This is a genomic window from Stutzerimonas marianensis (assembly GCF_022810315.1).
GTDB lineage: Bacteria > Pseudomonadota > Gammaproteobacteria > Pseudomonadales > Pseudomonadaceae > Stutzerimonas > Stutzerimonas marianensis.
Genome location: NZ_JALGRD010000008.1, coordinates 56527 through 114197, shown reverse-complemented (window position 1 = coordinate 114197; position 57671 = coordinate 56527). Strand labels below are relative to the sequence as shown.

Here is a 57671-nt window from a genome sequence, read left to right as displayed (position 1 = left end):
TGCTGGAGATTCTCCAGGATGGCTTCGGCTTCCTGCGCTCCGCGGATTCGTCCTACCTCGCTGGCCCCGATGACATCTACGTCTCGCCAAGCCAGATCCGTCGGTTCAATCTGCGTACCGGTGACACCATCGTCGGCAAGATTCGTCCGCCGAAAGAAGGCGAGCGTTACTTCGCCCTGCTCAAGGTCGATACGATCAACTTCGACCGTCCGGAAAACGCCAAGAACAAGATTCTCTTCGAGAACCTGACGCCGCTTTTCCCCAACGAGCGGCTGACCATGGAGGCCGGCAACGGCTCCACCGAAGACCTCACTGGTCGAGTGATCGACCTCTGTGCGCCGATCGGCAAGGGCCAGCGTGGCCTGATCGTCGCTCCGCCGAAAGCGGGCAAGACGATCATGCTGCAGAACATCGCCAGCAACATCACCCGCAACAATCCCGAATGCCACCTGATCGTCCTGCTGATCGACGAGCGCCCGGAAGAAGTGACCGAGATGCAGCGCACCGTGCGCGGCGAAGTGGTTGCCTCCACCTTCGACGAGCCGCCGACCCGCCACGTGCAGGTCGCCGAAATGGTGATCGAGAAGGCCAAACGCCTGGTCGAGCACAAGAAGGACGTGGTCATCCTGCTCGACTCCATCACCCGTCTGGCACGCGCCTACAACACCGTGATTCCGAGTTCCGGCAAGGTGCTGACCGGTGGTGTCGATGCGCATGCCCTGGAGAAGCCCAAGCGTTTCTTCGGCGCGGCGCGCAACATCGAGGAGGGCGGCAGTCTGACCATTCTCGCCACTGCACTGGTGGAAACCGGCTCGAAGATGGACGAGGTTATCTACGAGGAATTCAAGGGCACCGGTAACCTGGAGCTGCAACTGGATCGCCGCATCGCCGAAAAGCGGGTGTTCCCAGCCATCAACATCAACCGCTCCGGCACCCGCCGCGAGGAGTTGCTGACCAGCGAAGAAGAGCTTCAGCGGATCTGGATTCTGCGCAAGCTGCTGCACCCCATGGATGAAAGTGCGGCCATCGAGTTCCTGCTCGACAAGCTCAAGGACACCAAGACCAACGACGAATTCTTCATGTCCATGAAGCGCAAGTAAGCGACTCTTCGTTGCCAACAGGGCCGGGGAAACCCGGCCTTCGTCTGTCTGCAGGTTTTGGAAAACCCGACGCTGAGGCTACACTTTGCGCCCCGACCTGCCGGCCCATGCGAGGCTCAAGCATGCAGTATCGCGATCTGCGCGACTTTATCAGCGGCCTGGAAAAACGCGGTGAGCTCAAGCGCGTCACGGCTGCCGTCTCCCCCGTCCTGGAAATGACCGAGATCTGCGACCGGACGCTACGCAAGCAGGGCCCTGCGTTATTGTTCGAGAATCCGACAGGCTTTGACATGCCGGTGCTCGGCAACCTGTTCGGCACGCCGGGGCGGGTCGCGCTGGGCATGGGCGCCGAGGACGTGTCTGAGCTGCGCGAGATCGGCAAGCTGCTGGCTTTTCTCAAGGAGCCTGAGCCGCCGAAGGGGTTGAAGGACGCCTGGAGCAAGCTGCCGATCTACAAGAAGGTCATCAGCATGGCACCCAAGGTGCTCAAGGATGCGGCTTGCCAGGAGCTGGTGGTCGAGGGCGACGACGTCGATCTGTCGACCCTGCCCGTGCAGACCTGCTGGCCCGGTGATGCCGGGCCGCTGATTACCTGGGGCCTGACGATCACCCGCGGGCCGAACAAGGAGCGCCAGAACCTCGGCATCTACCGCCAGCAGGTGATCGGCCGCAACAAGGTGATCATGCGTTGGCTCAGCCATCGTGGCGGTGCGCTCGATTTCCGCGACTGGTGCGAGAAGTACCCAGGGCGCCCTTATCCAGTGGCGGTCGCCCTCGGCGCCGACCCGGCCACCATTCTTGGTGCGGTGACGCCTGTTCCCGATTCGCTCTCCGAGTATGCCTTTGCCGGCCTGTTGCGTGGCAGCCGGACCGAGCTGGTGAAGTGCCGTGGCAGCGATCTGCAGGTGCCGGCCGGTGCCGAAATCGTGCTCGAAGGGCATATCCAGCCCGGCGAGATGGCCGATGAGGGGCCCTACGGCGACCACACCGGCTATTACAACGAGGTCGATCGCTTCCCGGTGTTTACCGTCGAGCGCATCACGCGGCGCCGCGACGCCATCTATCACAGCACCTATACGGGCCGCCCACCGGATGAGCCGGCGATCCTCGGGGTCGCGCTCAATGAAGTCTTCGTGCCGATCCTGCAGAAGCAGTTTCCAGAGATCACCGATTTTTACCTGCCGCCGGAAGGGTGCTCCTACCGCATGGCGGTGGTGACCATGAAGAAGCAGTACCCCGGGCATGCCAAGCGGGTGATGCTCGGTGTCTGGAGTTTCCTGCGTCAGTTCATGTACACCAAGTTCGTTATCGTCACGGACGACGACATCAACGCCCGCGACTGGAACGACGTCATCTGGGCGGTCACCACCCGCATGGACCCCAAGCGCGATACGGTGATGATCGAGAACACCCCTATTGACTACCTCGATTTCGCTTCGCCGGTCTCCGGGCTGGGCTCGAAGATGGGCCTCGACGCGACGCATAAGTGGCCCGGTGAGACCAGTCGCGAATGGGGGCGCGCCATCGTGCAGGATGAATCGGTCAAGCAGCGGGTCGACGAACTCTGGGCCGAGCTGGGCATCGACTGATGGTGGGCTGCGCATTCCTTCAGGGCTTCGATCGATGAAAGTGACCCTACAACCGTCCGGTGCCGTGCTCGAGGTGGAGCGCGGCGAGGTGATCCTCGACGCGGCGCGTCGGCTAGGCTATGACTGCCCGCAGGCCTGCCGGAACGGCAACTGCCAGATCTGCGCTGCGCTACTGGTCAACGGGCGAATCCGCCAGCGTGGCGAAAGCCATGACAAGGGCGAGGTGTTTGCCTGTCTCGCCGAGCCTGAAGAGGATTGCGTGCTGCTGTGGGACGGCGTCCTTGCGCCTGGTGAGCTGCCGGTGCGTACCTTCAGCTGCCAGATGATCGCCTGCGAAGACGTAGGGGGCGATGTATTTCGCGTGCAACTGCGCGCGCCGGCGGGCAAGCTGCCGCGCTACCACGCCGGCCAATACCTTTTGCTGCAGCGCGAGGATGGCGAGTACAGCGCTTTCTCGTTGGCCTCGGCACCGGCCAGCGGCCGGATACTCGAGCTGCACATCCTGGCGCGCGAGGCCTCAACGATCCAATTGTTGGCCCATCTGCGCCAGAGCGGGATGGCCCGGGTGCAATTGCCCTTCGGCGACACTCATCTGGCCGAACTTCCCGATGGCCCGCTGGTGCTCATCGCCGCGGGAACCGGCATGGCTCAGATGCACAGTCTGATCGAGCATTGCCGTGCTGAAGGCTTCGCTCACCCCGTTCATCTCTATTGGGGGGTGCGACGCCCGGAAGACTTCTATCGCTTGCCGCATTGGGAAGATTGGCAGCACATGCCCAATCTGTTCCTGCATCAGGTGGTTAGTGACGTCTGTGGTTGGCAAGGACGCTGCGGAATGCTGCACGATGCGGTGCGGGAAGATTTCGCCGATCTCGGCCCGTTGCACGTGTATGCCAGCGGTTCTCCTGCGATGGTCTACGGCACGCTGGATGCGCTGGTCGAAGCCGGTATGGATGCGTCGCAGATGCGCGCCGACGTGTTTGCCTACGCGCCGCGCGAGGGCTGAAGCGATGATCGCCGGGCTCGGAACGCGTTCCGAGCCCGGCAGTTCATTAGCGGACCTGCCGCTGCTGCAGCAGCAGATTGCTGTATCCGCTCGCCGATAGGGTCTTCTGCGCCGCGCCAAGCTGATCGCGATCACGGTAAGGACCTACCAGCACGCGATACCAGACCTCATCCCGCACTGTCACGTTCTCGATCCGCACATCCTGGCCGAGCAGAATCACCTGCGCGCGTACCCGCTCGGCTTCGGCCTTCTGGCGGAACGAGCCAGCCTGCAGGAAGAACTGGGTCGAGGGTGCCTTGGCCACGGTAGGCGGCGGGGGTGGGGTTTGACCGTTGAGCGCCGCCTCGGCGCGTGCTGCGTCGATCTTGGCTGCTTCTTCAGGCGTCACGGCCGCGGGCGGAGTCGGCGGGGTCTGCGCCGGCTCTTCCGGCGGCAGGATCACTTCCGATTCCGGCAGCAGGGTATAGAAGTCGTACTTGGGCTTGACTGATTCTCCGGCAGCCTGTGCCGGGCGCTTCGGCTGTTCCTTTGGCTTGGCGGTTTCCTTGTTGCGTTTGACTTCGTCACGGCCTGGTTCGAGGTTCATCAGGAACATGATGAATCCGCCGATGACCAGGCCACAAACGAGCCAGACCCAGCCCGGTACCGGTTTTTTCGAAGGCGCCTGGTAGCGACTTGCCCCGCGTTTCGGTGCGGGCTTCTTCTTGGCTGCCACTTACATCCGCTCCAGGGTTTCCAGACCCAGCAGTTCGAGGCCCTGCTTGAGCGTCTTGCCGGTCAGAGCGGCCAGCCGCAGACGGCTCTGCTTCACCTCGTCGCGCTCGGCGGAGAGGATCGGGCAGTGCTCGTAGAAGCTCGAGAACAGGCCGGCCAGATCGTACAGATAGCCGCACAGCACATGGGGAACGCCTTTCTCGCCAACACTGTTGAGCACTTCGGAGAACTGAGCGAGCTTGGCGCCCAGGGCCTGTTCCGGTTCGGCATCCAGATGAATGGTGCCAGGCAGCCCGTCCATGCCGGTACCCAGCTTGCGAAACACGCTGACGACACGGGTGTAGGCATAGAGCAGATAGGGTGCAGTGTTGCCTTCGAAACTGAGCATCTGCTCGAAGTTGAAACTGTAATCGCTGGTGCGGTGCTTGGAGAGATCGGCGTACTTGACCGCGCCGATGCCCACCGCGCGGGCGATCCGCCGCAGTTCGGCTTCGTCCAGCTCCGGATTCTTGCCCTTGACCAGCTCGTAGGCACGTTGTTCGGCTTCATCCAGCAGATCGACCAGTTTGACGGTGCCGCCATCGCGCGTTTTGAAGGGGCGGCCGTCGGCGCCGTTCATCGTGCCGAAACCCATGTGCTCGAGCTGTATCTCGGGGTGCACGAAGCCAGCCCGGCGAGCCACCTCGAAGGCCATCTGGAAGTGCAGAGCCTGGCGCTGATCGACGAAGTAAAGCACCCGGTCGGCCTTGAGCTGCTGGCTGCGGTAGCGCATGGAGGCGAGGTCCGTGGTGGCGTAAAGGTAGCCGCCTCCGGCCTTCTGCACGATCACCGGGAGCGGATTACCCTCTGCATTCTTGAACTCGTCGAGGAATACGCACTGGGCCCCGTTATCCTCGGTGAGCAGGCCCTTCTCGCGCAGGGCTTCGACTATATCCGCCAGGTCAGCGTTGTAGGCGCTCTCGCCCTTGACGTCTTCAGGGGTCAGGCGGACGTTGAGGCGGTCGTAGACTTTCTGGCAGTGCGACAAGGATATTTCGTTGAAGCGTGTCCACAGGCGCAGACAATCGGGATCACCGGCCTGCAGCTTGACGACCAGCTCGCGGGCCCGGTCGGCGAACTCGGCGGACTCGTCGAAACGCTGCTTGGCGGCGCGGTAGAACTGTTCGAGGTCGGACAGTTCGCTCTCGGCGGCGGCAGGCTTTTCCTCGAGATAGGCCAGCAACATGCCGAACTGTGTGCCCCAGTCGCCGACGTGGTTCTGTCGGATCACCTCGTCGCCGAGGAATTCGAGCACGCGCGCGACGGCATCGCCGATGATGGTCGAGCGCAGGTGGCCGACGTGCATCTCCTTGGCCAGGTTGGGTGAGGACAGATCGACAACGACCCGCTGCGTGGGGCCCGTCTTGTTCACGCAGAGGCTGGGGCTGTCCAGCGCCGCATCGAGCCGCTCGGCGAGCGCAGCGCTGTTCTGGAAGAAATTGAGAAAGCCCGGGCCGGCGATTTCCACCTTGCTGATCGAAGGGTCCTCGGGCAGGGCGTCGATGAGCTTCTGCGCCAGGTCACGTGGCTTCATGCCGGCAGGCTTGGCCAGCATCATGGCGATGTTGCTGGCGAAATCCCCGTGGGTCTTGTCGCGGGTGTTCTCCACCTGGATCGTCGGACTGAGCCCGTCGGGCAGCGAGCCGTCTTGGGTCAGGCGTGTCAGGGCTTGCTGAATCAGGTGGCGAATGCTGTCTTTCATCGTCTGCTCGGTCGGCGCGAAGGCTCTGGTCGAAAACTGCGCATTATCGGTGTGCCGGGGCGCAACCTTCAAGGTTTAACGCGGCTGCCTGGCGTGCGGGAGTGGTCAGAACAGGTCGATGGGATCGACATCCAGCGACCAGCGTACCGCGCGGCTGCCAGGTAGTTGTTCGAGCAGCGGCACCCAGGCGGCCATCAGACGGTGCAGCGGCGCGCGCGCATTGCCCTGCAACAATAGTTGCGCGCGAAAACGTCCGGCGCGGCGTTCCATCGGCGCTGGCACCGGGCCGAGCAGTTCGATGCCCTCGAGTCCCAGCGTTTCGAGCAGGCTTTCGGCGTGCCCACAGGCTTGGTCGAGAAAGTCCTCCGCCTGGCCCGGGCGGTGGGCTTCGGCGCGCAACAGCGCCAGGTGGCTGAAAGGTGGCAGGCCTGCGGCCCGGCGCTCACTCAGCGCCTGGGCTGCAAAGGCAAAGTAGCCATCCTCGGTGAGCTGGACCAGTAGTGGGTGATCGGCCAGGTGGGTCTGGATGATCACCTTGCCCGGCTCCTCGGCGCGCCCGGCGCGGCCGGCCACCTGGACGATCAACTGAGCCATCCGCTCGCTGGCGCGGAAGTCGGCGGAGAAAAGGCCGCCATCAGCGTCAAGGATGGCCACCAGCGTGACGCGGGGAAAGTGGTGTCCCTTGGCAAGCATCTGTGTGCCGACCAGCACGCACGGTTCGCCGCGATTGATACGGTGCAGCAGGGCTTCCATCGATCCCTTGCGAGAGGTGCTGTCGCGATCGATGCGCAGCACCGGAAAGTCCGGGAACAGGGTTGTCAATCGCTCCTCGGCGCGCTCGGTCCCGGCGCCAATGGGGCGCAGGTCCACACGGTTGCATTTCGGACAGTTGCGGGGCGGGCGTTCGGCGTGTCCGCAATGATGGCAACGCAGCTCGTTATGGCGTTGGTGGAGCGTCATTCGCGCATCGCAGCGTGGGCATTGGCTCAGCCAGCCGCAATCGTGGCAGATCAGCGAGGGGGCGAAGCCGCGGCGGTTGAGGAAGACCAGGACCTGCTGGTCAGCGGCTAGTGTCTGCGCCATCGCTTGTTGCAGCGGGCCGGATATCCCGGCATCGAGCGGCCGGCTCTTCACGTCCAGACGCATGAAGCGCGGGGGCTGGGCATCGCCTGCCCGGCGCGTGAGTTTGAGCAAGGCGTATCGGCCCGCATGGGCGTTGTGCAAACTTTCCAGCGAAGGTGTCGCCGAGCCCAGCACGATGGGTACGTGCTCCTGGCGGGCGCGCACCACCGCAAGATCACGGGCGTGATAACGCAAGCCTTCCTGCTGTTTATAGGAGGCATCATGCTCTTCGTCGAGAATGATCAGCCCCGGATGTCTCATCGGCGTGAACAGCGCCGAGCGGGTGCCGATGATGATGTCGGCCTCGCCATCGCGGGCGGCCAGCCAGGCATCGAGCCGCTCGCGATCGTTCACATTGGAGTGGAGCAGTGCGATCCGGGCATTGAAACGCTTTGCGAAGCGGGCCAGGGTCTGGGGGCCCAGGTTGATCTCGGGTATCAAGACCAGCGCTTGTTTGCCGCTGGCAATGACCTGGTGGATCAGCTGCAGATAGACCTCGGTCTTCCCGCTGCCGGTGACGCCAGCGAGCAAGAAGGCATGGAAGGCACCCAGGCCGGCACGGATGGCATTGAACGCTGCCTGTTGTTCTGAGTTCAACGGCAGTTCGGCCTGCAGGAGCCAGCTGCCATGGTGATCCCGCTGCTGTTGGCGGCGGCGGGTTTCGACCCGCACGAGCCCTTTCTGCATGAGCGGCTCGAGGGCGTCCCTGCTCAGTTGCAGCTGACCAAGCAGCGCATGTGCCACACCATGCGGATGCTGCAGAATCGTCTTGAGCGCCTCGCGCTGGCGAGGGGCGCGGCTCAGGCGCGGGTCTTCCGGCCTGGCATCCCGGATCGCGTGCCAGAAGCGCTCCTGCCGCGCTTCGGCCGGCTCGCCCTGGCGCAGCAGGACCGGGAGTGCCCAGCTGAGTGTGTCACCCAGACTGTGCTGGTAGTACTGGGCCGTCCACAAGCAGAGCCTGAACAGCGCAGGTGGCAATGGCGGTTGGGCGTCGAGCAGGTCCAGCGCCGGCCTGAGCTTGTCCGGCGGCACCTCGCTGTGCGCAACCACCTCCACCAGCACCCCTACGACATCGCGCCGGCCAAAGGGGACCCGCAGACGTACGCCGGGCTTGAGCGCGGCATGCGCTGCCCCGGCGGGTGGCAGATAATCGAAGAGACGACGCAGCGGCGAGGGCAGCGCCAAGCGGAGGATCGGTTGCGACACGGTGTGGTCCTTGGTGGCTGCGCCGATGGTAAACGATCCCGGATGCCGCGGTTGCGTTACGGCATGAATGTCACGCTGGTCGCCGTGCGGGCGGGGCAACTTGCAACCTGGGTGCGCTCTGGTATCATTCGCGCCCTTCCGTGCGGTACTCGACATAGGGTCGGGTGGCGGCACATTGTTCAGAGGATTCATCCATGAAAGCCGATATCCATCCCAACTACGTTGAAATCGAAGCTACCTGCAGCTGCGGCAATGTGATCAAGACACGCTCCACGCTGGCCAAGGACCTGAGCATCGACGTCTGCTCCGAGTGCCACCCGTTCTACACCGGCAAGCAGAAAGTGCTGGATACCGGTGGCCGTATCGATCGCTTCAAGCAGCGTTTCGGTGTGTTTGGCGCCAAATAAGGCGTTGCGTGCGCAGCCCATGAGGCTTGCGATCGCTCTGAAGAAGGCGTCCCTGGTGGGCGCCTTTTTCATTTCCGCGCTGGTCAGCGGTCCGCTGCTGGCGTTGTGTGAGGGTTCGGGGGCGCTGGAGTCGGTCTCGGTGGCGCAGGTGGTCGATGGCGATACCCTGCGGCTGACCGATGGCCGTAACGTTCGCCTGATCGGCTTGAACACCCCGGAGCGGGGTCGCAACGGGATGCCCGACGAGCCTTGGGCGAACGCGGCGAAAGATCGCCTGCAGCAACTCGTCGAGGCGAACGGCCGGCGCGTTGGCTTGCGCCTTGGCCAGCAGCCCAGAGATCACTATGGACGCTATCTGGCCCATGCGTTCGGTCGGGATGGAAACAACCTCGAAGCGCAATTGCTTGCCGAGGGAATGGGCTATTTCGTTGCGATCGCGCCAAACGTCTCGCTGGCGAGCTGTCATCTCGACGCGGAGCGCGTTGCCCGTCGCAAGGGCCTTGGCGTCTGGCGCGACGCGCCAATCGTGGCGGCAACAGCATTGCGCAAAGGTGGCTTCGCCATCGTCCAGGCGAGAGTGGAGCGGGTCGAGCGCAATCGTGGCGGCGTCTGGCTGGAGTTAGAGGGCCCGCTGGTCGTGCATGTCGAACATCGCGATGCGCGTGCCTTCGGCGAGATTGCGACGCTGGCCGGCCGACGGATCGAAGCGCGTGGCTGGGTAGTGGATCGCCAGGGACGCCAACGCGACGCCAAATCGGCGCGTTGGAAACTTAAGGTAAGCCACCCCTCGATGCTGCAGGCGCTGCACTGAGCGTTCGCTCTGGGTGCTTGTCAGCGGAAAGTCGTATTTCCCAAGCCTTGACAGTCACATTTTTCCGTCGCTTGTGAGGGCGCGCGTTCTTGGCGTATCCTCGACCGCCTGTCTGTCCCAGTAAAAATAAGCGGAAATGCCCCATGACTGACCTTAAAACTGCCGCTCTCGACTACCATGCTCAGCCCCGTCCGGGAAAGTTGAGCGTCGAGCTGACCAAGCCCACGTCCACGGCACGTGATCTTTCGCTTGCCTACAGCCCAGGCGTGGCGGCACCGGTTCGCGAAATCGCTCGGGACCCAGAGCTGGCCTATCGGTACACCGGCAAGGGAAATCTGGTTGCGGTCATCTCCGACGGCACCGCGATTCTGGGTCTTGGTGATCTGGGACCCCTGGCATCGAAGCCGGTCATGGAAGGAAAGGGCGTTTTGTTCAAGCGCTTTGCCGGTGTCGACGTGTTCGACATCGAAGTCGATGCCGAGAGCCCGCAGGCGTTCATCGACACCGTGAAGCGGATCTCGATCACCTTCGGTGGCATCAATCTGGAAGACATCAAGGCGCCCGAGTGCTTCGAGATCGAGCGCGCGCTGATCGAGCAGTGCAACATCCCTGTCTTCCATGACGACCAGCACGGTACCGCCATCGTCACCGCCGCGGGCATGCTCAATGCGCTCGAGATTGCAGGCAAGACGCTCGAGCAGGCCAAGATCGTCTGCCTTGGGGCTGGCGCTGCTGCCACTTCGTGCATGAAGCTGCTGGTCAGCATGGGTGCCAAGGTCGAACACATCTTCATGATCGACCGCAAGGGCGTGATTCACTCCGGTCGTGACGATCTGAACCAGTACAAGGCCGTGTTCGCTCACGAAACCGAAAAACGCACGCTGGACGACGCGCTCGACGGCGCCGATGTCTTCGTCGGTCTATCCGGCGCCAATCTGCTCAGCGCCGAAGGGCTCAACCGCATGGCGGCCAATCCTGTAGTGTTCGCCTGCTCCAACCCGGATCCGGAGATCAGTCCAGAGCTGGCGCATGCCACGCGTTCCGACGTGATCATGGCCACCGGCCGCTCGGATTATCCGAACCAGGTCAATAACGTGCTCGGGTTTCCCTTCATCTTCCGGGGGGCGCTGGACGTCCGTGCTTCCCGTATCAATGAAGAAATGAAGATCGCCGCGGCGCTGGCGCTCCGTGATCTGGCCAAGCTGCCGGTTCCGAAGGAGGTTTCCAACGCCTATGGTGTCGATCATCTGGAGTTCGGGCGTGAGTACATCATTCCGAAGCCGATGGATCCCCGATTGATCACCCTTGTGTCGGACGCCGTGGCGAAGGCTGCGATCGAAAGCGGCGTGGCAACTCTGCCGTACCCGTCCAATTATCCACTCAAGTCCGTGGACGACGTGTTCAACGGCTAGTGCATCATGGCGACCGGCGACACCGCCGGTTCGCCAGGCGCTCGAGGCAAAAAGAAACCCCGCTCATGGCGGGGTTTCTTTTTTTTTTGGGTCATCGACGCTGACCTTCTCGGCAGCGTTCGAACCCAGCAGGGTCAAGGCTGTTTGGTTCAGAACAGATCCATGGGGGCTGATTCCGACTGCGGCAATGGGCTGCCCGGCGCCGTGGTGCCGGGTTCAAGTTCGCCCATGGCAGGTGGCGTGTCTTCGGTGCGGAACACCTCGAAATAGGCATTCGGCGTGCCGGGCGGGGCGGCGCGACCGCTTTCCGGATCGATCCGGAGCGTGAGTATTCCGCTGGGCTCGGGTGGGGCGTGTTCGGGCGTGCCTTCCAGTACGTCGCTCATGTAATGCATCCAGATCGGCAGGGCAACGGTGCCGCCATACTCGTGGCGGCCCAGGCTTTGCGGTTGGTCGAATCCGGCCCAGACCGTGGTGACCACGTCGGCGTTGTATCCGGAAAACCAGCTGTCCTTGGATTCATTGGTGGTGCCGGTCTTGCCGGCAATGTCGGCGCGTCCCATTTCAAGGGCGCGGCGGCCCGTACCGCGCTTTATCACGTCCTGAAGCATGCTCGTCATGATGTAAGCGGTACGCTCGTCGATGATCTGTTCGGCGTAGCGTGGCGCTTCCTCTGGGACTCCCGATGTCTCCAGAGGTGCGTCCTGTTGGGCAAAGGTCGAAACTTCAGCCTCGGTTGGTCCCTGGTCGGCGTCATCTGGCGCGGGTACGCGAGCGGGATTGGCGCGATAGATCGTCTCGCCGTTTCGATCATCGATGCGTTCGATGAGGTAGGGTTCTATCTTGTAGCCGCCATTGGCGAATGCGGTCCAGCCAGTAGCAATCTCCATCGGCGTCAAGGTGGCCGTGCCGAGTGCCAGCGACAGGTTGGGCGGAAGGTCTTCAGGCCGAAAACCGAATCGCTCGATGTAATCGATGGTGTAAGGGATGCCCAAGGTCTGGAGCAGGCGAATCGAAACCAGATTCCGCGACTTGTAGAGCGCCTCGCGCAGCCGTATGGGCCCGAGAAACGTGTTGTTGTCGTTCTTGGGGCGCCAGACCCGGTCCAGGCTGTCCTCGAATACGATAGGCGAATCGTTTACAAGCGTGGCCGGGGTATAGCCTGCGTCAAGCGCGGCAGCATAAATAAAAGGTTTGAAACTCGAGCCGGGTTGCCGCTTGGCCTGTATTGCGCGGTTGTAATTGCTCTGTGCGAACGAGAAACCGCCCGTCAGGGCTTCGATGGAGCCGTCAAGGGGGTCGAGCGAGACCAGCGCAGCCTGCGCCAGGGGGATTTGACTAAAGGACGCGGTATCGCCCTCGATGCGGACGCGCACCACGTCGCCGACCTTGACCACATCGTCCGGGCGGCGCGGCACTGGGCCGAGGCTGTTGGTACCAAGATGCGCGCGTGCCCATTTCATGCTGTCCCATGACACCGGCCATTCGGCGCCGTCGCGCAGCATTACGGTAATCTGCTCGGCACCGGTCTGTGTCACGACCGCAGGCAGCAGGCCTGACTGGTTACGGAACTTGTCTAGCTCCTCTCGCCAGGTGTCCTGGTCTTTCAGGTGAGCTTCGGGGCCGCGATAGCCATGGCGGCGGTCATACTCCACGAGGCCTGCTGCCAGTGCTTCGTTGGCTGCCACCTGCCGAGTGCTCGATGCCGTGGTGTATACGCGAAAGCCATCGGTGTAGGCTGCGCTTCCGTAGCGGCCGACCATTTCGGCACGCGCCATTTCGGCAATATAAGGCGCGTCCAGCTCGGGGGACGCACCGTGATAGGTCGCATCCACCGGCTCGGCCAGTGCCTGCTCGTAACGGGGCTGGTCGATGGAGCCCAGCCGGTGCATACGACCGAGAATCCAGTCGCGTCGCTCCTTGCTGCGCGCGGGATTGGCCAGTGGGTTGAACGCCGAAGGCGCCTTGGGCAGCCCCGCAATCATCGCCATCTGCGCGAGGGTTAATTCACCAATGGGTTTGCCGTAATAAACCTGGGCTGCCGCCTCGATGCCGTAGGCGCGATTGCCAAGATAGATCTTGTTCACATAGAGCTCGAGGATCTCGTTCTTGCTGAGTTCTCGCTCGATCTGCAGGGCTAGCAGGATTTCGTTGATCTTCCGGGAAAAGCTGCGTTCGCTGGTGAGGAAATAGTTCTTCGCCACCTGCATCGTGATCGTGCTGCCGCCCGTCTGAATCTGTCCGGTCTTCAATAATTGCGTGGCAGCGCGCATCAGGCTGGATACTTCGACGCCATAATGATTCGCAAAGTTGTCGTCCTCGGCGGCCAGCAAGGCAGCGATGAAATCCTTCGGGATCTCATCGAAGGCAATCGGGGACCGGCGCATTTCGCCGTACTCGGCGATCAGCTTGTCATCGCTGCTGTAGACGCGAAGTGGAATCTGCAGCTGGATGCTGCGAAGCGAGTCAACCGATGGCAGGTTGGGGCTTAGGTAGAGAAAAGCGCCACTGAGACTGAGCAAAAGTCCGCAGAAAACAGCCACGCACGACCATAGGAAAAACTTCAGAAAACGCATCGGGGTTCGTTGGATCCAGGTGGGGGATGAGGTGAAAACCGCAGACAATGCTGAAAGGAAAAACCGTTCACATTATAAGCGGATTTTCTACGGTTGAGCCATTTGCGCTTCTGTCAAGGCTGTTATCTAATGTGGTCATACATAATTAATCCGTAAGTAGCGGATAAGATAGGAAATCGGCCGTGCTAGGGCTCTTCACGAAGAAAGCGAACACGCTGCTTGGGATCGACATCAGTTCGACGTCCGTCAAGCTCATCGAATTAAGCCGCTCGGGCTCCCGTTACCGGGTCGAGTCCTATGCTGTCGAGCCGCTTCCGCCGAATGCGGTTGTCGAGAAGAACATCGCCGAACTCGACGGGGTCGGTAACGCCTTGACGCGGCTGCTGGCCAAGGCCAGGACGGGGGTCAAGTCTGCCGCCGTTGCCGTTTCAGGTTCTGCCGTGATTACGAAGAGCATCGAAATGGACGGGGGGCTCAACGACGAGGAAATGGAAAATCAGCTCAAGATAGAGGCTGATCAATACATTCCTTACCCCTTGGAAGAGGTCGCCATCGACTTCGAGGTGCAGGGGCCTGCGGTGCGTTCGCCCGGAAGGGTAGAGGTCCTGCTCGCAGCCTGCCGGAAGGAAAATGTCGAGATTCGCGAAGCGGCGCTGGCGCTGGCGGGGCTTACCGCCAAGGTCGTCGACGTCGAAGCCTATGCGCTGGAACGTTCCTACGGATTGCTGGCTTCTCAGCTGGGTGCTGATCACGACGAGCTGACCGTCGCGCTGGTCGATATCGGTGCCACGATGACCACCCTGAGTGTGCTGCACAACGGGCGCACCATCTATACGCGTGAACAGCTCTTTGGCGGACGCCAGCTGACTGAAGAGATCCAGCGGCGTTATGGCCTGTCCATGGAAGAAGCTGGTCTGGCGAAAAAGCAGGGAGGCCTCCCAGACGACTACGACAGCGAAGTGTTGCAACCGTTCAAGGAAGCTGTCGTGCAGCAAGTGTCGCGCTCACTGCAATTCTTCTTTGCCGCGGGGCAGTTCCACGACGTGGATTACATTCTGCTCGCCGGGGGGACTGCTTCGCTCCCGGATCTGGATCGGCTCATCCAGCAGAAAATCGGAACCCAGACTTTAGTAGCCAACCCGTTTGCCGATATGGCTTTGAGCAACAAGGTGAACGCCGGAGCGCTGGCCAGTGACGCGCCGTCGCTGATGATCGCCTGCGGATTGGCGTTGAGGAGTTTCGACTGATGGCCCAGATAAACCTGCTGCCCTGGCGGGAACAGCTTCGTGAAGAGCGCAAGCAGCGATTCCTGGTCTCGCTTGGTGGTGTCGCGCTCGTGGCTGTCGGCATGCTGTTCCTCGCGGACCAGTACTTCACTGGCGCCATTGAGCACCAGAACGCTCGTAATGCCTTTATTCAAAAAGAAATCGCCGTGCTCGATTCGCGGATTGCCGAGATCAAGGAGCTCAAGCAACGGCGTCAGCAACTGCTCGAGCGGATGAAGATCATCCAGGACCTTCAAGGAAATCGCCCGATCATCGGTCGTGTCTTTGATCAATTGGTACGTACGTTGCCGGATGGCGTCTATTTCACCGGTCTGAAGATGACTGGCAAGAACATCGCTATTGTCGGTGCTGCTGAGTCCAACAACCGCGTTTCGAACCTGATGCGTAACCTGGACGGTTCCGATTGGTTGGAGGCGCCCAACCTTAACGAAGTGAAAGCCGTAACAGCCGGTGCAGTGGAGCAGGAAAACGTGTTCCAGCTGACCGTGCAACAGACACAGCCCGTTGTGGCGGCAGAGGGAAGCAAGCCATGAGCCTGTCGAGTTCACTGGAGAGTCTACGCAGCGTAGATCTCTCCGATTTGGATATGAACAACCTGGGTTCCTGGCCGGTTCCGGTAAAGGTCATCACTGCGGTACTGTTGATGGTCCTGGTTCTAGGGGGCGGGTACTACCTCCATCTCAGCGATCTTCAGGTCAATCTCGATCAGCGGAAAGCCGAAGAGGCGCGGCTGAAGCAATCATTCGCGACCAAGGCTTTCGAAGCGGCCAACCTGGACGCCTACAAGACCCAGATGGTCGAGATGGAGGCTTCGTTCGGAGCGCTGTTGCGGCAGCTGCCGAGCGACACAGAGGTTCCTGGCCTGCTGGAAGACATCACCCGCACGGGACTTGGCAGCGGTCTGGAATTCGAAGAAATCAAGCTGCAGCCTGAAGTTGTGCAGCAGTTTTATATCGAACTTCCGATACAGATTAAAGTTGTCGGCAGCTACCACGACTTGGCCACCTTCGTAAGTGGCGTTTCAAGCCTGCCTCGGATCGTGACTCTGCACGACTTTGAGATCAAGCCGGATAGCAAAGAGTCGTCATCAAAGTTGCGCATGGACATCCTTGCCAAGACCTATCGTTATAACGACAAGGGGCTTCAGAAATGAATGGAGTTCGTTCCATTGCGCTGGGCGTGGCGCTGGCTCTGCTTGGTGGGTGCATGGGCAACGATTTTTCGGATTTGCAAGCCTATATGGATGAGGTGCGTGCAAAACCAAAAGGTGTGATTGAGCCGCTCCCGGCTTTTCTACCCTACGAGGCGTTCACGTACAGCGCGGCATCGTTGCGTCATCCATTCCAGCCGCCGATGAAGATTGACCTGGCCCAGCAACAGAAGGGGTCCCAGGATATTCGGCCGGACGAGACGCGGATCAAGCAGTTCTTGGAAGAGTTCAACATCGAGACTTTCACCATGGTCGGTACGCTGGTCAATGGTGGGGGTACATACGCCTTGATAAAAGGCGGCGACGGGGTTCACCGAGTCAAGGTCGGTGACTATCTGGGGCGCAACCACGGACGGATCATCGAGATCGGCGAGGCCGAGGTGGATGTGGTCGAAATCGTTCCTGACGGAGATGGTGGGTGGCTCGAGCGCCCGCGTAGCCTGACCTTGAAAGAGCGGTCCTGAGTTCGGGGCAAAACATGGAAAACCTACAGCGATCTGTACAACGGAAGCCTTTTATGAATACCACTCTGTCCCGACTCGGCTTGTCACTGCTGGCAGCGTTCATATCGCCTGCCTTGCTGGCCGCCAATCTGAATGCGCTGGACGTCGCGTCGCTGCCGGGCGACCGGGTTGAGCTGAAGCTCGCATTTGACGAACCGGTAGCCACTCCGCGCGGCTATACCCTGGATCAACCGGCACGCATCGCATTGGATCTGCCTGGCGTGTCGAGCAAGCTCGGTAGCAAGAACCGCGAGCTGGGCGTTGGCAATGCGAGAAGCGTGACCGTAGTCGAGGCGCAGGGTCGTACGCGACTGATCGTCAACCTGACCTCTTTGGTGCCCTATTCCACCCGCGTAGATGGCAACAATCTGTTTGTCGTGCTCGGTGAAGCAGGGGCGTCTACCTCCGCCGTTTCGCCGGCACCTGTCGCAGCCAGCCAGCCGGCGGCTCCGGTTGCCTATGCGCCGGTTGAGAAGTCGATCAACAATGTGGATTTCCGTCGTGGCGACGACGGCGCGGGTAACGTGGTCATCACGCTGTCGGACCCGTCCGTGAGCCCCAGCATCGAAGAGCGGGGCGGCAAGATTCGTGTCTCGTTTCCGAAGACGCAATTGCCTGAAGCGCTGCGGGTTCGCCTCGATGTTCAGGACTTCGCCACGCCAGTCAAGTTCGTGGATTCGAGCAGCAGCGGTGATGGCGCCAGCATTGCGATCGAGCCAACGGGCCGCTACGACTACCTTGCGTACCAAACGGACGACAAGCTCACTATCAGCGTCAAACCGCTCAGCGAAGCCGATGCCGAGAAGCGCAAGGCCGAGCGCTTCGCCTATTCCGGTGAGAAGCTTTCTCTGAACTTCCAGGATATTGATGTTCGTTCCGTGCTTCAGCTGATCGCGGACTTTACCGACTTGAACCTGGTCGCCAGTGACACGGTCCAGGGCAACATTACGCTGCGTCTGCAAAACGTACCCTGGGATCAAGCCTTGGATCTGGTGCTCAAGACCAAGGGGCTGGACAAGCGCCAAGTCGGCAATGTGCTGCTGGTCGCGCCGGCTGATGAGATTGCGGCGCGTGAGCGTCAGGAGCTCGAGTCTCAGCGCCAGATCGCCGAACTGGCCCCGTTGCGCCGGGAAGTGGTTCAGGTCAACTATGCCAAGGCGGCCGACATCGCTCAGCTGTTCCAGTCTGTGACTGACAAGGAAGGCGTGACGGAGGATCGGGGGTCTATTGCGGTCGACGATCGTACCAACAACATCATCGCGTACCAGACCCAGGAGCGTCTCGATGAGCTGCGCCGAATCGTGGCTCAGCTAGATATTCCGGTGCGTCAGGTCATGATCGAGGCGCGTATCGTCGAGGCAAATGTCGATTACGACAAGGCGCTGGGTGTTCGTTGGGGGGGGACTCAGCTGTTCGCCAATGGTCGAGGTGCCGTTTACGGCAGTGACGATCTAGGCGACGAAGGCGGAGAGTCTGGCGAAGACAGCAACGGCAACTATCCGTTTGTCGATCTCGGCGTTGCCAACCGCACTGCCGGTATTGGCATCGGCTACATCACCGACAATCTCATTCTGGATCTGGAATTGTCTGCGATGGAGAAGTCGGGTAACGGCGAGGTTGTATCTCAGCCCAAAGTGATGACGGCGGACAAGGAAACCGCCAAGATCTTGAAAGGTTCCGAGATTCCTTACCAGGAAGCGAGCTCTAGTGGCGCGACTTCGACTACGTTCGTGGAGGCTGCGCTGTCGCTAGAAGTGACTCCGCAAATTACTCCTGACAACCGGATCATCATGGAAGTGAAGGTCAACAAGGATGAGCCAGACTTCGCCAATGCGGTGAATGGCACGCCTTCGATCAACAAGAATGAGGTCAACGCCAAGATCCTTGTGAATGATGGCGAGACGGTGGTTATCGGTGGTGTCTTCTCGAATACGCAGAGCAAGTCCGTCGACAAGGTTCCTTTCCTCGGTGACGTACCGTACGTTGGTAGGCTTTTCCGTCGAGATGTCGTATCCGACTCGAAATCGGAGCTGCTGATTTTCCTGACTCCGCGTATCCTAAACGCCCAGACAATCGCAGTGAATCGCTAGTATTGCATTCAAATATCATCCTCGTAGGTCCGATGGGCGCTGGAAAGAGCACCATCGGACGCCTGCTTGCCAAGGAACTCCGCCTGCCGTTTCGTGATTCTGACAAGGAGATCGAGCAGCGCACGGGTGCCAGTATCCCTTTGATCTTCGACGTAGAGGGCGAGCAAGGCTTTCGCGAGCGTGAGCATGCGGCGATTGCTGATATCTGTCGCATGCAAGGGGTGGTGCTGGCAACGGGTGGTGGCGCAGTACTTCGTCCTGATAATCGTGCTGTGTTGCGTGGCGGTGGTCGTGTCATTTATCTGTGCACGTCAGTGGAGCAACAATTGGCGCGCACGGCACGTGATCGTAACCGGCCGCTGCTTCAAACCGCCAATCCCCGTGAGGTCTTGCTGGGCCTCATGGCTGTCAGGGATCCGCTTTACAGAGAGATAGCTGACCTGGTCGTCGAGACCGATGAGCGGCCCCCGAGGCTCGTCGTCGGCGAAATTCTCGAGCAGCTCGAGCACATCGTGCCTCGTGAAAGCCAGGGGCGTTCTGCGCTATCCTAGAGCCTTTCACCTCTGGGGCCTCCATGCATACTCTTCATGTCGATCTCGGCGAGCGTAGCTACCCGATCTATATTGGCGAGCAGCTCATTGATCGAGGTGAGTTGCTGTCTCGCCACATCCGCGGCAAGCAGGTCGCCATCATCACCAACGACACGGTCGCTCCGCTTTACCTGGAGCGACTCAAACGGAGCCTGAATGGATTCGCCATCGCCTCCGTGGTGTTGCCGGACGGCGAAGCGCACAAGAACTGGCAGACGCTGCAGCTGATCTTCGACGGGCTTCTTCAGGCGCGACATGACCGCAAGACCACGCTTATAGCCCTGGGCGGCGGCGTGATCGGCGACATGGCCGGCTTCGCTGCTGCCTGCTATCAGCGTGGCGTCGAGTTCATCCAGATTCCCACGACCCTCTTGTCACAAGTGGATTCTTCCGTGGGAGGGAAGACCGGTATCAATCACCCGCTTGGCAAGAACATGGTCGGTGCGTTCTACCAGCCGCAGGCCGTGCTGATCGATACCGCCACGCTCAAGACGTTGCCGCCCCGCGAGCTTTCCGCGGGCCTCGCCGAAGTCATCAAGTACGGGTTGATTTGCGACGAGCCATTCCTGGGCTGGCTCGAAGATCACGTCGAAGAGCTGCGTGAGCTCGATTCGGCCGCGCTCAAGGAAGCGATCGGGCGCTCTTGCGCGGCAAAAGCCAGGGTCGTAGGTGCTGATGAGCGTGAGACGGGCGTGCGGGCCACGCTGAACCTTGGGCATACCTTCGGTCATGCCATCGAGACCCATCAGGGTTACGGCGCCTGGTTGCATGGTGAGGCGGTTTCGGCGGGAACCGTGATGGCGCTGGAAATGTCGCAGCGGCTGGGGTGGATCACCGCTGCTGATCGCGACCGGGCCATTCGGCTGTTACAACGCGCCGGGCTTCCGGTGGTCCCGCCGTCTGACATGAGTGCGGATGACTTCATGCACCACATGGCGGTGGACAAGAAGGTGCTTGATGGCCAATTGCGCCTGGTGCTGCTGAGGAGGCTGGGAGAGGCGGTGGTAACCAGTGATTTTTCCAGTGACGCGTTGGAATCCACGCTGCGCGCCGATTACGGCGCGATGGCGCAACAGCTTGCCTAAGAGATATTGATGACCACTTTGTCCGCTGACGATTCATACCTGAACCATTATGGCTTCAGCCATGACCCCTTCGCCGCTCGCGTGCCGGGCTTCAAGTTCTTTCCGGCGCAGCGCAAACCTGTGCTCGGGCAGTTGCATCACCTGGCGCGCTACAGTCAGTTGCTGCTGGTGGTGACCGGGCCCGAGGGGAGCGGCAAAACGCTGGTGCGTCAGGCGCTGGTCGCTAGCAGCAACAAGCAGTCCGTTCAGAGCGTAGTAATCACGCCTCAGGACACTTTCGACTCCAATCATGTCCTTCAGCAGGTGGCGCAGGCGCTTGGAAGCCCTCGAGCGGACTTCGAGGCAATCATGGCGCAGGTCATTCAGATGGGGTTGACCGGACAGGAAGTCTATCTGCTGGTGGACGATGCCGAGCGTCTCACGGGAGCAGCGGTGGAGACACTGCTGCGGCTTGCCGTTGGCAGTCCGGAAGGCAGGCCTCACGTCTTTCTGTTCGGCCAGCAGTCGCTGGTTGGTCGGCTGGAGGCACTGGTCGAGGGTGAAGAGCGCTTCCATGTCATCGCGCTTCAGCCGTATGAGCTGGAGGAGACGCGTGAGTATCTGGCGATGCGTCTGGAGGGGGCGGGCAGCGGGCTGGACTGCCTGAGCGAGGAACAGATCGCGCGGATCCATGACGTTTCCGGCGGCTGGCCTGGCAGTATCAATGAAGCGGCGCGGGACGAGTTGCTTGATGCCATGGAGCATTCCAAGGCCAAACGCTCGTCAGGATTGCGCCTGCCTCTGCCGATGAAACATGTGTTGGCCGTGCTTGCTGTGCTGGCAGTTGTGGCGGTCGCCTTTCTCATGCGTGGCGGCGATCCCGTCGAGCCGGCGCCGTCCGTGACTTCGCTGCCGCTTGGTGCGAACCCAGCGGTCGAATCGGATGTGCAATCGGCTCAAGCCGAAGCGCCTGTGCCTGCAAGCGAGGAGCCCATCGTACGCGAGCCGCTTGCGGCGTCCGGAGCGCCGGAGCTCGAAGGCGACGGCGAGGAAGCAGGCGATGAGCCCGCGGCGGCACCGTCGATTCCCGAACCTGCCCCTCAAGTCAATGAGCCCGCGCCTGCGGTCGTCGAAGAAACTCCAGCGCCGCGCGCCTCGACACCCGAACCTGTTTCACCCGCTGAGCCAAAGGCCCCGCAGCGCTCGGAACCGGTGCGTCAGGATGTCGCGGAGCCTGCTCCGGCCGATAGCGGCTGGTACGCCAGCCAACCGGCAGGGCATTATCTCGTTCAGGTGCTTGGGACCCGCGACGAGAACAACGCCAAAGGGCTGGTTCGGCAGCATGGCGACGGCTATCGGTATTTTGTCAAGCAGCATGAAGGCAAACCGCTCTACGTCGTGACTTACGGCAGCTTCAGCAGTCGCAACGCGGCGGTCCAGGCGATCCAGTCACTGCCGGCTTCGTTGAAAGCGGGTAAGCCTTGGGCCAGAACCGTCGGAAGCGTCCAGAAAGAAATCAGCAGCAACCGCTGATCGGGACGGGATCAGGTGCGCGCGCGCCGTGATGGCGCGCGCAAAAATGATTTGTGCCGCTCTCATTCGCTTTGTAAACTGCTCCCCCTTTTGCCCGCGTGAAAGACAGGGCTTTGCTCCGTCTATCCGGTAAGAGGTTGATTTATATCGTAATTAGCTGTTGGAGCGCCTATGAGAGCAGGTCTGTTTCGTCCTGAAGAGTTCAAGGATAACTGCGGCTTCGGTCTGATCGCCCACATGCAGGGCGAGGCAAGCCATCACCTGCTTCAGACTGCCATCCAGTCCCTGACCTGCATGACCCATCGCGGCGGCATCAACGCCGACGGCAAAACGGGCGATGGCTGCGGGCTTCTCATGCAAAAGCCGGACGCCTTTCTGCGGGCCATGGCCAGGCAGCATTTCAACACCGAGCTGCCCGACCTCTATGCCGTGGGCATGGTGTTCCTCAGCCAGGACCCGGTCAAAGCCGCCGCGGCGCGAGACCGCATCAACGAGCAGGTCGCCGCGCAAGGTCTGACCCTGGTGGGCTGGCGTGAAGTTCCGGTCGATACCAGCGTGCTGGGTCGCCTGGCCCTGGAACGTCTGCCGCGTATCGAGCAGGTATTCGTCTGCGCCGAAGGCATCTCCGAGCGCGACTTCGGTATCAAGCTCTTCTTCGCCCGTCGTCGTGCCGAAGTGGCCCTCGCTGGCGACAAGGAATTCTACGTCTGCAGCTTCTCCGACAAGGACATCATCTATAAGGGCCTGATGATGCCGGCGGACCTGGCGCAGTTCTATCCGGACCTCGGCGACGAGCGGCTGGCCACCGCCATCTGCGTATTTCACCAGCGCTTCTCCACCAACACCATGCCGCAATGGCCGCTGGCCCAGCCGTTCCGCTTTCTGGCGCACAACGGTGAAATCAACACCATTACCGGCAACCGCAACTGGGCACAGGCACGTCGCCTGAAGTTCGCCAACGAACTGCTCCCCGACCTGGAAAGCCTCGATCCACTGGTCAACCGTACCGGTTCGGACTCCTCGAGCATGGACAACATGCTCGAGCTGTTGGTCACGGGCGGCATGGATTTGTTCCGTGGCCTGCGCATGATCATTCCGCCGGCCTGGCAGAACGTCGAGACCATGGATCCGGATCTCCGCGCCTTTTACGAATTCAACTCCATGCACATGGAGCCGTGGGACGGTCCCGCCGGTGTCGTACTGACCGACGGCCGTCACGCCATCTGTCTGCTCGACCGCAACGGCCTGCGTCCGGCGCGCTGGGTGACGACCACCAACGGCTACATCACCCTGGCATCCGAAGTGGGCGTGTGGGACTACAAGGCCGAGGACGTCGTCGCAAAGGGTCGTGTCGGTCCGGGCCAGATTCTTGCCGTGGACACCCAGACCGGCCAGGTTCTGCATACAGAGGACATCGATAACCGCCTCAAGTCCCAGCACCCCTACAAGAAGTGGCTGCGGCAGCATGCGTTGCGTATCCAGGCGACGCTGGAAGACAATGACCACGGCTCGGCGTTCTATGAACCCGACCAGCTCAAGCAATACATGAAGATGTTCCAGGTCACGTTCGAGGAACGCGACCAGGTGTTGCGACCACTGGGCGAGCAGGGTCAGGAAGCGGTGGGCTCCATGGGCGACGACACGCCCATGGCGGTGCTGTCGCGTCGTGTGCGTTCGCCCTACGACTATTTCCGCCAGCAATTCGCTCAGGTCACCAACCCGCCGATCGACCCGCTACGCGAATCGATCGTCATGTCGTTGGAAACCTGCCTGGGTGCCGAGCGCAACGTCTTCGAGGAAACCGCCGACCACGCCAACCGCGCGATTCTGACCAGCCCGGTCATCTCGCCGGCCAAGTGGCGCACCATTCAGACGCTTGATCGTCCGGGCTTCGAGCGGCAATTCATCGACCTGAACTACGACGAGTCCATCGGCCTCGAGGCGGCGGTGCGCAATATCGCCGACCAGGCCGAAGAGGCGGTGCGTGGCGGCAAGGTCATGCTGATTCTCAGCGACCGCAACATCATGCCAGGCAAGCTGCCCGTCCATGCCTCGCTGGCCGTCGGCGCGGTTCACCACCGCTTGATCGAGACCGGCCTGCGTTGCGACTGCAACATCCTGGTCGAAACCGCCACCGCGCGCGACCCGCACCATTTCGCCGTGCTGATCGGCTTCGGCGCCACTGCGGTCTATCCGTTCCTGGCATTCGAGGTACTGGGCGACCTGATCCGCACCGGTGAAGTGCTGGGCGATCTTTACGAGGTGTTCAAGCACTACCGCAAGGGCATCTCCAAAGGGTTGCTGAAGATCATCTCGAAGATGGGCATCTCCACCATCACCTCCTACCGCGGCGCGCAGCTGTTCGAAGCTGTGGGCCTGGCGGACGAGGTGGTCGATATGAGCTTCCGGGGCGTGGCCAGCCGCATCAAGGGGGCTCGCTTCGTCGACCTGGAAGCCGAGCAAAAGGCGCTGGCGGCCGAAGCCTGGAACAACCGCAAGGCGATCCAGCAGGGTGGCCTCCTGAAGTTTGTCTATGGCGGCGAATACCATGCCTACAACCCAGACGTCGTGGCGGCACTGCAGCTGGCGGTGCAGCAGGGCGACTATAGCCGCTTCAAGGAATACACCGCGCTGGTCGACCAGCGCCCCGCGTCGATGCTGCGTGACCTGCTCAAGCTGAAGGTGTCGGAGAAGCCGCTGGCTCTCGAAGAGGTCGAGCCGCTCGAGCAGATCCTCAAGCGATTCGACTCGGCCGGTATCTCCCTGGGCGCGCTGTCGCCCGAAGCGCACGAGGCCATTGCGGCAGCGATGAATCGTATCGGTGCGCGGTCGAACTCCGGGGAAGGTGGCGAGGATCCATCGCGCTATCGCACCGAGCGCAGCTCGAAGATCAAGCAGGTCGCGACCGGCCGTTTCGGTGTCACGCCGGAATACCTGGTCAATGCCGAGGTCCTTCAGATCAAGGTTGCGCAAGGCGCCAAGCCCGGCGAAGGTGGCCAGCTGCCAGGCGGCAAGGTCAATGGCCTGATCGCCAAGCTGCGTTACGCGGTGCCTGGCGTCACCCTGATCTCGCCGCCGCCGCACCATGACATCTACTCGATCGAAGACCTTGCGCAGCTGATCTTCGACCTCAAGCAGGTGAACCCAAGTGCACTGGTTTCGGTCAAGCTCGTGGCCGAACCCGGGGTAGGCACCATCGCGGCTGGCGTGGCCAAGGCATACGCCGACCTCATCACCATCTCCGGCTACGACGGCGGCACCGGCGCATCGCCGCTGACCTCGATCCGCTACGCCGGCTCGCCCTGGGAACTGGGACTGGCCGAGACGCACCAGACCCTGCGCGGCAACGATCTGCGCGGCAAGGTGCGGGTGCAAACCGACGGCGGCCTGAAAACCGGCCTCGATGTGATCAAGGCGGCAATTCTCGGAGCCGAGAGTTTTGGTTTCGGGACCGCGCCAATGATTGCGCTGGGCTGCAAGTACCTGCGTATCTGCCATCTGAACAACTGCGCCACGGGCGTCGCGACGCAGAACGATCAGCTGCGTAAGGACCATTTCATCGGGACGGTCGACATGGTGGTGAATTTCTTCACCTTCGTGGCCGAGGAAACCCGCGAGTGGCTGGCCAAGCTCGGCGTGCGCAGCCTGCAGGAGCTGATCGGCCGTACCGACCTGCTCGAAGTGCTGCCCGGCGAGACCGACAAGCAGAACCATCTGGACCTGACGCCGCTGCTCGGCAGCGACCACGTGCCGGCTGACAAGCCGCAGTTCTGCGAAGTCGACAAGAACCCACCGTTCGACCAGGGTCTGCTGGCTGAAGAAATGGTCAAGCTGGCGCGTGAAGCTATCGAGGCCAAGCGTGGCGGCGAGTTCGAGCTGGACATCTGCAACTGCGATCGCTCGATCGGCGCCCGCGTGTCCGGTGAGATCGCGCGCGTGCATGGCAACCAGGGCATGAAGGACGCGCCGATCACTTTCCGCTTCAAGGGTACGGCAGGCCAGAGCTTCGGCGTCTGGAATGCCGGCGGCCTGAATCTTTATCTGGAAGGCGACGCCAACGACTATGTCGGCAAGGGCATGACCGGTGGCAAGCTGGTCATCACGCAGCCCAAGGTCAGCGGTTTCAAGTCCAACGAGTCGGCGATCATCGGCAACACCTGTCTGTACGGCGCCACAGGCGGCAAGCTGCTCGCCGCCGGTACCGCCGGTGAGCGTTTCGCGGTGCGCAACTCCGGCGCGCATGCGGTGGTGGAAGGCACGGGCGACCATTGCTGCGAGTACATGACCGGCGGTTTCGTCTGCGTACTGGGTCGGACCGGTGTTAACTTCGGTTCCGGCATGACCGGCGGTTTCGCCTATGTGCTGGACATCGACAACAGTTTCGTCGACCGGGTGAACAACGAGCTGGTGAACCTGCAGCGCATCACCGGCGAGGCGATGGAAGCTCATCGCAGCCACCTGCAGGACGTCCTGCGCGAATACGTTGCCGAGACCGGTAGCGAATGGGGTGCCGAATTGCTGGAGAACCTGGACGACTATCTGCGCCGCTTCTGGCTGGTCAAGCCGAAGGCCGCGAACCTGGCGTCGCTGTTGTCCAGCACCCGTGCGAACCCCCAATAAGAAGCAGATTCAAGCGGCTAACCCCGGATGCCTGTCCGGGGCCCGCCCCGCTCCCGTGATTGTCACGCAGCCCGCAGCGAGCGCTAGTGGCTGCTGCTAAGAGGTTTTGAAATGACTGAACGTCTGAACAACGACTTCCAGTTCATCGAGGTCGGGCGCAAGGATCCGAAGAAGAAACTGCTGCGTCAGCGCAAGAAGGAGTTCGTCGAAATATACGAGCCCTTCAAGCCACAGCAGGCCTGCGAGCAGGCCCATCGTTGCCTTGGATGCGGCAACCCCTACTGCGAATGGAAGTGCCCGGTTCACAACTACATCCCCAACTGGCTGAAGCTGGTCTCGGAGGGCAACATCCTCGCCGCGGCGGAGCTGGCGCACCAGACCAATACGCTGCCTGAAGTCTGCGGTCGCGTCTGCCCGCAGGACCGCCTGTGCGAGGGCGCCTGCACGCTGAACGATGGCTTCGGTGCCGTCACCATCGGCTCGGTGGAGAAGTACATCGCTGACACCGCCTTCGCCATGGGGTGGCGGCCAGACATGTCCAAGGTCAAACCGACCGGCAAGAAGGTTGCCATCATCGGCGCAGGCCCGGCCGGGCTTGGCTGCGCCGACATTCTGGTGCGCAGCGGCGTGACCCCGGTGGTCTTCGACAAGAATCCCGAGATCGGTGGCCTGCTGACCTTCGGTATCCCCGAGTTCAAACTCGAGAAGAGTGTGCTCAGCCGGCGCCGCGAGATCTTCACCGGCATGGGCATCGAGTTCCGCCTGAACACCGAGGTGGGCAAGGATGTGACCATCGACCAACTGCTCGCCGACTATGACGCGATCTTCATGGGCATGGGCACCTACACCTATATGAAGGGCGGCTTCCCGGGCGAGGACCTGCCGGGCGTTTACGATGCGCTGGATTTCCTCATCGCCAACGTCAACCGCAACCTCGGTTTCGAGAAGTCGGCCGAAGATTTCGTCGACATGAAAGGCAAGAAGGTCGTGGTGCTCGGTGGTGGCGACACCGCGATGGACTGCAACCGTACCTCCATCCGCCAGGGCGCCAAGAGCGTCACCTGTGCCTACCGTCGCGACGCGGCGAACATGCCGGGTTCACGCCGTGAGGTGAAGAATGCCAAGGAAGAGGGCGTCAAGTTCCTCTTCAACCGCCAGCCCATCGCCATCGTCGGCGAAGGCAAGGTCGAGGGCGTCAAGGTGGTCGAAACCCGCCTGGGCGAACCCGATGCCCGCGGTCGCCGCAGCCCCGAGCCGATCCCGGGCTCCGAGGAAGTGTTGCCGGCTGACGCCGTGGTGATCGCCTTCGGGTTCCGCCCGAGCCCGGCTGGCTGGTTCGAGGGCCAAGGCATCAAGATCGACAACCAGGGGCGAGTCGTGGCGCCTGAGATGGGCGAGTTCAAGCACCAGACCAGCAATCCGAAGATCTTTGCCGGTGGCGACATGGTGCGTGGCTCGGACCTGGTAGTCACGGCGATCTTCGAGGGTCGTCAGGCCGCCGAGGGCATCCTCGACTACCTGGGCGTCTGATGACCAGGCCGTCGGTGTGGCCCTAGAGGCTGCAGCGATCAGGCCTGATCTGAATCAAGCCCATAGACAAAAGGCACGGCGCCCGCCGTGCCTTTTGTTATCCGCTTTGCGACAATGCCGCCACTTTTCAGCTGGAACCCCGACATGACCGCCCTGAAGAACGATCGCTTCCTCCGCGCCCTGCTCAAGCAACCTGTCGATGTGACACCGGTGTGGATGATGCGCCAGGCCGGCCGCTACCTGCCCGAATACCGCGCCAGCCGGGCCAAGGCTGGCGACTTCATGAGCCTGTGCATGAACCCCGAACTGGCCTGTGAAGTCACGCTGCAACCCCTGGACCGCTACCCGCTCGACGCCGCCATCCTGTTTTCCGACATCCTCACCGTGCCGGACGCCATGGGGCTCGGCCTTTACTTCGAGACCGGCGAAGGCCCGCGCTTCAAGAAGGTCGTCAGCAACATGGCCGACATCGAGGCCTTGCCGATTCCCGATCCGGAGCAGGACCTGGGTTATGTGATGGACGCCGTGCGCACCATCCGCCGTGAACTCAACGGGCGCGTGCCGCTGATCGGCTTTTCCGGCAGCCCCTGGACCTTGGCGACCTACATGGTCGAGGGGGGCTCGTCCAAGGACTTCCGCAAGTCGAAAGCGATGCTCTATGAAAATCCTGAGGCGATGCATGCCCTGCTGGACAAGCTCGCTCAGTCGGTGACGCGCTACCTCAACGGGCAGATCCAGGCCGGCGCCCAGGCGGTGCAGATTTTCGACTCATGGGGCGGCAGCCTTTCGGCCGCGGCCTACCAGGAATTCTCGCTGGCCTACATGCAGAAAATCGTCGACGGGCTGGTCCGGGAGCATGACGGCCGCCGCGTGCCGGTGATTCTCTTCACCAAGGGCGGGGGGCTGTGGCTCGAGTCGATGGCCGAGACCGGGGCCGAAGCGCTGGGACTGGACTGGACCTGTGATATTGGCAACGCGCGGGCGCGCGTCGGCAACAAGGTTGCGCTACAGGGCAACATGGATCCCAGTGTGCTCTTTGCCAAGCCAGACGCCATACGCGCCGAGGTCGGGCGCATTCTCGCGGCCTATGGACAGGGCCCGGGGCACGTCTTCAACCTCGGCCATGGCATCACTCCCGAAGTCGATCCGGCGCACGCCGGTGCGTTCATCGAGTCCGTTCACGAGCTGTCGGTGCGCTACCACGGTTGAGCTGTTGAAAAAAGAGCCGCTTCGAGCGGCTCTTTTCATTCACGGCTGCTGGTAGTGGCCTGGAGTGGTCCCCGGCTCGTGTTCATGGACGAGCTTGGTCACCCGGATGTCGGTGATGCCAATGACTTCCGCCTGCTCCAGCACCTTGCCTTCGTCGGCGTCCGCCTCAGGCATAACCAGGCTGTTCTCCGCATCCCCGTTGTGAAGTTCGATGAGCTGCCGGGCAGCACTCGCCTGTGACATGCGCTCATCATCCGACTCGATGATCTGGACCCGCGGGTCGTTGTTGAAGATGTAGTTGACTTCGAACTTGTGCGATGACTTTCCGAACATGGCAGATCCTCGACTGGTTGCAGACTCTGCCTAGTTGACTGAGGAGTCAGGTCGTTCGTTCCCGCCGAGGTCAGCCCGAAGGCAGCCGCCGATTGAAAGCGGCTGCCTAACGCCATGATCATTTGATGGTTGCGAGCTGCCCTCTCAGTGCTACGCCCGCCATCAAGGTACCTGCACGGCATTCGTAGCGTGCTGGATCGCTGTTGACGCTGCGTTTGTGGTAGCTGACCAGATCAACTACCGCGTTTGCACCCGCCTGCTTAGCGGTGTTTTGCAATGAAGCCAGCACGGACTGCAACGCCCAGATGCAAGCTTCTTCGTCGCTCTTGTTTGAGGCGTTGGTTTTGCGGTTGCTCGTGACGCTTCTGATCTTGTGAACTTCGCCTGTCAAGGGCGTACCGGCAAGGTGGAAGGTGACGCTGCCATCGAGCAGGCCGCTGTCGAGCCCGCGCTGAACACCTTCTGCAAAGTCAAGATAGGTCACGTCGCCGTTGCCGCTGGTTTGCTCGACGATACCGAGATGATCGACCGACTCGATCATCGGATCGACATCCAGCTCTTTGAGAATGTTGTCGCGCAGTCGGTTGACCCAGCGGTTGTAATTGCGATGGATCTTGCCGTTCTTTTCATTCAAGCCCCAGCTGCTGCGAAGATTGATCTGGAATGACGTGCTGTCATACGGAATGTCCACTTCGGCGTGGTGGCGGCCCCTGACCGTAATGGCTGCCTTGACCATGCCAGGTTGCAACGACTGGATCTTCCACTGACGATCGTTCAATGCGGTGACGATGGCACGTTGCATTTGCCGATCACTCAGCTGCATCTGTGATGAAAAGCGTTCCTCTGCGTTGTAGATAGGCTTGCTTGTGCAGCCGCTGATGAAAATAAACAGAAGCGATGCAAGCAAAGCGCGGTACAGCTGGGTCATTCCCTTAACTCCTTTGGTTGGTTCAAGCCCAGCGGCGGAAAATCAACGATGTGTTGACGCCACCGAAGGCAAAGTTGTTGTTCATCACGTATTCGTGCTGCATGGCTCGTGGCGCGCCGATGAGGTAGTCCAGTTCGCCGCAGCGCGGGTCGATGGTGTCCAGGTTCAGCGTGTGGATGTAGCGATCGCTGTTCATCATCTCGATGCTGAACCAGGATTCGAGCGCGCCGCAGGCGCCGAGCGTGTGGCCGAGAAAACTCTTCTGCGAGCTGATCGGCATGCGGCTACCGAACAGCGACTGGGTCGCCAGGGTCTCGGCGATGTCACCCTGCTCGGTAGCGGTGCCATGTCCATTGACGTAGCCGATGGCGTCCGCGGCCAGTCCGGCGTCCTCCAGTGCCAGCTCCATGGCGCGGCGCATGGTCAGCTGCTCGGGCTTGGTGGCGTGCTGGCCGTCAGCGTTACTGCCGAAGCCGACCAGCTCGGCATGGATGGTGGCACCTCGGGCCAGGGCGTGTTCCAGCTCCTCGAGCACCAGCATGCCGGCGCCTTCGCCGATCACCAGGCCATCGCGCGCGCTGTCGTAGGGCCGCGGCGAAGTGTGCGGCGCATCGTTCTTCAGGCTGGTCGCATAGAGCGCGTCGAAGACCATCGCCTCGGTGGCGCAGAGCTCCTCGGCACCGCCGGCGAGCATCATCGGCAGGCGACCGAACTTGATCGCCTCGTAGGCGTAGCCGACGCCCTGACTGCCACTGGTGCAGGCGCTGGACGTGGGAATCACCCGGCCGGTCAGGCCGAAGAAGATGCTGATATTGGCCGCTGTGGTGTGCGGCATCATGCGGATATAGGAGTTGGCGTTGAGGCCGTCGGCGACCGAGTTGAGCAGCATGTTGCCGAATGCCTTGATTTCCTCGGTGCTGCCGGTGGACGAGCCGCAGGCGACCCCCATGCGGCCGTCACGAATCGAGGCATCTTCGAGCAGTCCGGCGTGCGCCAGCGCCTGCTCGGCGGCCCGCACCGACAGCCGCGACACCCGTCCCATGCTGCGCAGCTGCTTGCGCGTCCAGTGCCTGGGCACGGTGAAGTCATCCACCGGACCGGCCAGGCGGGTATTGAGCTCGGTGTAGCGGTCCCACTCGTGCATCCGCCGGATGCCACTGCGGTTACTACTGAAGTTGGCTTGAATGCTGGCCCAGTCGCTGCCCAGCGAAGTGATGCCGGCCATGCCGGTGACAACCACGCGCTTCATCAGCACAGCCCGCCGTTGACGGCCAAAACCTGGCGGGTGATATAGCCCGCTTCAGCCGACATCAGGAAATTGACCGCACCAGCGACTTCTTCGGGTGTGCCCATGCGCTGCGCCGGAATCATCTTGAGCATCTCTTCGAGGGGCAGGTTCTCGTCGAGCATGTCGGTGTCGATGAGCCCGGGGGCGACGCAGTTAACCGTGATACGGCGCTTGCCGAGTTCGATCGCGAGGGCCTTGGCCGCGCCGATCACGCCGGCTTTCGAGGCGCTGTAGTTGACCTGGCCGCGGTTGCCGATCAGCCCGGAAACCGACGTGATACAGACGATGCGCCCGGGCTGGCGGCGGCGGATCATCGGCATGGTCAGCGGGTGCAGCACATTGTAGAAACCGTCCAGGTTGGTGCGCATTACCAGGTCCCAATCGTCATCGCCGAGTGCCGGGAAGGCGCCGTCGCGGGTCAGTCCGGCATTGCAGACGACGCCATAGTAGGCGCCATGCGCTTCGACGTCCGCTTCCAGGGCCTCGCGGCACGCCTGGCGGTCGGCCACGTCGAACTGCAGTACCCGTGCCGTGCGGCCGAGCGATTCGATCTGCGTCTGGACCGCTTCGGCCTCGTCGCGGCGCGCGCGGCAATGCAGGACGATGTCATGGCCACTGCGGGCGAGGCGCAGGGCGATGGCCCGGCCGATGCCACGGCTGGAACCGGTGACGAGGATGGTTTCACTCATGGGGCAGACTCTTGCAGGTAGCTCGCCACTTCGGGAGGGCGATAAACGTTGAGACGCGCCTCGGCATGCAAACCGAGGCCGTCGAGATGGCATTCGAAGACGCCCATGCCGTTGTCGTCCTGCAGCGATCGCTCTACGCGAACCTGCAGGTCGCATCCGGCCGGGAAACGGTCGACGTCACACTGGTAGTTGCGGGTCCCGAGCAGGAAGCCGAGCTCCACTGGCAGGCCGACCAGGCGCGCCTGGCAGCCCGCGAAGGCGGCAACGGCCTGGGCCATGATCTCGACCCCGACCCAGGCCGGCAGACTGCCGTCTTCGAGGTTGAACAGGCCGCCCGGCTTGACGCGCAACCGCGCCTCAAGGCTCTCCGCATCAAAGCGCGCGATGGCATCGAGCAGGATCATGTCGCCCGCATGGGGGACCAGACTCGCAATTGGCCAATCGATCATGGCGCTTCTCCCAGAATCAGACTGACGTTGTTGCCGCCGAAGGCGAAAGAGTTGCTCATCATGCGCGACGGCCCACTGGACGGGAGCGGCGTACCGGCTGCTGCGAGACGCAGGGTGGGCAGGGCGGGGTCCGGCCGGCCGTCCCAGAGGTGCGGGGGGACCAGGCGCGTCGGGTTGTGCGCCGACAGTGCCAGCCAGCAAAACGCGGCCTCCAGGGCGCCGGCGGCTCCCAAGGTGTGGCCGGTCAGCGGTTTGCTGGAGGAGCAGGCCACGCCGTCCGGAAAGAGGGCCGCGACCGCATGGCTTTCCATGGCGTCGTTGTGCGGCGTTGCAGTGCCATGGAGGTTCAGGTACTGGATATGCTCGGCACGGGTCGCCGCGTTTTCGAGCGCCCTCCGCATCGCTTCGATGGCACCGCGGCCCTGCGGGTCGGGTGCGGATATGTGGTGCGCGTCGGAGCTGGCACCGGCGCCCAGCAGCGCGATGGGGCCCGGTTCGCGCGTCATCAGGAACAGGGCGGCTGCTTCGCCGATGTTGATGCCGTCACGGTTGATCGAGAAGGGGTTGCAGATCGTCTCGCTGGTGGCCTCGAGCGCGCTGAAACCCTGCAGCGTCAGGTCGCAGAGGCTGTCGACGCCACCGCAAAGCACGGCGTCGCAGACGCCCGCCTCGAGCAATCGGCGGGCACTGAGCAGGGCGCGGGCACCCGAAGTGCACGCGGTGGAAATGGCATAGCTGGGGCCGGCGAGCTGCAGGCGATCGCTGAGAAAGCTGGCGGGCGCCGTCAGCGCCTGATGATCGTAATGGTAGTCAGCGGGTAGCCTGCCTTGCCGCACCATGCGCGCAAGCCCTTCGGTCGCCTCTTGGATGCCGCTGGTGCTGGTACCCATGACGACACCAATCCGGGCGGGACCAAAGCGGGCGATGGCCGCCTGGATGTCCGCTTCGATTTCCTCGGCCGCGGCTCGTAGCAGCTGGTTGTTGCGTGTACGGTCGTGAAGCGCCTCCTGGGCCATGTCCGGAAGGTCGGCGGTCACGGCCCCGACCGGCAGGTCGCGGCCCGCAACCGGCTTGGCGTACAGCCGCATGCCCGCCTGGTCACCAGCCAGCAGGCCCCTGGCGACCGCCGCTTTGCCGCGGCCGAGGGCGCAAACCACACCGAGGGAGTGCAGGTAGGCGGTCATGGCGCGGAAGCTCCGGTGGTGTCGAGGGGGGCGACACCATAGGTGAGCGACGGCCCGACGTCGAGATGGATCTGGCCATCCTGGGCGTAGTGGACCTGCCAGGCCGACGAGCTGTCGATTCGCAGGGTGCGGTGGCCGGGGGCGCTATTCCAGTCTCGGCCGGCGTACAACTGCGCGAGTTGCGCATCCGGTGTGAGGGCGAACAGCAGCGCCGCGAAGAACTCCCGGGCGTGGGGATCGGGTGGTAGCAGGCCGTCGGCGCGCCACTGGCCGTCGCGCAGCATCTGGCGGGCCTGTGGCACACCCAGCGGGTCCAGCCACGACCAGCGCCAGCCGTCGCCCTCCTGCTGCACGACCAGTATCGAGTCGCGAACCTCTGCGCCGTCGTGCTGCTGGACATGAAATTGCAGCGGTAGCGTCAGATCGGGCAAGGGCTCTGGCAGCACCGGCTGGCGAGCGCAGGCGACCAGCAGCAGGGCGGTCAGCCAGAGCAGCAGGTAGCGGCCACTCACGTGAGACGGCTCATGCCGGGGCGCCATTGGCGCACAGCTCGGCGAGCACCCGGAGGCGGCGTTTGGGTTCGGCGACATAGGGGTTCTTCGCGTCCCAGGCGTAGCCGGCGAGGATCGAGCTGATCATCCGGCGGATCTCCGGTTGCGCGTGCGGATAGTAGATGACGTCCTGGAAGCTGCCATCGTACCAACCCTCCACGTAGGTCCGGAAGGTGTCGACACCGCGCTTGAGCGGGATCGCGAATTCGGTTTCCCAGTCCGCCGTTTCGCCCGAAAGCTGCCGATGGAGCACCGCGGCAGCCATGCTCGAGGAGCGCATCGCGATGGTGACCCCGGAAGAGAAGACCGGGTCGAGGAATTCGGCGGCGTTGCCCAGCAGGGCGAAGCCCGGCCCGTGCAAGGCCTTCACGTTGGCCGAGTATCCGCCGATCAGGCGCGCCGGGGTGTCCCAGACCGCATTGGCGAGAATGCGCCGGAGGTTCGGCGCTTCGCTGACGAACGCCCGCAGGCAAGCGTCGAGGTCGTCCGGGCGGCCCTGATAGCGCTCGGCGCTTGCCACCACTCCCAGCGAGCAGCGCCCGTTGCTGAAGGGAATGGTCCAGTACCAGACGTCACGCCATTCGGGGTGTGTGGTGATGAGAATCTTCTCGCGGTCAAAGTCAGGATCGGCGATCCGGTCCTCGATGTGCGTGAACACCGCGCGCCGGACCGGAAATCCCGACGGCGCTTCCAGGTCGAGCAGGCGCGGCAGAACGCGCCCGTAGCCGCTGGCGTCGAGCACAAAGTCAGCCTCTATGGCGTAGTCGCTGCCGTCGGAGCGACGTGCCTGCAAGCGTGGGCTCGCCTGGCTGAAGTCGGCCGCAATGATCTCTTCTTCATAACGGATTTCGACGCCCTGCAGCGCAGCCTGGTCGGCGAGGAGCTTGTCGAAGTCGGCACGCTGCACCTGATAGGTGCTGCCGAAGCCCTCGGTGAACTTGTCGCGGAAATCGAATTCGGTGTACCGCTCAGCGCAGGCGAACGCAGCGCCATGCTTGATCTGGAATCCGGCGGCCTGAACCGCATCGAGCATGCCGGCTTCGTCGATGAAATCCAAGCAATGCGATAGCAGGCTTTCGCCGATCGAGAACCGTGGGAATCGCTGCCGCTCCAGAATCAGCACATCGTGGCCCTTGCGCTTGAGCAGGGCGGCGGCGATGGCCCCCGAGGGGCCCGCTCCGATTATGACGACGCTACGTTGTTCGAATGCCTTGGTCATTTCTCGACTCGACGATGGGTATGGGGTGCCCGGCATGCCAGCCGGGCGGCTTCCTTGCCTGCCAGTGACAGGGTGGCAAGAGGGTTGCGCGCCGCTGCTGGCAGCGGCGCCGAAAGGGTTCGGGCCGGTCATGACGGCTCCGATTGGCTTTGCGCCGCCCAGGGCGCCAGGAGAAACGCGAACAGCAGACCCAGGCTCACCGCGAGCCCGAAGTTGCTCACGGCCGGGGTGCTGGACAGGCCCAGCAGGCCGAAACTGAGCCAGGTGGTGATCGCCGCCAGCAGGGTGCCGACCAGGCTCACGGCGGGCCCGCCGACCTGCTCGCGCATGAGAATGGCGTAATCGACCCCGATCGCCGTGACCAGCAACAGGCCGAAGAGGCCGAAGAGAGTCAGTGGTTGGCCGAGCCAACCGAGGCACGCCAGGCTGCCCAGCGCGGCGAGCAGGGGCACCGACAGGCAGCGCAGCGCGCCGCGCCATCCAAACGGCAGGCAGAGCAAGGCGAAGATCAGCGCTGCGGCGGCCAGCTTGAGCAACGCGGCCTCGCGCTGGGTGGCGGCGAACAACTGATTGAGCTCGGCGGGGCGGTCGACCAGGCGGACGCCCTCGATCCCTTCGTCGAGGCCCGTCAGTGCGGCGGTGTCGCGCAGGCCCTGGAGACTGATCAGTCCAGCCACCGAACCGTCCGCCTGCCGGCCCAGCCAGAGGGCGCGCCAAGGCTCGGCCAGCGGGCCGGCCAGCACCGCGTCGAGCGGTACGGGAGGCAAGGCTTCGAGCTGCGTCAGCTCCGCCTGCAGTTGGGCCTCGCTGACGCCCAGCGCCAGCAGTGGCGCGCTGCTCTGCAGCAGTTGCGGCAGGGCGATGCTCAGGTTCGCTTGCGCAGTCTCCGGTGCCGCCAGCTGGCTGAGCGCCAGGTAACCCTGCAGCTGACGATCGGCGACCAGGTTATCGAGCTCGTCGGCCAATGCCTGCTGGCGCTGCAGCAGCTCGTCGGCGCTGCCGGCGCGGACCAGGAAATACTGGCTGGTCGGTTGGAATCCGGTGATCTCGCTGATGCGCTCGGCCTGCTGTTGCAACGCCGGGTCACGGCTGATCCATTGGCGAAGGTCGTCCTTGAAATCCGCCTGTACGACCCCGCCCAGGCAGAACAGCATAAAGGCAGTCAGCAGCCAGGGCATGGCGATCCGGCGTTGCAGCGCTGCCCTCGCCCGTAGCCAGCGATCGGCCCAGCGAACTGGCGCGGGCCAGGGATGCAGCTCGGTGTCGATCAATGCAGGCAACAGACAGGTGGCGCATGCGAATGCACCTATCAGTCCGGCGGCGGAAAACACTGCCACCTGGGTCAGCGCGGGAAAGGGCGTGAAGGCCAGGGCCAGGTAACCGATGACGTTGGTGGCCAGCGCCAATCCCAGGCCCGGCAGGGTAAGGCGCAGGGCGCGGTTGCTGCGCCAGGGCTGCAAGGTCCAGCTTTTGGACAGGTAATGCAGCGGGAAGTCGATGCTGACGCCGACGAGGCTGGCTCCCAATACCAGCGTCAGAACATGGATCTGGCCGAACAGGCCGATGCAGGCCGCAGCGCCGGTCATCGCGCCAACCAGCACGGGAAGCGCAACGAGCAGCACCCGTGGCGTCCGAAACAGCAGGTGCAGCATTGCTAGCGTGGCGAGCAGCGAGACGCTGCCGATCAGGCTGGCCTCGTCGCGCGCCTGGCGCTGGCCATGCGCGGCGTGCAGCACGCCGCCGGCAGCCAGCAATTCGCCGTGAGCCGCCTCGATTCGTTGGCGTGCGCCATCGATCAGGTCGGCGACCTGCAGCGGCCGGTCGTCATCGAAGGCATTGCCCAGCATCCGTGCGTGAATCAGGTGCCAGCGCGCTTCGCCCTGCGCGACGACTAGACGCCCATCCGCCCGCGCCTGGACGTTGCCATGCTGCGGCAGTTGCCGTTGCGCGAGCTCCGCGATGCCGAACCAGTCCTGCTCGATTGGCACCAGGCTGGGACCGTCAAAAGGCGCGTACAGGCGCTGCAGGCGTTGCTCGACGAATACCTCGGGCTCGCCGATCAGGGTCTGCCGGGCTTCGCTGCCAAGCAGGGCCAGGCGGTGTTCGCTGAGCTGGCGACGCAGCGCGGGCAGGTCGGCCTCCAGCGAGCCGCGTGCCGAAGCGAACAGGCCGCTGGCTTCCAGCTCGCGCAGCAGATCGTCAGCGAGCGCCTCGGCGACCGATTCGTCGGCATGGCGGAGCAAGAGCATCAGGTCGCGGTTCAGCGGCTCCTGCATGCGCTTTTCGGCCAGCGCTTCGAGCGCGTCTGGCGCCCCGCTGGGTAGCAATTCCAGCAGGTTGGCGGTGACCGGTGGACCGTTGCGCCACTGCCAGGTGGTCACGCCGACCAGCACCAGCATTGCCAGCAGAAAGACCGGCAGCAGCCAGGCTGGCGGCTTGAGCGCTTCGTCAGTGGGTGAGGTCATGATGTTCGTCGGCGCTCAGCTGGTCATCGACCCGGCTGTTCTCGAGGGTCAGCAACGTGCTGTCGCCCTGGGCTTCGTACAGCTCGATACGGTCCGGCGTGGCGCCGCCGCTGATCAGGATTTGGGTGAAGATCTGCCGGAGCAGCGCCGCGCGAGGGGTGAGGGCGAGCTGCCAACGCTCGGCGGTGCCGCTCAGTTGCAGGTCGAAATCCCGTGCCAGCGCCGACGAGTCACCGCGCAGCACGGCAAGGAAAAGGCGGTTGTGCTGCGCGGCCGCGCGCTGCTGGTCGGTCATGTGCCAGCCGTCGGCATTGCGTCGCGCGACGCCGGCATCGGTGATCCGGTAGTCCTGCTGGAGCGGCTGGCGCAGCAGCCAGAGCAGCCCCTGGTCACGCGCCAGGACGAAACGGCCCTGGCTGACCAGCGGCTGGGGCAGGGCACGCAGGTGCTTTTCCTGCCTGAACTCACCGCGAATCACTGCCGGCTCGCTCAGCTGTGCCTGGAGTTCCTGCAGGTCGAACGCTCGAGCGGCTGTGGCCGCGGCGAGCAATACCAGGGCCAGCCATATCGTCGACACGCGGCGCATCAGCGAAGCGCTCGCTGGACGGCGTCGACGAACACCCGCGGCGAGGAGAACATCATCTCGCGGGTGGCAATCTCGACGGCTACCTGGACACTGCTGCCACGGGTCATGCGCGTGCCGGTTTCGGCGTCCGTGATCAGATAGTTGACCTTCAGGCGATGTTCCCACTCCACCAGGTCGGCTCGTACCAGGATGCGCTGGTTGAAGCGCGCGCCGCGTACATAGCGCAATTGGATGTCGATGATCGGCCAGGCATAGCCGGCTTCGCGCATTTGCAGGTAGTTGTGGCCGATGCGGTCGAGCAACGCACAGCGCGCAATCTCGAAGTACTTGATGTAGTGGCCGTGCCAGACCACGTCCATCGAATCGACGTCGAAAAAGGGCACGAGGATCTCGACCTCGGCCTGCAGCACGCCTTCCTTACGCATAGAGCCCCCAATGTCGTGCACGGATGCGCGCCAGGCACAGCCGCAGTTCGCCTTCCAGCGCCCGGTCTTCCACCACGGGCGGGAAATCCTCGCCGAGTGTCGCGTGCATCTGCGCCAGTGGTCCGGGCAGGGGGCGGCCGTCTGCCTGGCGCCGGCGCAGCCAGACGCCCTGGTTAGCCGCCAGCAGCGTCGCGGCCGCCACCTGCTCGGTCAGCTCCAGGCTGCGCAGCGCATCGCGCGCAGCGATGGTGCCCATGCTGACCTTGTCCTGGTTGTGGCATTCGGTGGAGCGCGAGAACACGCTGGCCGGCATGCTGTTCTTGAGCGCTTCGGCGGTCCAGGCGCTGGCGCCGATCTGCACGGCCTTGAACCCGTGGTTGATCATCGCCGTCTCGGCTGGCGCGCCGGATAGATTGCTCGGCAGGCCATGGTTATAGCGGGTGTCGACCAGCAGCGCCAATTGCCGATCGAGCAGGTCCGCGACGTTGGCGACGAGGTTCTTCAGGCTGTCCATGGCGAAGGCGATGTGCCCGCCGTAGAAGTGACCTCCGTGTAGCACGCGCTCGGCTTCGGCATCGATGATCGGATTGTCGTTGGCGCTGTTCAGCTCGGTCTCGATGAACTGGCGCAGCAGGCCGAGGCTGTCGGCCAGCACGCCCAGCACATGCGGGGCGCAGCGCAGCGAGTAGCGATCCTGCAGGCGGTGCAGCGGTGCGGTCGGGCGGTCGATGGCCAGGTCCGCGCGCAGCCAGGCGGCCACCTGGGCCTGGCCGGGATGCGGCTTGGCAGCGAACAGGCGCTCGTCGAAGTGCTCGGGATTGCCCTGCATCGCCGCTACGTTGAGCGCGGTGATGCGGGTGGCGAGCTTGAGCAGGTAGTCGGCACGTGCGTAGGCCAGGCAGGCGAGACCGGTCATCACGGCCGTCCCGTTCATGAGCGCGAGGGCTTCCTTGGGGCGCAGCGTCAAAGGCGTCCAGCCAAGCTGACGATGGACGTCGGCGGCGCTCTGCCGCTCGCCGCGATACAGCACGTCGCGCTGGCCAGCGAGTGTCGCCGCAACGTAGGACAGCGGCGTCAGATCGCCGCTGGCGCCGACCGAGCCTTCCTCGGGAATCAGCGGCAGCACGTCGTGTTCGAGAAAGGCCTGCATGCGCTCGAGCAGCTCGAGGCGTACCCCGGACATGCCGTGGGTCAGCGAACGCAGGCGCGCCGCCAGCACGGCACGCGTGGCTTGGGCGTCGAGCAGCTTGCCCAGGCCGCAGCCGTGAAAGGTGAAGAGATGCTGCGGCAGCGCCTCGACCTGGTGTAAGGGCACGGCGACGACACAGGAATCGCCATAGCCAGTGGTCACGCCGTAAATGACACCTTCGCGGTCGAGCAGGGTGTCGAGGAACTGCGCGCCGCGGGCGATGCGCGCACGAAAGGCGGCATCGGCTTGCAGGCGCACCGGGGCCCGCCGCTCGGCAACGGCCAGCACATCCTCGATACGTAGTGCGTTCTCACCGAAGAGGACCGGTTCAATCGTGGCGTCGTTCATGCGTGTTCCAGAAAGGGTAGAAGTTGAACCATTGCAGCGGCGCCTCCAGGCAGCGCGCGGCCAGGCGGTCGGCGTAGCGCTGCACCCACTGTTGCACCACGGCCTCACGTTCACGGCGGCGCCATTGGACCGTTTCGGCGAACGGCTCGAGATGGACATGGAACTGCTCGCCCTGCTTCAGGCAGAACAGCAGGTTGGCTGGGCATTGCAGCAAGCCGGCCAGCAGCCATGGCCCCTGCGGGAATGCCGCCGGCTGGCCGAGAAAATCGGCCGTGGCTGTACGCCCGCCGTGCAGTGGAATGCGATCGCCGGCGATGGCCAGCCATTCGCCTCGGTCTAGGCGCTGGGACAGGTCCAGCATGGTCGCCGGGTCCAGCTCGCTGACCTGCACCAGCCGCAGTCGATCGGCACCGGATTCGTCGAGCAGCTTGTTGAAGCGTTCGGCATGGCGGGTGTGCACCAGCACGTTCAGGGTGACCTGCCGGCCCAACTCTGCCAGGGCCCGGCAGATCTCGAGATTGCCCAGGTGCGAGCCGACCAGCAGCTGGCCGCGGGGGCCCTTGAGGTCGGCATGCAGGTTGGCCGGGTCATGCACGACCAGCCGATCCAGCGACAGGCGGCCGCCCCAGACATCGAGCTTGTCCAGCAGCGTATCGGCGAACGCCATGAATTGGCGGTAGACCGAGCCGGCACTGGGCTGCAGGTCGGCGCGGCCGCTCCAGTTCGCCAGATGCTGCTGGTAGACCCAGGCGCTACGCCGAGCGCGGCGACCGAACAGGTAGAAATACAGCACGATCAGGTAGAGCACCGGTGCCATCGGCTTGCGCCCGACGACCCGCACTGCCCAGGCGGTGAGCTTCATCAGGGCGAAGCTGCCTCGCTCGCGGTGTCCGGCCCAATGCGTGTCGGCGTTGCCGCGCTGATTCATTCGCGCCACCGCCGGCAGAGCAGCTTCGGCGCGCGCACGAGCATGCCGCCGAACAACCGGGCGTGCATGGCCGAGATCAGGAGGTTGTCACGCCACAGCCGGAAATGCGAAACGCCGTCGCGAGGGTAATGGACACGCGTCGGCAACCAGACCATCGGCTGTTCGCGCCAGAACAGGCGGACCAGTATCTCGGTGTCGAAATCCATTCGCTTGCCCAGGCGCGTCGAGTCGAGCAGGGCGAGCGTCTGGCGCAGCGGGTAGACGCGAAAGCCGCACATCGAGTCGCGGATCGACAGCGACAGCGTATTGATCCAGACCCAGACGTGGGTCAGGTAACGGGCATACAGGCGCCCCTTGGGCACGCTGGCGTCATACAGCGGGTAGCCGCAGATCACCGCGTCCGGCGCCTGGCATGCCCGGTCGAGAAACAGCGACACCGAACCGAGATCGTGCTGGCCGTCTGCATCGACCTGCAGTGCGTGGCTGAACCCCAGGCGCGACGCCTCGCGCAGCCCGCTCGTGACGGCGCCGCCCTTGCCCTGGTTGACGGTATGCCGGACGAGGAAGACGCCCGCTCGTTCGGCCAGCGCATCGATGGTGGCCGCGGCGACCGGGCTGGAGCCGTCGTCGACCAGGATGCAGGGCAGGTCCTGGTCGCGCAGTGCGCTCACCACGGCGGGTAGAGTGCGCTCGTGGTTGTACACCGGGATCACCGCGCAGGGCTTGAACCAATCCTCATCGATGCCCAGCGCCAACTGCTCGAAGGCCGGGTCCGGAATGGTGGCGAGCGGGGTCGCCGAGGTGAGACGGGTCATGTGGGCTCTCCCAGCAGGATGCGACCGGACGAGCAGGGGACGTCGCCGTTGAGGTAGTTGAAATGCAGCTTGCTGCGGCTGCGGTCGAAGCGCAGGGTCAGCCGCAACCGATCGCCGGGGCGGGCCAGTTGCTGGAACTTCAGCACTTCCATCCCGCCGAAACGCGGCGGCAGATCGTCGAAGACCTCCCGGGCCAGCGCCAGGGCCCAGTCGATTTGCACCACACCGGGCAGGACCGGGGTATGCGGGAAGTGGCCGGAGAAATGCGCAAGGTCCAGCGGTACGCCCAATTCCAGGTGCCATTGTGCGTCATCCTGCTGCTGGCCGAGGCGTTCAGGCAGGCGCGGGCGCGGCGCCTGCAACAGGCTTTCGAGCCAGGCCTGTGGCAGCTTGCCTTGCGCGTTGAGGGGCAGGTGACGTACCAGACGCCAGCGGCGCGGCAGCGCCAGGGTTTCGCAATGCACCGACAGGTGTTGGCGCAAGGATTCGGTCAGCGCCCGACGGCCACCGTTGCGCAATGCATGCAGCCCGGCGTCGCTCAAGGCGACCAAGGCGGCAAGGTAGGCGCGGTTCTCCGTGATCACGCCGAGCCGCGCTTCACTGACGCAGGGATGGCTGGCGAGCGCGCTCTCCAGCATGGGCAGGGAGATGCGTTTCTCCTCGAGCTTGACGATACGGTCCAGCCGGCCGAGGAGCCTGAAGCGTCCGTCAGCCTCGATGCGCGCCTCGTCGGCGGTTTGTTCCGTGTGCCCCGCTGGCAGGCAGGGCGAGGCGACACGCAAGGCGCCGTGCCCATCCTGGCTCAGCTGCACACCCGCGAAGGGTTGCCACAGCGGGCTGCCCTGGCGCCAGGCAATACCGCCGGTTTCCGAACTGCCATAGATTTCCGTCGGCGCCTGTCCGAGCCGGTCGGCAAGGCGAGTTGCGATTTCAGCGTCCAGCGGGCCGCCGGAGGAGAACACTCGACGCACCGCACGCAGCGCCGGCCAGTCGAGGTTGTCACCCATGCGCTTGAGCAACGCCGGGCTGGTGACCCAGCAAAAATGCGGTTGCGCGCGACTGGCCCGCTGCAGGTCCTCGGAAAAGGGTTGCGCCTGCCGCAGAAAGAGGCGCCCCGCGCAGAGCGGCCAGAGCACGCGAAAGAGCAAGCCGTAGATGTGCTGCGCAGCGACGCTGCCAATCACGCAGGCGTCGCCGAGCGCTTCGCCCCACTGGGCTTCGAGCGTCTGCACTTCGTTGGCCAGTTGACGCAGGCTCTTCTCGATCAGCTTTGGCGCCCCGCTGGAGCCGGACGTGCAGAGCACCAGGCGGTTGCCATCGAGGTCGAGCGGGGCACCGTGAAGCGGTTCGTCGAGCAATTCACGCCAGGGCGTATCACCGGAAGCGTCGCTGATCCAGAGCGGAGTCTGATCCGTCAGCCGGGCGCGGCTCGCCGGTTGCAGGTCGGCCGGCAGCAAGACGGTGACCCCGGCGCGCCAGGCGCCGAGCAGCACCGTCGCCAGTTCGGCGGCGTCCTGCAGGTGCACGGCGATACGCGTCACCTTGCGCCGACGCAAGCCTGCGGCCAGGCGTAACGCCTGCTCGCGCAGGTCGGTGTGCCCGAGTGCCGGGTCCGTGGTGACCGGACGGCCATCGATCGCCGTTTCGAGCAGGTGTTCCAGAGCTATCCAGTTCATGCAGTCTTCCTGACGTGCTGGCGAACCAGCCATTCTCCAGCGAACAAGATGCCCATCAGCAGATAGGCGATCAGACCGGTGTACAGCGCCCACCAGTTCAACGGTGCCCAGAGTGCCAGGCCGCTGGCGATGCCGGCGTTGAGCAGGAAGAATCCGACCCAGACCCAGGTTACCCGTCGCGTGTAGCGAACCGCCGCCGGGGGCAGCTCCGGCTCGCTCAGACGGGCCAGGCGCTCGACCACCGGCATGCCGTAGCAGAGGCTGCCGCCGAACACGCCTAGCAATGCCAGGCTGATGAGAACCGGATACCAGCGCAGCAAGGCCGCGCTGTCGGCCCACCCGAGCAGCAGGCAGAACAGCAAGGCGGTGACCGCGAGGGTGCGACTCAGCAAGGTCTGCTTCGACGCGAGCGTCCGCACCAGCCAGAGCGCACCAAGCAGCACGGCGAACAGCCGGGGGGAGAGGACGTCCCGGCCGGCATAGACGGCGAACGGATAGGCGAGACCGGCCACGAGCAGGCCAAGGCCGACCAGCCGGCCGGCGTGGCCCGTGGCGGTTCGAGCAGTTAGGGGCATGTGATTGTCCGGGGCTGGGCGGCCGGCGACCGGGCTCGTGGCGAGGCGGTCGTCGGAGCTGGCGTTCAGGCGGCTTCGGGGTTGACCATGCGATGGACGGCTTCGACCACGTCGCCGACGGTGCGCACGGACTTGAATTCCTCGGCGGCGATCTTCTTGCCCGTCTGGCGCTTGATGTGGTCGATCAGGTCGACCGCGTCGATGCTGTCGATTTCGAGGTCCTGATAGAGGTTCGCCTCGAGGGTCACTCGCTCGGGCTCCAGTTCGAAGAGCTCGACCAGTGCATCACGCAGGGTCAGGAAGATTTCGTCACGGCTGTTCACGTTGGGCTCCTCCTCAGGCGACGGCACGGTTGGCATGAATGTACGCGGCCAGGCTGTCGACGCTGGCGAAATGCGTACGGGTGTCCTTGGCGTCGGCGTCGATCTTGATACCGAAGCGCTTCTGAATGGCCAGTCCCAGCTCGAGCGCGTCGACCGAGTCGAGGCCCAGGCCTTCGCCGAACAGGGGTTGGTCAGCGACGATATCGTCCGGCGAGAGGTCTTCCAGACCCAGGGCGTCGATGATCAGTTGCCTGATCTCAAGCTTAAGTTGGCTCATCGAGTGCGAGCTCCTGTATGAAGTGTTGGTGCAGATGATCATTGAGTCGCCGCGAAGCGATGGGCGCCGCCCCCCCGGCGGCAAACGCCTGCGGATCGATGTCGGCACCGACCCGCAGATGAAAATGAAACCGCCGGGCCGGGATGCGATACCAGGGCTCGGCCTTGGTCAGAGTCGTCGGCGTGACGCTGATGACCACCGGCGTTACCACGGTCGCGCCGCGTAGTGCGATCGATGCGGCCCCGCGATGAAATTGCGGCGCCTGGCCCGGCGTCGTGCGCGTGCCTTCGGGAAAGATGATCAGCGTCTGGCCGTCGCGCAGCGCGCTGGCGGCTTCGTCGAGCATCTCGGCACTGCCGTTGTTGCTGATGTACTGCGCGGCACGAATCGGGCCGCGGGTGAAGGGGTTGTCCCAGAGGCTTTGCTTGACCACGCAGTTGGCGTCGCGGATCAGACCGATCAAGACCACCACGTCGATGAGCGAAGGATGGTTGGCAATGACGAGCTGGCCGGGGCGCCCGAGACGCTCGGCGCCCTCGACCTCATAGGTCAGCACGCCGCTGCGGTACATGAACTGCACGAACAGCCAGAACAGACGGCTGACGGTCTGGCGTGCGCGCCGGCGCTGCAGCGCGGCGTCGCCCGGCAGCAGCGAGAGCAGCGGGAACACGACCAGGCGCAGGCAGAGCCCGCCCAGGCCAAACAGGGTGAACGACAATGCGGTAGCGATCAGGCGCCAGGCCCAGGGTGCGCTGCGGCGGGGGGTCAGTGAGCTTGCTGCCAGTTCCATCTGCGTCCCTTCCATTGATGCGCGCGGCGCGGCTGGCCAGTGACCAGTGTGCGGATCAGCTCGAGCGCGTGCGGCCATTGGCCGGGCTCGTGCCGAGACGGGTCGCCGGCTTCCAGACTCAGGCGCCAGCGATCGCCGGGCGTGAGGAGCAGCCCTAGGGCGTAGGGGAACGGCACGTCGCTGACCCAGGGCTCATAGGCCGCTGGCGGTTGGTCCTCGGCGATCACGACGAGCACACCGGGCGCACCTTCGGCGAGTAGCAGGCCGGCTTCGAGCACGGCATGTTCGAGGCCGTCGCCCTCGGCGGCCAGCGCGGTCATTTCACTGGTGTCTCCACGCTGAATCGACCAGAGACCGATGATCGCGTTGTGCACCGAGAGGCTGAATTGGGTCGGCGACATCGGCTCGTCATGAGCCAGGTCCTCGAGAATGGCGTATGTCCGCGGTGTTTCGCCGTGGCGCGAGGCGTAGACCAGTGGGAGCGGGGGCTTGCCTTCAGCCAGTGGCGTGGCCACGGTGAAGGCCATACGAGCCAGGCGGCTGAGGCGGCGGCGTTGCATCGCCGGGAGGAACGTGACGTCCGGCATTTCATCGCCGGGTTGGACACGATAGGGTTCCCTGGCCCAGATCGCCCAGTCGGCAACGCTCGCCAGGCCTGGAGCCCAGGCCTGCCATTGATCGATATCGAATTGAATCACGCTTGAACTCACCGGCTCTTCTTGAGCCTTTGTTATTGGCGTGTCGACGTCCCTGTACAGCGACTATCGGTAAATGTCCGCCGCGAAAGTGCGGGGCATTATCCAATCGCGTTCAACCCGAGGCAAACGTTGCTTGAAATATCCGGATAAGAGGTAGCGGTATTCGGGAACCGAGCGGGCTAGATGTTGTCTGCGGGCCTGTCAGTTCAGCCCACGCCTTGCTGTTTCAGCCAGGCGAGCAGCTGGGGCAGCGGCATGGCGCCGCTCTGTCGGGCCAGCTCACGGCCGTCCCGGAACAGGATCAGGCTGGGGATCGAGCGAATGCCCAGGCGGGTGGACAGTTGCGGATTGGCTTCGCTGTCCAGCTTCGCCAGGCGGCAGACACCCACGAGCTGGGCGGCGGCCTGCTCGAATGTCGGGGCGAAGGCACGGCACGGGCCGCACCAGCTGGCCCAGACATCGACCAGCAGCGGCAGGTCGCCCTTGATCTGCTGATCGAAACGGGACGCGTCCAGAGCGAAGGGCGTGCGGCTGAGCACCGCGGACTTGCAATGGCCGCAGCGTGGCGCGTCGCCAAGACGCTCGGCGGGGATGCGGTTGAGCCCGGCGCAATGGGCGCAGGGGACGAGGCGGGCGGTCATGACGAAGCTCCTCTGGCAGACACTGAAGTCTTAGGTGGAGTCGGCTGGCGCAATATCAAGTGCGTAGAGCGGTGGCCGGCCGGCAGGGCTCAAAGTGGTGCAAGGGGCCAGAACAGCGGGATCACCAACGTCGCCACGACCCACAACAGCAGATTCAACGGAATCCCCACCTTGAGGAAATCGACGAACCGATAGCCGCCGGCGTTGTAGACGAAGGTGTTGGTCTGATAGCCGATCGGCGTGGCGAAACTGGCGCTGGCGGCAAACATCACCGCGACGACGAAGGCGCGTGGGTCGATACCCAACTGCTGCGCCAGACCGATGGCGATCGGCGTGACCAGCACGGCCACTGCATTGTTGGACAGGATCTCGGTCAGCACCGAGGTGAACAGGTAGATGAAGGACAGCATGAACAGCGGTCCGGCCCAGGGCGTCAGGTCAACGACGTTGGCGACGATCAGGCCAACCAGGCCGACCTTGTCCATCGCGACGCTGATGGCCAGCATGCCGAAGATCAAGCTGAGGATCTTCCAGTCCACCGCCTTGTACGCATCCTCGACGTCCAGGCAACGGGTCGCCAGTACTGCCGCGGCCCCCATGATGGCGAGCCCCTCGATCGGCATCACGCCGAACGCCGCGAGCGCCATCACGATCAGCGTCGTCGCGATGGCGATGGGCGCCTTGTCACGGCGGAACGCGCGCTCCTGCACCGCGTTCAGGCTGATCAGCTCGCCGTTGTCGGCGAACCGCTTGATTTGCGCCGGCGTGCCCTCGACGAGCATCACGTCGCCAAACTGCAGCTGGAAGTCGTCGAGGTTGCCCTGGATATTTTCGTCCTGCCGATGCACGGCCAGGACGTTGATGCCGTAGCGTGCAGCCAGGTCCAGGTCACGCATCGGGCGATGACTGTAACGTGAGTTGCGGCCGACAATGGCTTCGGCCAACACCTCGTCTTCGCGGCTGAGCGTTTCGAACGCATCGTTGCGGTTGAAGCTCAGGTGCCCGCTGCCGCGCAGCTCGACCACGTCACCAACCTGCCCATGCACCACCAGCAGATCCCCCGTCTCGAGCAGGAAGTCATGCTCCGGTCGGCTGAAGACCTGGCTGCCCCGATTGACCTGCAGAACCTGAAGACCGCTCCCGCCGTCCAGGTTGGCATCGACGATGCGCTTGCCGGCGACAGGCGAGCCGGGCGGGACCCGCAGCTCGCTCATGAAGGTGCGGTCGAGTCGTGGCCCGAGCAGCTTGGTCAGGGTGTCCCGCTCGGGCAGCAGCCGCCGGCCGATGGTCATCATATAAAGCATGCCCGCCGCGGCCAGCACCAGCGCGGCGCCGGTAATTTCGAACATGCCGAATGGCTCCAGCCCCGCCTTGCGTGCCACGCCGTCAACCAGGATGTTGGTCGAAGTCCCGATCATCGTCAGCGTGCCGCCGAGAATGGTGGCGTAGGAAAGCGGGATCAACAGCTTCGAGGGTGTGGTGCCCGCGCGCTTGGCCAGGGAAATCGCCACGGGAGTCAGGATCGCCACCACCGGCGTGTTGTTGAGAAACGCCGAGATGGCCAATGCGGTAATCGTCAGACCGCCGAGCACCCGGGTCGGGCTTGTACCAACGAGGCCGCCCAGCCAGTTACCCAATGCATCGATACAACCCGTACGCTCCAGGGCTGCGGAGATGACGAACATGCAGGCGATGGTGACCGGCGCCGAATTCGACAGCACGCCAAGCACCTCGCTCGGCGTCAGCAACTGCGCACCTATCAACACCGCCACTGCGATCGCCACGACGATGTCCGGGCTCCAGCTTTCCCGCACGAAGGACACCAGCACCCAGACCAGCAAGGCGCATACGAACAGCAAAGGCAGGGAGTCGGGCAGCATGGACGTCCTTAGCATGACGGCAAGCACGGAAGGCTTTCCGCGCGCACGATAGGGTCGCCGCGTTAGACAGTCCAGGATCGTTTTATAAGATTTATATTCGATTAAGGAATATGTCGTTAGGCGGGGCTGGGCTTACGGCCCGTGGTTGCGTGAGGGCTGGGCATGGAAACGCGGCGGCGTTTCATAGGCGGTAGCGGCGCGATCATCCAACTCCATAGCCGCGCAATGCGCGGCTTTGAAGATGGTAGGCCCACACGGACTCGAGCTGTGGACCAAAGGATTATGAGTTGCCGAGAAACGCCGCAAGCCCAGTGAAATCGGACGTAGCTTAGCGTAGGTGCAGTTAGCTGAAAGTATCGTGCTAGAAAGGTTTAAGCGTAAAACGTGTCCGACAGGGCTGCCCAAAGCCTGACTTGGTCCTGCCTTGTCGAGAGGCCTCTCATAAGAAGGCTTGTCATTTATTACTCCTGCGAACCCGACATAGCGTGGCTAATGCATCAACCCAACGCTTTGATTGAGCGTTGGGATTTGCTCATTCGAAGCAGGCAGCCGGAGCCAGCCCCGTACCCGGTCATTCTCGATGTACCAGCGGCCGTCACGGTGGGCGAGGGGGATGGATTCCCCGGTGCTGGCGAAGGGGCCTGGGTTCTGTTGGGCTATTTGCAGCGTGTCGCTACCGACGCTGGCAATGATCGCAACGTGCCCATAGCGGTTGAGCAGCGAGGGGGCGAACACCAGCAGGTCGTCTGCTTGCGGCGGCTCGGCGCTGCCGTTGGTGAACTGCAACAGGCCGCGCCTGGTATTCAGTGCGCCGTCGCTGACCTGTGTATCGAAGAAGTCTTTGGCATGCCCGTAGCTGTCCGGCATGCGGTGGTCGTGGCGCTCGAAGTAGTAGCGTTTGACGAACTCGACGCATTGGTAGCGAAGGCCAAGGTTGTATCCGTCCTGAGTCAGGTTGCGGCCTTGCACCGTGTTGACCCCGCCGTGGTAGTAAATCGCTACGCCGTTTAGCTCGTCGAGCTGCTCGCCCACGGCATGCTTCGGGTTGGGGTCTATTCGGGTAACGGCGGCATAAAGCGCCAGCGCGGCCAGTGGGGGTAGCACACCGGCAGCGAGCGCGATGCATAGGCGTTTTCTCATAGGAAGACTCGCGGCTGCCGGGTCGTCGCGGCACTGAGGTGATCAGCGTGCTTTACGCTCGAACGCGTCTATCTCGGCAAAGGCTTTACGGTGCTCGGCTTGCGAGGCGTAATCGCCGCTGATTTCCTTGACGGCCTTCCCGGTGATGTTGTCGCCGGTTTTACCGTCGCGAGAGAAGGTGACTGCGAAACGTCTACCGGCCAGATCCAGGTAGAGGTAGTAATAGTCTTCCGGTTTGTTCGGTTCGGCGAATGCGCTGTAGGCGTAGCGGATGCGATGGCTGAGATCGGGTGGGTTAAGAATGAGTGCCTCGGTATCTACGCCTTCGAGATAGCCCGCATCGAATGCCTCGGCTGCGGCATATGGGAGTTCGCTTAGCTGCTCGCGGGTAAAGGGTTTGGGCTGGCTGCGCAACATGGTGACATTGCTGGCACCTCCGTCGGCTTCGATGTTTCGCGTTCTGTACATTCCGCGAGTAAACCACTGGCTCGCATCGAACATTTCTTCTATTTCAAAGCCCCCGTAGTACATCATCATTTTTTTAGGCATCTCGCCCTCCTTGGCATTTAGATTGGGCCCAGCGGCTAGTAGGGCCGCGATGGCGGCGCATCCGAGTAGCTTTTTGATCCGGGGATTCATTGCGGCTTGAACTCCAGCAAGGTGGCCGGCACTCCAGTCGGTGAGTCTCCAGCCCGAACAGGGCGAACCGCCCCTTCTGCGTCCAATGGATACCCTATGGATTGCTCATACTCGTCTCGACTATTGGCATGCCGTACGAGGGCTTGGTCGTCGGCGCTGGCAGTCTTTTGGGGTGGCCGCGGCGAAGACTCGTCAGGTAGGGCTGCGATGGGGTTGTTGCTGGCCTGACGGTGAGCTTCCAGACGTTTTTGATACTGACTCAGCTGGCGCCTGTATGCCTTCATGGCGTTTGCGTCCGCTTGGACTCGGTTGCGAGCGCCAGTCAATGCAGCCCGGTCTTCGGAGCTTCCATAGGTCTGATCGTAATTGCTGCGCCGCGCAAACGCCCAGACAGGGGTTTGAGCAGTGTTTGCTAAAAGCTGCGCCAGGCTCTGTTCGTATAGCGGGTCTTCCCCTTCGCTCACGTACACATCGGCATCAATGCCAAGGCCGGTGCGGCAAGCATAGGAGTGGATCTTGCCCCTCAAATCGAACGCCTCGGGTTTGAGCATCCGGGCCTGGGCGTCGCGCATGCGGTAGCTATCGGCCTTGGCCAACTCGTATCCAAACTCAATGGTCCCTACCAAGCCGTGCGCGAACAGATCGAGCTGCTTTATCTCCCGATTTTTGCTGATGCGTAAGTTGATGAAATCGAGAAGGTGGGCGATCGAATCGAGCTCCCTGTACTTGGCGCCGTAGCGTGTTTCGACCACATCCTTCACGGCTTCGAGCAGAGGGCGTTCATAGTCTTCGGTGAATATCAGGAAGATGCGTTGGGTGCTGTCGTCAGCGCTTGCTGGAGGGTAGAGGCGAATCTGTCGGATGCCTTGATTGATGAAGCGCATCTTGTTGCCTTTCTGCCCGCGCAGTTTTTCCATCAGCGTCATATGCGATGCGCCGACGACGGTGATGAAGTCTCGCTGCAAGGAGATGGGTACTTGCTGAATGGCATGTTGCGCACTCGTCCGCCCCGTGTGTGGTGCTGTCATTGCATCTGTCCTTAGAAGCTAATGCCTTGTTGCTTGAGATATTTGGCCGCCTCTCGTCCCCAGCGAACGATCACGGCCTGCGGGTCGTTGGTGAATACTCGCTCGGTATTGCCGTAGGCGTTGGTGTACCCGACGAAACGCTGTCCATCGGCACACTCCACGCAATAAAGCGCGTCCTCGACGGGCTGGCCGGTATTGCTGTCGATCAGCTGGTACTGCTCGCTGTGCCTGGGTAAAACCTCAGGTGCGGTGAACGGCGCGCTACCCGATTGAGTGCCGACCAGAACATCACCGGAGCCCGTAACGATGACTCCGCCGTGAGCGGTGGCGCTGCCGAGAAAGGCGATGGGCTGGCCATTTATCAAGATGCTACTGATTCCTTCGGCGACGGCATCTCCGCAGGCCGTGCTGTCCCCGACCCGCAGCGTGGGCAGCCCATTGATCAAAACATCAGGCGAGCCGCTGGTGGTGGCGTTGGTCCCGTGCCCGGTTTTTGGACAGGCATTCAGATCGGTAAGTCGAGCGGCGGGTTTGGCCATGATTCAACGTCCTTGTGCATGGGGTGTGTATTCTCGGTGCTATTGGTGGCGCTCGATGTGGTCACGGTCACTGTTCGGATGTACGGCAAACGTGCCCGCCCGCACTGTGCCTGGGGCATCGACCTGTTCTTTGGCATCCCCGCCCGCCGTCGGTTTTCGCGCGATAACTGCCAGCAAGACGAGCCCATGGCCGCTGTACTTCGGTATTGCGGCCAACGGCACCGAGCATACCCAGCAAGTGCCCCCGGGCCGGATACAGACGTGCATCAGAGAGCAAACGGTCTGGCTTGCCAGCTAAAGTGCGGCCAGTCGGGCAGCCCCAGCTCCAGCGAGGGTGATTTATGGGACGGTTCGTCTGTGCGCCGATTAGCGAGATTATTCGGCTCACTCTCTAGCAATGGCTGCGAGTACGAAAAAGCCGCGCAATGCGCGGCTTTGAAGGTGGTGGGCCCACACGGACTCGAACCGTGGACCAAAGGATTATGAGTTGCCCGGAAACGCTGCAAACCCAATGAAATCGTGCGTAGTGCCGTAGGTACAGTTAGCTGGACGTAGTGTGGCGCTGGGTCGGCAGAGCGGATTTCGATCAGCTAAACGGTTAGATAGTCAAAGCTCTGTTCTCAAACTGTCGAAGGCGTCCCGCAGGAACTTGGCCGCCGGCTTTCGAGGGCCGGTCTGCTCTCGCCATGACGACAGCGCGACTCGCATCGCACCGATGGACACCATGGCCACCATCCGCAGCGCCGGACGGCGCTCGGGCTGTCGCCAGACCTCGCACAGTGCGTTGAAGAGCGACCGCTCCTGTTCCGCATAGTGTGCCTGCTTGCGCACAAGCAGCGTTTCGCTCGACATCATCAGATTGTCGATAGCGATCATCTCCTCGCTCGTATAGCGCTCGATGCGCTTCACCATCACATCACGAACGGCATCGAGCGGCGGTACGTCAGGCGATGTCTTCAGCAGATCGGCAATCAGCATGGCCGAATCGGCATCCAGTCCGAACAAGATGATGTCGTCCTTCGACTTGAAGTACGAGAAGAAGGTGCGGCGCGAGATGCCGGCGGCTGCCGCGATGTCGTCCAGCGTCGTGCCGTGGTAGCCGTTGGCGAGGAACAAGCTCAACGCGGCTTCGGCGATGCGCTGGCGTGTTTCGCGGCGCTTTCGTTCGCGCAAGCCTTCTGAAGGTGCGATGCCCGAACTGGCAGAAATTTCCGACATTTTTAGATGGCCTATTGCGTGCCTGCACCGAGTGCATTAGATTCAGCACTCGGTGTAAATATTTATGCATCTAGCTTACGTTCCTTTCCCGAGCAAGGCAAAGACCATGGCCTGGACCGACTCCGATACCTACTCTTGGCACTCCCTCACTGCGGTTGTCACTGGAACGGCGACCCTGGATTCTAAGGTGCGCCATGCGTATTCCCGGTGGCGAATCTGCCTCGCCGCCCTCGGTTTGCTAGTGATCTCTGCAAATGCCTCGGGCGGTTCGATTGCTCAGAGCCCGCCCAAACCCGATTGGAGCTCTGCCGACATGCCTTCTCAGAAGGGGCGCATCTTTCTCGTCACGGGCGGCACGAGTGGCATCGGATACGAAAGCGCCAAAGCCCTGGCGGGCGCAGGTGCGCAGGTCGTGATCGCGGCGCGCAATTCGAAGCAAGGCGAGGAAGCGATCACAAGCATCCGCCAGCAAACGCCCGACGCGCGCTTGCGCTTCGAGTCGCTCGACTTGGCTGACCTGTCGTCGGTCCGCGCGCTGAGTGAGCGCCTCAATGCGACGCTCCCCCGTCTCGACGGCCTGATCAACAATGCGGGAATTATGGAACCGCCGGAGCGCGGTACATCGGCGGACGGGTTCGAAATGCAATTTGCCGTCAATTACCTGGGCCACTTCGCCTTGACCGCAGAGCTACTGCCGTTGTTGCAAAAGGCCGACTCGCCCCGCGTCGTCACCTTGTCCAGCATAGCCGCCGCCCGCGGCGGTGCCATCCACTTCCAGGATATGCAATTCGAGCAAGCTTACGATCCAATGGCTGCCTATAGCCAATCGAAGCTGGCCTGCCTGATGTTTGCTCGTGAACTGCAACGGCGCAGCGATGCAGGCGGTTGGGGCATACAGAGCCTTGCATCCCATCCGGGGGTCTCGCGCACCAACCTGTTGGCCAATCGCGGCGGCGTTTCGGGATTCGTCCGCCGCAACCTGCCGTTTCTGTTCCAGCCGGCCGCGCACGGCGCGTTGCCGACGCTGTTTGCCGCCACCGCCGTGGAGGCGCAAGGCGGAACCTACTACGGGCCTACCGGGATGATGGAAGTGCGCGGCCCGCTCGGCCTCGCCAAGGTACCTCCCGCTGCCACGGATGCCGACACGGCCGCTCGGCTTTGGGCGATCAGCGAGGAGCTTAGCGGCACGCGGTTCCCGTAGCGCCTCGCTGATTGGTCGCCTGCCTCTGCTGCCTTCGCGACCGACGACCGACCCGATCCCCTCTTTCGTTTCCGGCGCCGATGTGCTCCGGTCAGGAGCTTATTCCATGAGCGGAACCACGACCCCCGTCTCGCGCCGTCCCCGCATGCTGCAAGCCCTGCTCAATCTTCGTCGCGAGGAGTTCGGACCAGTGCTGATCGCAGCCCTGTTTTTCTTCTTCGTACTAACCGCGCTGATGCTGCTGCGGCCGGCGCGCGACGCCTTGGGGATGGAACGTGGCATCGAGAGCATCCGCTGGCTGTTCATCGGCACCGCAGTTGTTACGTTGGCGGTGAACCCCTTATTCGGTTGGTTGGTTAGCCGTCTGCGGCGGCTGCAGTTCATCGGCACGACCTACGGATTCTTCGTGCTGAGTCTGGTGGGCTTCTGGGCTTTACTGATGTTCGCTCCCGACTCTGTGGGCCAGCGCAGCGGCCAGGTGTTCTTCGTCTGGTACAGCGTGTTCAACCTATTTGCAACCATGGTGTTTTGGGCGTTGCTGGCCGACCGCTTCACCAGCGACCAGGGCAAACGCTTCTTCGCCCTGATCTCGGTCGGCGGCACGCTCGGCGCGATTTTTGGACCGTGGCTCACGTCGCGATTGGCCCAGCCTCTGGGGACACCTAGCCTGCTTCTTGTTGCGTGTGGATTCTTGTTGCTGGCGCTTGCCATGGCCTGGCTTCTGGTTCGAGCGGCGCCGGACCGGGCGCCTACCGACACATCCGTTGAGGCGACCGGTTTCGCGAGCGAGGGCGAGCGCATCGGCGGCAGCGCCTGGTCGGGCCTGCGTGCGGTGTTCCGGTCTCCTTACCTGACCGGCATCGCCGGTTACATCCTGCTAATGACTGTGGTGGCGACGCTCGTCTATTTCACTCGCCTGCAGATGGTCGCGGAGGTGGCCGAAGACACCGATGCGCGCACAGCGATCTTCGGCAACATCGACATGTGGACGCAGGTCGCGGTGCTGGTCCTGCAACTCACCCTGACCGGAAAGATCATCAAGCGCTTCGGCCTCGGCGTGGCATTGGCGATCCTGCCGGCGGCCACCGCACTCGGCTTCATCGGCCTGGCGGTCTACGGTTCGTTCGTGGTGCTGATCCTGCTCGAAGCTACCAACCGCGCCGTACAACGCGGCATCACCCGGCCGGCGCGGGAGGCTCTGTTCACCGTGGTCAATCGCGAGGACAAATACAAGGCCAAGGCCTTCATAGATACCTTCATCTACCGCGCCGGCGACGTCCTAGGCGCACAGACCGAAGGCGCGTTCGGAAGGCTGGGACTGGCCATGGGCGCACTGATCGGCGCTGTCTTGCCGCTGGCGCTGGTCTGGGTCGCACTGGCCATCTGGCTGGGGCGTGCGCAAGCACGGCGCGTGGAGCAGCTTACGGCGCGCGCCGCGCCTGCGGCATCCGACGGTGCGCAGGTCGGCGCTAGTCCGCCCGTGGCGCGCGGCGCGGATTCAGCCGCGCCATAGATGCCGACCGCAAGCCTTCTGCATACCAAGGTAGGAAACCAACCCATGGCTATTGGAACCACGAGATGAACCTGTCAGCACGAACACTTACCAAGCTCGCTCGTCCTGCCGACGCGAAGACGAAAGTACCAGTCCGATTCTCGGCCTTGCTTGTAGTTCCTATGCTCTTGACTGCTTGCGCTCAGGCTCCCAAGAGCACGGTGGACGAGCGGCAGTTCGGAACACTGTCTTGCGCAGAGTTGGCCCAGCAAGCAGAGGAGGGAAGTGCGTCGAAGGCCGTCGCAGATCAGGCCAAGAGTGATTCCTGGCGCGCTGTTGTGCCCTTCATCGTGGCAGCCCGCTACGGTCAAGCCGCCTTTGCCTCCAATGAGGCGGAAAAGCGTTTGACTTTGCTTGCACAGCAGTCAACCCGACTGGGTTGTGTTCATTGATTTCTTTCCGAGTAAACGTTCGTCGACTGGATTGCTTCGATTGCTCAGACGCTTCTGATCCCTCGATGCAACTCTCCAACCTTGAGGGCACAAAGATGATCAACATACTGCGAACGAGAAATACGCGTGTGGCGCGTTCCGGATGGCAAAGCCGTCTCGCCGTCTGTGGCGTGCTGCTGAGTTGCGTAATTGTCGTGGGCAGCGCGGCGGCGCAGAGCCCGCCCCAACCCGATTGGAACCCTGCCGACATGCCTTCTCAGGAGGGGCGCATCTTCCTGGTCACTGGCGGAACCAGTGGCATGGGGTATGAGGACGCCAAAACCCTGGCTGCCGCAGGTGCGCAGGTTGTGATCGCGGCGCGCAACCCTCAGCGGGGTCAGGAAGCG

At 63.0% G+C, this 57671-nt stretch carries 52 protein-coding genes (2 of these 52 only partly in view); 21 read left to right on the top strand and 31 right to left on the bottom strand.

Features of this window, described 5'->3' with window-relative positions; all coding sequences use genetic code 11:
• From rho to MST27_RS15000, 3 genes are all read left to right on the top strand, one after another.
• Positions 1–1100 carry the 3' portion of a transcription termination factor Rho gene (gene rho, locus MST27_RS15010; protein WP_243606750.1) on the top strand. The gene continues 160 nt to the left of window position 1, outside the view, so only the last 1100 of its 1260 coding nucleotides appear in the window; the start codon falls outside the window, past its left edge; it ends in the stop codon at positions 1098–1100.
• Between the two features lie 122 nt (positions 1101–1222).
• The gene (gene ubiD / locus MST27_RS15005) at positions 1223–2689 is read left to right on the top strand and encodes a 4-hydroxy-3-polyprenylbenzoate decarboxylase (RefSeq protein ID WP_243606749.1); all 1467 of its coding nucleotides are present in this window, start codon (positions 1223–1225) and stop codon (positions 2687–2689) included.
• A gap of 34 nt (positions 2690–2723) precedes the next feature.
• The gene (locus tag MST27_RS15000) at positions 2724–3695 is read left to right on the top strand and encodes a CDP-6-deoxy-delta-3,4-glucoseen reductase (RefSeq protein WP_243606748.1); all 972 of its coding nucleotides are present in this window, start codon (positions 2724–2726) and stop codon (positions 3693–3695) included.
• A gap of 46 nt (positions 3696–3741) precedes the next feature.
• On the opposite strand, the gene MST27_RS14995 is transcribed toward MST27_RS15000, so the two are convergent.
• The 3 genes from MST27_RS14995 to MST27_RS14985 all read right to left on the bottom strand — a co-directional run bounded on the left by MST27_RS14995 (position 3742) and on the right by MST27_RS14985 (position 8478).
• Positions 3742–4410, bottom strand: coding sequence for an SPOR domain-containing protein (locus MST27_RS14995; RefSeq protein ID WP_243606747.1), 669 nt, complete (start codon positions 4408–4410; stop codon positions 3742–3744).
• Positions 4411–6150, bottom strand: a complete 1740-nt coding sequence (argS, locus tag MST27_RS14990) for an arginine--tRNA ligase (protein ID WP_243606746.1) — start codon at positions 6148–6150, stop codon at positions 4411–4413.
• Positions 6151–6255: 105 nt separating this feature from the next.
• Positions 6256–8478 (bottom strand): primosomal protein N', encoded by a 2223-nt coding sequence (locus MST27_RS14985; RefSeq protein ID WP_243606745.1) that lies wholly within the window; start codon positions 8476–8478, stop codon positions 6256–6258.
• Between the two features lie 194 nt (positions 8479–8672).
• Between MST27_RS14985 and rpmE the strand changes: the two genes are divergently transcribed.
• The 3 genes from rpmE (at position 8673) to MST27_RS14970 (ending at position 11108) form a co-directional block, all read left to right on the top strand.
• Positions 8673–8885 (top strand): 50S ribosomal protein L31, encoded by a 213-nt coding sequence (gene rpmE, locus MST27_RS14980; RefSeq protein ID WP_037025455.1) that lies wholly within the window; start codon positions 8673–8675, stop codon positions 8883–8885.
• A gap of 19 nt (positions 8886–8904) precedes the next feature.
• On the top strand, positions 8905–9696 hold the full coding sequence (locus tag MST27_RS14975; protein ID WP_243606744.1) for a thermonuclease family protein: 792 nt from the start codon (positions 8905–8907) through the stop codon (positions 9694–9696).
• A 143-nt stretch (positions 9697–9839) separates the two neighbouring features.
• A complete protein-coding gene (locus tag MST27_RS14970) occupies positions 9840–11108 on the top strand; it encodes a malic enzyme-like NAD(P)-binding protein (RefSeq protein WP_243606743.1) in 1269 nt (422 codons plus the stop codon).
• Between the two features lie 149 nt (positions 11109–11257).
• Here the strand turns inward: MST27_RS14970 and MST27_RS14965 are convergent, their stop codons facing one another.
• Positions 11258–13684, bottom strand: a complete 2427-nt coding sequence (locus MST27_RS14965; RefSeq protein ID WP_243606742.1) for a penicillin-binding protein 1A — start codon at positions 13682–13684, stop codon at positions 11258–11260.
• 182 nt (positions 13685–13866) lie between these two features.
• On the opposite strand from MST27_RS14965, the gene MST27_RS14960 reads away from it, so the two are divergent.
• From MST27_RS14960 to hemE, 11 genes are all read left to right on the top strand, one after another.
• The gene (locus tag MST27_RS14960; protein ID WP_243606741.1) at positions 13867–14931 is read left to right on the top strand and encodes a type IV pilus assembly protein PilM; all 1065 of its coding nucleotides are present in this window, start codon (positions 13867–13869) and stop codon (positions 14929–14931) included.
• Positions 14931–15503 carry a type 4a pilus biogenesis protein PilN gene (gene pilN, locus MST27_RS14955; RefSeq protein ID WP_243606740.1) on the top strand — a complete coding sequence of 191 codons (573 nt, stop codon included), beginning with the start codon at positions 14931–14933 and terminating at the stop codon, positions 15501–15503. The genes MST27_RS14960 and pilN overlap by 1 nt, the downstream gene beginning before the upstream one ends.
• Entirely contained in the window at positions 15500–16123 is a 624-nt protein-coding gene (gene pilO / locus MST27_RS14950) for a type 4a pilus biogenesis protein PilO (RefSeq protein ID WP_243606739.1), read from the top strand. Before pilN ends, pilO begins: the two co-directional genes overlap by 4 nt.
• On the top strand, positions 16120–16644 hold the full coding sequence (gene pilP, locus MST27_RS14945) for a type 4a pilus biogenesis lipoprotein PilP (protein ID WP_243606738.1): 525 nt from the start codon (positions 16120–16122) through the stop codon (positions 16642–16644). Before pilO ends, pilP begins: the two co-directional genes overlap by 4 nt.
• Positions 16645–16697: 53 nt before the next feature.
• Entirely contained in the window at positions 16698–18773 is a 2076-nt protein-coding gene (locus MST27_RS14940; protein ID WP_243606737.1) for a type IV pilus secretin PilQ, read from the top strand.
• Positions 18774–18775: 2 nt separating this feature from the next.
• Positions 18776–19324: a shikimate kinase AroK gene (aroK, locus tag MST27_RS14935; protein ID WP_275973245.1), complete on the top strand. Its 549-nt coding sequence runs from the start codon at positions 18776–18778 to the stop codon at positions 19322–19324.
• 23 nt (positions 19325–19347) lie between these two features.
• Positions 19348–20448: a 3-dehydroquinate synthase gene (gene aroB, locus MST27_RS14930; RefSeq protein WP_243606735.1), complete on the top strand. Its 1101-nt coding sequence runs from the start codon at positions 19348–19350 to the stop codon at positions 20446–20448.
• A gap of 9 nt (positions 20449–20457) precedes the next feature.
• On the top strand, positions 20458–21960 hold the full coding sequence (locus MST27_RS14925; protein ID WP_243606734.1) for an SPOR domain-containing protein: 1503 nt from the start codon (positions 20458–20460) through the stop codon (positions 21958–21960).
• A 171-nt stretch (positions 21961–22131) separates the two neighbouring features.
• The gene (gene gltB, locus MST27_RS14920) at positions 22132–26580 is read left to right on the top strand and encodes a glutamate synthase large subunit (protein ID WP_243606733.1); all 4449 of its coding nucleotides are present in this window, start codon (positions 22132–22134) and stop codon (positions 26578–26580) included.
• A gap of 111 nt (positions 26581–26691) precedes the next feature.
• Positions 26692–28110: an FAD-dependent oxidoreductase gene (locus tag MST27_RS14915; RefSeq protein WP_243606732.1), complete on the top strand. Its 1419-nt coding sequence runs from the start codon at positions 26692–26694 to the stop codon at positions 28108–28110.
• A gap of 144 nt (positions 28111–28254) precedes the next feature.
• Positions 28255–29319 (top strand): uroporphyrinogen decarboxylase, encoded by a 1065-nt coding sequence (gene hemE / locus MST27_RS14910; RefSeq protein WP_243606731.1) that lies wholly within the window; start codon positions 28255–28257, stop codon positions 29317–29319.
• 39 nt (positions 29320–29358) lie between these two features.
• Here hemE and MST27_RS14905 read toward each other — a convergent pair whose 3' ends face one another.
• The 27 genes from MST27_RS14905 to MST27_RS14775 all read right to left on the bottom strand — a co-directional run bounded on the left by MST27_RS14905 (position 29359) and on the right by MST27_RS14775 (position 54095).
• Positions 29359–29652: a hypothetical protein gene (locus tag MST27_RS14905; protein ID WP_243606730.1), complete on the bottom strand. Its 294-nt coding sequence runs from the start codon at positions 29650–29652 to the stop codon at positions 29359–29361.
• Positions 29653–29770: 118 nt separating this feature from the next.
• A complete protein-coding gene (locus MST27_RS14900) occupies positions 29771–30580 on the bottom strand; it encodes a hypothetical protein (RefSeq protein WP_243606729.1) in 810 nt (269 codons plus the stop codon).
• Between the two features lie 22 nt (positions 30581–30602).
• Positions 30603–31829, bottom strand: coding sequence for a beta-ketoacyl-ACP synthase (locus MST27_RS14895; RefSeq protein ID WP_243606728.1), 1227 nt, complete (start codon positions 31827–31829; stop codon positions 30603–30605).
• Positions 31829–32557, bottom strand: a complete 729-nt coding sequence (gene fabG, locus MST27_RS14890; RefSeq protein WP_243606727.1) for a 3-oxoacyl-ACP reductase FabG — start codon at positions 32555–32557, stop codon at positions 31829–31831. Before fabG ends, MST27_RS14895 begins: the two co-directional genes overlap by 1 nt.
• Positions 32554–33006: a hotdog family protein gene (locus MST27_RS14885; protein ID WP_243606726.1), complete on the bottom strand. Its 453-nt coding sequence runs from the start codon at positions 33004–33006 to the stop codon at positions 32554–32556. Before MST27_RS14885 ends, fabG begins: the two co-directional genes overlap by 4 nt.
• Positions 33003–34190: a beta-ketoacyl-[acyl-carrier-protein] synthase family protein gene (locus tag MST27_RS14880; RefSeq protein ID WP_243606725.1), complete on the bottom strand. Its 1188-nt coding sequence runs from the start codon at positions 34188–34190 to the stop codon at positions 33003–33005. The genes MST27_RS14885 and MST27_RS14880 overlap by 4 nt, the downstream gene beginning before the upstream one ends.
• Complete coding sequence (locus MST27_RS14875) at positions 34187–34702, bottom strand: hypothetical protein (protein ID WP_243606724.1); 516 nt, start codon at positions 34700–34702, stop codon at positions 34187–34189. The genes MST27_RS14880 and MST27_RS14875 overlap by 4 nt, the downstream gene beginning before the upstream one ends.
• Positions 34703–34712: 10 nt before the next feature.
• The gene (locus tag MST27_RS14870; RefSeq protein WP_243606723.1) at positions 34713–35960 is read right to left on the bottom strand and encodes an NAD(P)/FAD-dependent oxidoreductase; all 1248 of its coding nucleotides are present in this window, start codon (positions 35958–35960) and stop codon (positions 34713–34715) included.
• A 128-nt stretch (positions 35961–36088) separates the two neighbouring features.
• The gene (locus MST27_RS14865) at positions 36089–38425 is read right to left on the bottom strand and encodes an MMPL family transporter (protein ID WP_243606722.1); all 2337 of its coding nucleotides are present in this window, start codon (positions 38423–38425) and stop codon (positions 36089–36091) included.
• Complete coding sequence (locus MST27_RS14860; protein ID WP_243606721.1) at positions 38409–39011, bottom strand: outer membrane lipoprotein carrier protein LolA; 603 nt, start codon at positions 39009–39011, stop codon at positions 38409–38411. Before MST27_RS14860 ends, MST27_RS14865 begins: the two co-directional genes overlap by 17 nt.
• A complete protein-coding gene (locus MST27_RS14855) occupies positions 39011–39436 on the bottom strand; it encodes an acyl-CoA thioesterase (protein ID WP_243606720.1) in 426 nt (141 codons plus the stop codon). The genes MST27_RS14860 and MST27_RS14855 overlap by 1 nt, the downstream gene beginning before the upstream one ends.
• A complete protein-coding gene (locus MST27_RS14850; RefSeq protein WP_243606719.1) occupies positions 39429–40973 on the bottom strand; it encodes an HAL/PAL/TAL family ammonia-lyase in 1545 nt (514 codons plus the stop codon). The genes MST27_RS14855 and MST27_RS14850 overlap by 8 nt, the downstream gene beginning before the upstream one ends.
• Positions 40954–41901: an LpxL/LpxP family acyltransferase gene (locus tag MST27_RS14845; protein ID WP_243606718.1), complete on the bottom strand. Its 948-nt coding sequence runs from the start codon at positions 41899–41901 to the stop codon at positions 40954–40956. Before MST27_RS14845 ends, MST27_RS14850 begins: the two co-directional genes overlap by 20 nt.
• Positions 41898–42716 (bottom strand): glycosyltransferase family 2 protein, encoded by an 819-nt coding sequence (locus tag MST27_RS14840; protein WP_275973244.1) that lies wholly within the window; start codon positions 42714–42716, stop codon positions 41898–41900. Before MST27_RS14840 ends, MST27_RS14845 begins: the two co-directional genes overlap by 4 nt.
• A complete protein-coding gene (locus tag MST27_RS14835; protein ID WP_243606717.1) occupies positions 42713–44392 on the bottom strand; it encodes an acyl-CoA synthetase family protein in 1680 nt (559 codons plus the stop codon). The genes MST27_RS14840 and MST27_RS14835 overlap by 4 nt, the downstream gene beginning before the upstream one ends.
• Positions 44389–44967 carry a COG4648 family protein gene (locus tag MST27_RS14830; RefSeq protein ID WP_243606716.1) on the bottom strand — a complete coding sequence of 193 codons (579 nt, stop codon included), beginning with the start codon at positions 44965–44967 and terminating at the stop codon, positions 44389–44391. Before MST27_RS14830 ends, MST27_RS14835 begins: the two co-directional genes overlap by 4 nt.
• 65 nt (positions 44968–45032) lie before the next feature.
• Positions 45033–45290 carry an acyl carrier protein gene (locus tag MST27_RS14825; protein WP_243606715.1) on the bottom strand — a complete coding sequence of 86 codons (258 nt, stop codon included), beginning with the start codon at positions 45288–45290 and terminating at the stop codon, positions 45033–45035.
• Positions 45291–45303: 13 nt separating this feature from the next.
• A complete protein-coding gene (locus MST27_RS14820; RefSeq protein ID WP_243606714.1) occupies positions 45304–45567 on the bottom strand; it encodes a phosphopantetheine-binding protein in 264 nt (87 codons plus the stop codon).
• Positions 45554–46357 (bottom strand): lysophospholipid acyltransferase family protein, encoded by an 804-nt coding sequence (locus MST27_RS14815; RefSeq protein WP_243606713.1) that lies wholly within the window; start codon positions 46355–46357, stop codon positions 45554–45556. The genes MST27_RS14820 and MST27_RS14815 overlap by 14 nt, the downstream gene beginning before the upstream one ends.
• Positions 46333–47055, bottom strand: a complete 723-nt coding sequence (locus tag MST27_RS14810; RefSeq protein WP_243606712.1) for a beta-ketoacyl synthase chain length factor — start codon at positions 47053–47055, stop codon at positions 46333–46335. Before MST27_RS14810 ends, MST27_RS14815 begins: the two co-directional genes overlap by 25 nt.
• A gap of 206 nt (positions 47056–47261) precedes the next feature.
• Entirely contained in the window at positions 47262–47696 is a 435-nt protein-coding gene (gene trxC, locus MST27_RS14805; protein WP_243606711.1) for a thioredoxin TrxC, read from the bottom strand.
• 89 nt (positions 47697–47785) lie between these two features.
• On the bottom strand, positions 47786–49603 hold the full coding sequence (locus MST27_RS14800) for an SLC13 family permease (RefSeq protein ID WP_338052451.1): 1818 nt from the start codon (positions 49601–49603) through the stop codon (positions 47786–47788).
• A 462-nt stretch (positions 49604–50065) separates the two neighbouring features.
• On the bottom strand, positions 50066–50716 hold the full coding sequence (locus MST27_RS14795; protein WP_243606709.1) for a CHAP domain-containing protein: 651 nt from the start codon (positions 50714–50716) through the stop codon (positions 50066–50068).
• 42 nt (positions 50717–50758) lie between these two features.
• The gene (locus MST27_RS14790) at positions 50759–51355 is read right to left on the bottom strand and encodes a hypothetical protein (RefSeq protein ID WP_243606708.1); all 597 of its coding nucleotides are present in this window, start codon (positions 51353–51355) and stop codon (positions 50759–50761) included.
• A complete protein-coding gene (locus MST27_RS14785; protein ID WP_243606707.1) occupies positions 51352–52383 on the bottom strand; it encodes a hypothetical protein in 1032 nt (343 codons plus the stop codon). The genes MST27_RS14790 and MST27_RS14785 overlap by 4 nt, the downstream gene beginning before the upstream one ends.
• 11 nt (positions 52384–52394) lie before the next feature.
• The gene (locus MST27_RS14780; protein WP_243606706.1) at positions 52395–52922 is read right to left on the bottom strand and encodes a PAAR domain-containing protein; all 528 of its coding nucleotides are present in this window, start codon (positions 52920–52922) and stop codon (positions 52395–52397) included.
• A gap of 606 nt (positions 52923–53528) precedes the next feature.
• Positions 53529–54095, bottom strand: a complete 567-nt coding sequence (locus MST27_RS14775; protein ID WP_243606705.1) for a TetR/AcrR family transcriptional regulator — start codon at positions 54093–54095, stop codon at positions 53529–53531.
• A gap of 358 nt (positions 54096–54453) precedes the next feature.
• Between MST27_RS14775 and MST27_RS14770 the strand changes: the two genes are divergently transcribed.
• The 4 genes from MST27_RS14770 to MST27_RS14755 all read left to right on the top strand — a co-directional run.
• Positions 54454–55341, top strand: a complete 888-nt coding sequence (locus MST27_RS14770) for an SDR family oxidoreductase (RefSeq protein ID WP_243606937.1) — start codon at positions 54454–54456, stop codon at positions 55339–55341.
• A 145-nt stretch (positions 55342–55486) separates the two neighbouring features.
• Positions 55487–56854 (top strand): NTP/NDP exchange transporter, encoded by a 1368-nt coding sequence (locus MST27_RS14765; RefSeq protein ID WP_243606704.1) that lies wholly within the window; start codon positions 55487–55489, stop codon positions 56852–56854.
• 65 nt (positions 56855–56919) lie between these two features.
• Positions 56920–57285 carry a hypothetical protein gene (locus MST27_RS14760; protein ID WP_243606703.1) on the top strand — a complete coding sequence of 122 codons (366 nt, stop codon included), beginning with the start codon at positions 56920–56922 and terminating at the stop codon, positions 57283–57285.
• Between the two features lie 95 nt (positions 57286–57380).
• Positions 57381–57671: the 5' end (the start) of an SDR family oxidoreductase gene (locus tag MST27_RS14755; protein WP_275973241.1), read on the top strand. 768 nt of this gene lie beyond the right edge of the window; 291 of the gene's 1059 nt are visible here — the first part of the coding sequence; it begins with the start codon at positions 57381–57383; its stop codon lies off the right edge, out of view.

Bases quoted from the DNA above. Each gene is read 5' to 3' on its own strand.
- ubiD (WP_243606749.1), top strand. From the start codon at position 1,223: ATGCAGTATCGCGATCTGCGCGACTTTATCAGCGGCCTGGAAAAACGC.
- MST27_RS15000 (WP_243606748.1), top strand. From the start codon at position 2,724: ATGAAAGTGACCCTACAACCGTCCGGTGCCGTGCTCGAGGTGGAGCGC.
- argS (WP_243606746.1), bottom strand. From the start codon at position 6,150: ATGAAAGACAGCATTCGCCACCTGATTCAGCAAGCCCTGACACGCCTG.
- rpmE (WP_037025455.1), top strand. From the start codon at position 8,673: ATGAAAGCCGATATCCATCCCAACTACGTTGAAATCGAAGCTACCTGC.
- MST27_RS14975 (WP_243606744.1), top strand. From the start codon at position 8,905: ATGAGGCTTGCGATCGCTCTGAAGAAGGCGTCCCTGGTGGGCGCCTTT.
- MST27_RS14970 (WP_243606743.1), top strand. From the start codon at position 9,840: ATGACTGACCTTAAAACTGCCGCTCTCGACTACCATGCTCAGCCCCGT.
- MST27_RS14965 (WP_243606742.1), bottom strand. From the start codon at position 13,684: ATGCGTTTTCTGAAGTTTTTCCTATGGTCGTGCGTGGCTGTTTTCTGC.
- pilN (WP_243606740.1), top strand. From the start codon at position 14,931: ATGGCCCAGATAAACCTGCTGCCCTGGCGGGAACAGCTTCGTGAAGAG.
- pilO (WP_243606739.1), top strand. From the start codon at position 15,500: ATGAGCCTGTCGAGTTCACTGGAGAGTCTACGCAGCGTAGATCTCTCC.
- pilP (WP_243606738.1), top strand. From the start codon at position 16,120: ATGAATGGAGTTCGTTCCATTGCGCTGGGCGTGGCGCTGGCTCTGCTT.
- MST27_RS14940 (WP_243606737.1), top strand. From the start codon at position 16,698: ATGAATACCACTCTGTCCCGACTCGGCTTGTCACTGCTGGCAGCGTTC.
- aroB (WP_243606735.1), top strand. From the start codon at position 19,348: ATGCATACTCTTCATGTCGATCTCGGCGAGCGTAGCTACCCGATCTAT.
- MST27_RS14925 (WP_243606734.1), top strand. From the start codon at position 20,458: ATGACCACTTTGTCCGCTGACGATTCATACCTGAACCATTATGGCTTC.
- gltB (WP_243606733.1), top strand. From the start codon at position 22,132: ATGAGAGCAGGTCTGTTTCGTCCTGAAGAGTTCAAGGATAACTGCGGC.
- MST27_RS14915 (WP_243606732.1), top strand. From the start codon at position 26,692: ATGACTGAACGTCTGAACAACGACTTCCAGTTCATCGAGGTCGGGCGC.
- hemE (WP_243606731.1), top strand. From the start codon at position 28,255: ATGACCGCCCTGAAGAACGATCGCTTCCTCCGCGCCCTGCTCAAGCAA.
- MST27_RS14905 (WP_243606730.1), bottom strand. From the start codon at position 29,652: ATGTTCGGAAAGTCATCGCACAAGTTCGAAGTCAACTACATCTTCAAC.
- MST27_RS14900 (WP_243606729.1), bottom strand. From the start codon at position 30,580: ATGACCCAGCTGTACCGCGCTTTGCTTGCATCGCTTCTGTTTATTTTC.
- MST27_RS14895 (WP_243606728.1), bottom strand. From the start codon at position 31,829: ATGAAGCGCGTGGTTGTCACCGGCATGGCCGGCATCACTTCGCTGGGC.
- fabG (WP_243606727.1), bottom strand. From the start codon at position 32,557: ATGAGTGAAACCATCCTCGTCACCGGTTCCAGCCGTGGCATCGGCCGG.
- MST27_RS14885 (WP_243606726.1), bottom strand. From the start codon at position 33,006: ATGATCGATTGGCCAATTGCGAGTCTGGTCCCCCATGCGGGCGACATG.
- MST27_RS14880 (WP_243606725.1), bottom strand. From the start codon at position 34,190: ATGACCGCCTACCTGCACTCCCTCGGTGTGGTTTGCGCCCTCGGCCGC.
- MST27_RS14870 (WP_243606723.1), bottom strand. From the start codon at position 35,960: ATGACCAAGGCATTCGAACAACGTAGCGTCGTCATAATCGGAGCGGGC.
- MST27_RS14865 (WP_243606722.1), bottom strand. From the start codon at position 38,425: ATGACCTCACCCACTGACGAAGCGCTCAAGCCGCCAGCCTGGCTGCTG.
- MST27_RS14860 (WP_243606721.1), bottom strand. From the start codon at position 39,011: ATGCGCCGCGTGTCGACGATATGGCTGGCCCTGGTATTGCTCGCCGCG.
- MST27_RS14855 (WP_243606720.1), bottom strand. From the start codon at position 39,436: ATGCGTAAGGAAGGCGTGCTGCAGGCCGAGGTCGAGATCCTCGTGCCC.
- MST27_RS14850 (WP_243606719.1), bottom strand. From the start codon at position 40,973: ATGAACGACGCCACGATTGAACCGGTCCTCTTCGGTGAGAACGCACTA.
- MST27_RS14845 (WP_243606718.1), bottom strand. From the start codon at position 41,901: ATGAATCAGCGCGGCAACGCCGACACGCATTGGGCCGGACACCGCGAG.
- MST27_RS14840 (WP_275973244.1), bottom strand. From the start codon at position 42,716: ATGACCCGTCTCACCTCGGCGACCCCGCTCGCCACCATTCCGGACCCG.
- MST27_RS14835 (WP_243606717.1), bottom strand. From the start codon at position 44,392: ATGAACTGGATAGCTCTGGAACACCTGCTCGAAACGGCGATCGATGGC.
- MST27_RS14830 (WP_243606716.1), bottom strand. From the start codon at position 44,967: ATGCCCCTAACTGCTCGAACCGCCACGGGCCACGCCGGCCGGCTGGTC.
- MST27_RS14820 (WP_243606714.1), bottom strand. From the start codon at position 45,567: ATGAGCCAACTTAAGCTTGAGATCAGGCAACTGATCATCGACGCCCTG.
- MST27_RS14815 (WP_243606713.1), bottom strand. From the start codon at position 46,357: ATGGAACTGGCAGCAAGCTCACTGACCCCCCGCCGCAGCGCACCCTGG.
- trxC (WP_243606711.1), bottom strand. From the start codon at position 47,696: ATGACCGCCCGCCTCGTCCCCTGCGCCCATTGCGCCGGGCTCAACCGC.
- MST27_RS14795 (WP_243606709.1), bottom strand. From the start codon at position 50,716: ATGAGAAAACGCCTATGCATCGCGCTCGCTGCCGGTGTGCTACCCCCA.
- MST27_RS14790 (WP_243606708.1), bottom strand. From the start codon at position 51,355: ATGAATCCCCGGATCAAAAAGCTACTCGGATGCGCCGCCATCGCGGCC.
- MST27_RS14785 (WP_243606707.1), bottom strand. From the start codon at position 52,383: ATGACAGCACCACACACGGGGCGGACGAGTGCGCAACATGCCATTCAG.
- MST27_RS14780 (WP_243606706.1), bottom strand. From the start codon at position 52,922: ATGGCCAAACCCGCCGCTCGACTTACCGATCTGAATGCCTGTCCAAAA.
- MST27_RS14770 (WP_243606937.1), top strand. From the start codon at position 54,454: ATGCCTTCTCAGAAGGGGCGCATCTTTCTCGTCACGGGCGGCACGAGT.
- MST27_RS14765 (WP_243606704.1), top strand. From the start codon at position 55,487: ATGCTGCAAGCCCTGCTCAATCTTCGTCGCGAGGAGTTCGGACCAGTG.
- MST27_RS14760 (WP_243606703.1), top strand. From the start codon at position 56,920: ATGAACCTGTCAGCACGAACACTTACCAAGCTCGCTCGTCCTGCCGAC.